Origin of the sequence: Devosia sediminis, assembly GCF_016411825.1 — a bacterium.
In the GTDB taxonomy this organism is placed as follows: Bacteria; Pseudomonadota; Alphaproteobacteria; order Rhizobiales; family Devosiaceae; genus Devosia; species Devosia sediminis.
Genome location: NZ_JAEKMH010000001.1, coordinates 890804 through 942166 on the forward strand (window position 1 = coordinate 890804; position 51363 = coordinate 942166).

Sequence of the window (51363 nt, forward strand, 5' to 3'; positions counted from 1 at the left end):
ACTACTGAACCAGGCGCGGACCGGTGGTCAGCGCATTGTCGTTCTCGACAAGAATGCCGAGACGCTGGGCGACTTCGCGATAATTCTCGACGAGGCCACCAAGGCCTTCGCGGAAACGATCCTTGTCCATCTTGTTGCGGGTCTTGATGTCCCACAGGCGGCAATTGTCCGGGCTGATCTCGTCGGCCAGGACAATACGCATGAGGTCGCCTTCATAGAGGCGGCCGCACTCGATCTTGAAGTCAACGAGCTGGATGCCCACGCCCATGAAGAGGCCGGTGAGGAAATCGTTGATGCGGACCGCAAGGCTCATGATGTCGTCGAGTTCGGCAGGGGTGGCCCAGCCGAAGGCGGTGATGTGCTCTTCCGAGACCATCGGATCGCCCAGGGCGTCATCCTTGTAGCAGAACTCGATGATCGAGCGGGGCAGGCGGGTGCCCGGCTCCAGCCCAAGGCGCTTGACCAACGAGCCCGCGGCCACGTTACGCACGATCACCTCGAGCGGGACGATCTCGACTTCCTTGATCAACTGCTCGCGCATGTTGACGCGGCGGATGAAGTGGGTCGGGATGCCCAGGTCGTTGAGCTTGGTGAAGATGAACTCGGAAATCCGGTTGTTCAGCACACCCTTGCCATCGATGACTTCATGCTTGGCGCCGTTGCCAGCCGTCGCGTCATCCTTGAAGTACTGCACCAGCGTGCCCGGCTCCGGACCCTCGAACAGGATCTTGGCCTTGCCTTCATAGATTTTGCGTCGACGGTTCATGGCGAATCCGGTGCCTTGCGAAGGGATGGATGGATTGGGCGCTTCATGCGCCAGAACGGGACACAAAAGCAAGGGCTTTCGTCCCGCCGGGCGCGCGGGGCATGCGGTCGCAGCCCATGCGCGCGCCGTTGATTTGCGGCGGCGAACCGCCTATGTCCACAGGCACAAGCCGAAAGCTCGGCAGATGAGCCAATTGGGAGTGACCATGAGCGGGTTCGACGAACGCAAGAAGGGCCAGGAAGCCAAGTTCGCATTCGATGCGGAAAAGAAGTTCAGGGCCGAAGCGCGCCGCAACAAGCTGCTGGGCCTCTGGGCTGCGGAGCTGATGAGCCTCGAGGCCGAGGCCGCCAAGGCTTATGCCGCCGAAGTCGTCGCTGCCGATTTCCAGGAAGCCGGTGACGAGGACGTGTTCCGCAAGGTCTCGGGTGATCTCAAGGCCAAGGGCGTTGCCGTTTCCGACGAGGCAATTCGCGAAAAGATGCTGAGCCTGATTGCCGTGGCCGGCGAGCAGATCGCCGCCGAAGGCTGATCGATCATGGCGAGCCCGGCAGCCGAGAAAATCCGCGCCGGGCTCGTTCGCTTTCCACCCAGCACCGATCTCGCCGCCGAGCGGGCGGGATGGGAAGGCTGGGCCGCCGGTCAGACACTGCCGGCAAAAATTTCCGAAACATTTCAAACTCTTGGTGGCGTCCCTGGACGCCTGCTGGTACCCGCCGGGGCTGCTGATGGGCGGCTGGTCGTCGCCTTTCATGGCGGCGGGCTGGTTTCGGGCGCCAGCGTGACACATCGCATGCTGGGCGCTGAACTGGCACTGGCCTGCCGTCAGAAGGTGTTCCTGCCGGACTACTCGCGTCTGCCTGAGAATAGTCCCCAGCAGGTTCTGGCAGACGGTATTGCCGTCCTGTCTGCGGCTCGCTCAGAGAGTGACGTGACGGTCTATGCCGATTCCAGCGGTGCGGCCCTGGCTTTGGCAGCGATGCAGTCGATGCGAGACGCCGCCCAGCGCCTGCCAGACCGCGTCGTCTTCTTCTCGGCGGCTATCGACGCCACATTGTCGGGTCGCAGCTTTATCGAAAATGAGGCGCGGGACCCGACCCTCTCCCACGCATCCCTGCGCCACTGGCAATCGGTGCTGACCGATATTGCGCCGCTCGACAGCCCTCTGTTGTCACCGCTGTTCCAGCCGGTCCACGGCCTGCCGCCCATGTTGCTGCTCGCCGGTTCGGATGAGCTGTGGCGCGACGATTCCGTGCGTCTCGCCGAGCAGCTTCGTATCGCGGGTGGTCAGGCGACGCTTCGTGTCTACAAGGACATGTGGCACGTCTGGCCGATGAGTGGGGCGACGCCCGAGACTTATCAGGCCTTTGCCGAGTTCGCGGCTTTTCTCGCCTAGCGATCTAACAGGCCAGACAAGCGCTCAGCCAGAAAGCTGACTGTTGCCCGCGTGGCCGGCAATTGGCCGCGCCGATGCGGATAGAGAAGCGATGTCGTCGGCCCGGGGCTGGTCCAGTCGGGCAGCACCCGCACCAGATCGCCACTGCCGATCAGCGGCGCGCAGATGCAGCGCGGCAATCGGGCAATGCCCAACCCTGCCATCGCCATGGCGACGACCGACCCCGGATCGTCACTGCCGAAGCGCAACGGAAGGCGGATCACGGCGCGTTCGCCGCCCTGGTTCACCAGTGGCCAGTTCGCCGCCCGAGCTGTGCTTGAGCAGTACAGCCCGTCACTGGCCTCGATGTCGTCCGGCGATCGGATCGGACGATTGGCCCTTACCCACCCGCTACTGGCGACCAGATAGTCCGGTTCCGACCCCAGATGCTGGGCGATCAGGTCGGTGTTCTCCAACGGCGCAACATGGTCGCGCAGGGCCAGATCGAACCCTTTACCGATCAAGTCGACCATCCGGTCCGAGCAATTAACTATGAGCGCTACCTTCGGGTAGAGGCTCGCAAATTCGGGCCAGAGCGGCGCCAGATAGTAGCGGGCCGTTATGGTGGAGCAGGTCAGGCGAACGGTTCCGTTCGGTTCAGCCAATCGCTCGGCCACCGCGGCTTCCACGACTTCGGCCGACAGCAGCATGGTCTGCGCATGTTCGGCGATGGTCGCCCCGAGCTCGGTCGTTGCCAGGCGTCGGGCATTACGCTGCAAAAGCCGGGCGCCAAGCCGCTCCTCAAGCACGGCGACGCGTTTGCTGAGGGTGGACTTGGGCAGCCCAACAGCACGTCCCGCCGCTGCAAATCCGCCATGCTCGACCACTTTCGCGAAGAGGCGGAGGTCATTGAGATTGATCCTGTCGTCCATATTTGTGGACCTTCCGACGGTTTATTGGCGTCTACGCCTGCTTCGTTCGCCAACGTAGACATATGTCTCACACATCAAAAGAGGCGAAGATGAATCTCAAGGACAAAGCAGTTCTGGTGCTCGGCGGTACACATGGCATGGGACGCGCCACGGTGGATTTGCTGATCGAGGGAGGGGCGCGCGTCACGGCGACAGGGAGCCGCGACAAAACGGTCGACTGTCTGCGACAGGAGCAACCCCGTGTCACCGGCGCGGTGCTCGACCTTGCCGATGACGGTCAGGTCGAAGCCTTTGCCGGCCAGGTCCCGGACACTCTCGACGCTGTCATCGTCTTTGCGGCTATCGCGGAGCTGACGCCGCTGGAAGCGGTGAGCCGGGCAGAGTTCGACCGGTCCTTCGCGATCAATGTGCGCGGCGTATTCTTCGCCCTGCAGTCGCTCCTGCCGCGACTGAAAGCCGGTGGCGCAATCGTGCTGACCACGATGACGCCGTCGACGGCGACGCCGACCATGGGCGTTTATTCCGCGACCAAGGCGGCGCTGGGTGCCTACGGTACCGTGCTGGCCGCCGAGTTGCTGCCGCGCAATATCAGGGTCAACATGCTCGCGCCGGGCTTTATCGACACGCCAACGCTGGGTGTCGCTGGACTGAGCGAAAGCCAGCGGGCGGAGCTGCATGCCATCGGCGATGCGGTCACCCCGATGCGGCGTCATGGCCGGATGGACGAAATTGCGCGCGCGGCATTGTTTCTGGCTTTTGATGCCACGTTTTCGACCGGCATCGAGCTGGCAGTGGACGGCGGCCTGTCGACAGTCGACGCGCCGGTCGACTAGCGCCTCACGCGTGTCGCCATGCCGATCGAGGCCGGCATGACCGGGTCGAAGCCGAACTTGGCATAGAGGTGCTTGGCGTCGCCATCGGCGATCAGGCTGACATAGGCGCCTTCGGGAGCGTTGGTGCTGAGATGGGTCATGAGCGCCGCCATGATCGCTTTGCCCAGGCCTTTTCCCTGGTGGGTTGGTTCGAGCGCGATGTCCACGATCTGGAAGGCAGTGCCGCCATCGCCGATGATCCGGCCCATGCCGATAGCGGCGCCGGCATGGAACACGGTCACTCCAAACCAGGTATTGGGCAGGCCTTTCGTGGCCTGCTCCTCGGATTTTGGACTCAGGCCCGCAACAACGCGCAGCCGCCGATAGGTGTCGGCATCGGGCGTCCCGGGAACGAGGTCGTAACCGTCCATCACAGCCGCTGCATCAGCCGGGTGAACATGAGGAGGCCCTCGGGCCATGGACCGTGGCCGGAATGGACATTGATGTGTCCGGCATTGCCTGCCTGGTGGAAGTCAGAGCCCCAGGCGGCCGCATAGTCGGCGGCGCATTCGAGCGAGCAGAACGGGTCGCTGTCGGAGATGACGAGCAGAGACGGAAAGGGCAGGGGATCGCGTGGCACGGTGCCGAAGGCGCGTGCCTCTTCCGGCACGTCCCGGCTGCTTTCGATGTCAGGCGGCGAAACGAGGAAGGCGCCCTTGACCTTGCCCTCGGGGAAGCGCCCGGCGGCCTGCACCAGGGCAATGCAGGCGAGCGAGTGTGCGACCAGAACGACCGGCCGCTCGGCCAGTTCGACGGCCTTGACCATGGTGTCAGTCCAGTCGTCGGGATCGGGATCGTCCCAATCGGCCTGTTCGACAATCGCAGCGGTGGACATCTTCTCCGCCCAGCGCATCTGCCAATGGCCGTCGCCGGAACTGCCGAGACCCGGCAGGATCAGGATGTCGGCGTCAGCAATTCTCATGCGCCAAAGACCCGGGCAAAGATCGTGTTGACATGCTTGAGGTGATAGCCATCATCGAACATGGCGTCGATTTGCGCATCACTGAGAGTCACTTCGGGGTCGTTCTTGAGGTTCTGGGCAAAGAGGCCCGCGCGGTCGCCCCGGTGCTCCCAGACCTTCATGGCATTGCGCTGCACGGCAGCGTAGGAATCCTCGCGGCTGTACCCGGCTTGGGTCAAGGCCAGCAGTACGCGCTGCGAATTGTGAAGCCCGCCGAGCAGGTCAAGGTTCTTGCGCATGTTTTCGGGGTAGACCACGAGCTTGTCGATGACGCCGGTGAGGCGTGCCAGCGCGAAGTCCAGCGTGATGGTCGCGTCCGGGCCGATCATGCGCTCGACGGAAGAGTGCGAAATGTCGCGCTCATGCCAGAGGGCGACGTTTTCTAGAGCCGGCACGACCATGCCGCGCACGAGGCGGGCGAGGCCGGTGAGGTTTTCCGTCAGCACGGGATTGCGCTTGTGCGGCATGGCCGACGAGCCCTTCTGGCCCGGCGAGAAGAACTCCTCGGCCTCCAGCACTTCTGTGCGCTGCAGGTGGCGGATTTCAACGGCGACGCGCTCGATGGACGAGGCGATGACGCCCAGCGTCGCAAAGAACATGGCGTGGCGGTCGCGCGGGATCACCTGGGTGGAAACCGGCTCGATGGAGAGGCCGAGTTTTTCGGCGACATATTCTTCCACCGAGGGGTCGATATTGGCGAAGGTGCCGATGGCGCCGGATATGGCGGCGGTGGCGATCTCGTCGCGGGCGGCGACCAGGCGGGCGCGGTTGCGCGAGAATTCGGCATAGGCCTCGGCCAGCTTGACGCCAAAAGTGGTCGGCTCAGCATGGATGCCGTGGCTGCGGCCAATGGTGATCGTGTCCTTGTGCTCATAGGCGCGCTTCTTGAGCGCCGCGAGCAGGGCGTCGATGTCGGCGAGCAGGATGTCGGCGGCGTTCTTGAGCTGAACCGAAAGGGTGGTGTCGAGAATGTCAGAAGAGGTCATGCCCTGATGCACGAAGCGGGCGTCAGGGCCGACGATTTCCGAAAGATGCGTCAGGAAGGCGATGACGTCATGCTTGGTGGTGCGTTCGATCTCGTCGATGCGCGCGACGTCGAAGCCGTAGTCACCGCGCGCCGCCTTGCGGGCGTTCATGACGTCCCAGATCTTATCGGCGCTGTCCTTGGGCACGACACCAAGTTCGGCCAATTTCGAGGTGGCATGGGCCTCGATTTCAAACCAGATGGCAAACCGGCTTTCGGCCGACCAGTTGGCGACCATTTCAGGACGGGAATAGCGCGGGATCATGGGCTTAGGCCTTCAGCTTGCGAGTTTGATTCATCCGGCGGAGACCGGTAGCGCGCCAGGCGCTCGGGCAGGGTGCCGGTATGGAGTTCGAAAAGGTGGTTGTCGCGGTCGTGGAAATAGAGCGAACGGCCTTCGCCTGCAACCCGGGAACGGCTTTCGCGCAGGTCGAGCCCCAGAGCTTCAATCCGCTGCCGGTATGTTTCGACATCTGTATCTTCGATCTTGAAGGCGATGTGGTTATAGCTGCGCGCGGGAAGGGCGTGGCCCTTCATGGTGGCGATCCAGATGTCATCGCGCCCGACCAGAAAGAAGCGTTCCTCGGAGATCGAAAACGTGGCGCTGCCGCTGTCATAGACCTTGCGGGCGCCAAGGACACCGACCAGGATTTCCTCCATCGCGTCGAGGTCTTCGACGATGAAGGTCATGTGGCTGAGACCCTGAACCTGCGCGTCAGGCATTGATCGCGGTCGCAGCGTCGCGGATGGCTTTGATGCGCCCGGCATAGGTGGTGGAGTCGTTGCCGCCATAGACGGACGATCCTGCCACCAGCACATTGGCGCCGGCCGCCACGACGGCGCGGGCATTGTCGGCTGTGACGCCGCCATCCACCTCGAGATCGATATCCCTGCCGCCGATCAGTGCCTTGGCCTGGCGAATTTTATCGATGCTGCCCGGAATGAAACTCTGGCCGCCGAAGCCGGGATTGACGCTCATGATGAGCAGGAGGTCGACATCGTCGATCACGTGCTGGATGGCCGAAACCGGCGTTGCCGGATTGAGCGCCACGCCTGCCTTCTTGCCCAGCGCGCGGATGGCCTGCAGCGAGCGATTCAGGTGCGGGCCGGCTTCGGCATGGACGGTGATGATATCCGCGCCAGCCTTGGCGAAATCGGCAAGGTACGGGTCGGCTGGAGCGATCATCAGATGGACATCGAAAACCTTGTCGGTCACGCCGCGAATGGACTTCATTACCGGCGCGCCGAAGGAGATGTTGGGCACGAAGTGCCCGTCCATGACGTCGACATGGATGTAGTCTGCGCCGGCATCGACGATGGCCTTCACCTCGTCGCCCAGCCGCGAAAAATCGGCCGAAAGGATCGAAGGCGCAATGCGGACGGGACGACTGGACATGCAGAACCTCGACCGGGACGGAATGAGGCTGCTCTACCCCGCGAATGTGGCGTGGGCAAGCGTCCGGCCGGGAAAAGCTTCGAAATGGGCCGCTTGGCCCGATAGGCAATTCATCATAGGCTTCGGCACAGAGTGGAGTTGCCGATGCCGACTTATCACAGCCGTACGTTGTCCGTGACGATCGCGCGACCTTGGAAGGAGGTCTACGCCTTCGCCGCGGACCCGGCCAACATGGCGGAGTGGGCAGCCGGACTGGGCGGCGATTTTGAGCCCGCACCCGATGGCGATGGCTGGATCGCCAATCAGGACGGCACCGCCATCCGCATCACCTTCACGCCACCCAACGATTTTGGTGTCCTCGATCACGACGTACATACCCCGGGCGGCGTCGTCCATGTGGCACTGCGGGTCGTGCCCAATGGCTCGGGCGCCGAGGTCACATTCCTTCTGCTGCAGGAGCGCGCCATGAGCGACGCTGAACTCGAACGTGACGCCGCGGCGGTGCAGAAAGACCTCGATACGCTCAAGCGCCTTATGGAAGACGCCCCCAGATGACCGCGCCAGGAGGAACGATTATGCGTCACATGCTTGCCCTCGTCATTGCTCTCCTCGCGCTTGTCGCCCCGGCAAAAGCCGACGAAGCCATGGTTCGTGCCTTTATGGAGGATTGGATCGAGGAGCAGGGCGGCGCGGCCGAGGAGACCGACATGGCCATTGGCTTCGTCGACCTCGACTATGATCGCGTCGACGAGGCCATCGTTCTGCTGTCCGGCCAGTATTGGTGCGGCTCAGGCGGTTGCGACGCGCTGGTGCTGCGAAGCAATGCCAACGGCTATGACATCATCATGGAATCGAGCGTAACCCGCGCGCCGATCGGTGTGCTCGGCACATCGAGCAACGGCTTTCGCGATCTCTTCGTCCAGATTGGCGGCGGCGGACTGCCCGCCGGTCCGGTGGCCATGCGCTTCGATGGGGCGGCCTATCCGAGTAATCCCACCGCCGATGGCGAGGATCTGCCCGAGGGCTTCAAGGGCAAGGTGGTCATTCCTGCCGCGGATTAGCGCACTATTTGACCCGGCGCAGCAAAAGCCTATCTCCTCGCGGGCATAATGCCGAAAGTCGGACGCGTGCTCACATCCCTGCGATGCGGCCAAGCAGCTCATTGCCTTCCGGCCTGCGCGCGCTAAACAGGGCGCAGCAACAAGGAGCGACCTCAGTTGGAGTTTTCCCTGCCTCTGGTGATCGGCGCGGGCGTCTTGAGCTTTCTCAGCCCCTGTGTGCTGCCACTGGTGCCGCCTTATCTCACCTATATGAGCGGGGCGAGCTACGATCAGTTGCGGGCCGAGGCCGTGTCGGGGTCGCCCGGCAAACTGACGGCAAAGGTCGCGCTCACCTCGATCTTCTTTATCCTGGGTTTTTCGGTCGTCTTCATTGCCCTCGGCGCCACGGCTACGGCTTTCGGGCAGGTCTTCCGGCAGTTGCTGCCCATTCTCACGCCGATTGCTGGCGTCGTCATCATTGCCATGGGCCTGCATTTCCTAGGCGTTTTCCGCATCGGCATCCTTGACCGGCAATTGCGCTCCAACGGGCCGGGCCAGGCTTCTGGTCCGCTGGGCGGGTTTCTCCTGGGCCTTGCCTTCGCCATTGGCTGGACGCCCTGCATCGGGCCTGTGCTGGCAGCGATCCTGACGGTCGCGGCCAGCCGCGAGACGGCGTGGGAAGGCGCTTCGCTGCTTGGCCTCTATTCGCTGGGGCTCGGCATCCCGTTCTTTCTCGCCGGCATCGCGATCGGTCCGTTCCTCACCTTCTTGAATGGGTTCAAACGCCATCTGGGGACGGTAGAAAAAGTCATGGGTGGCTTGCTGGTGCTGACCGGCCTCTTGTTCATCACCGGAAATTTCACCCGCATTTCCTATTGGTTCCTCGAGACTTTCCCGGTCCTCGCCACCTTTGGCTGAGCCCGTCCGTAGCGTCGGGTTAACTCTCTTCACGGTCTGGTGAACCGGAACGGCTTTTGCGCACCGATGTTCAGGCCCGGTTTACCCCTCGCGGTCAGACTGACGCCGTTTCAGGCAAAGCATGGTCAGGCCAGTGAACGCGCATAGTCAGTTCGCCGCCCGCGCGGTGGAGCAGATCAGAGCGGAAGTCAGCGCCCCGGTGGCCGCGCCCATCAGCGCGCCCTACGACTTTGCCGTCACTGTCTTCCACGACATCGCCGCAGTCGAGAGTATATGGCGCCGCTTTACCGCCGCGGGCATCGAGTCGCCGGGCCAGAGTTTTGACTTCATTCGCCTTTGGGTTGAGGATCGCCGCATCCGCTCCGCCGACCAGCATTATGTCCTTGGAACCGTGAATGGCGAGCCGGTGGCGATTTTGCCGCTGCATCGCAAGCGCGTGCATGGCGTCAGAGTTTTCACCTGGTTTCCGGGCGCCCATGCAGGTTGCTACGCTCCGGTCGCCGATATCGCGCAGCTTGCGGCCCTGGGGCCACAAGGCCGCGCTCAACTGTGGCGCGCCATGGCCGGAGCCCTTAAGGGCGCCGATCTCGCCTATCTCCGCTCGGTCCCGGCAAGCCTCGGTGTCCACGGCAACCTCTTCGACGAACTCGGATCGCATCTCTCGGTCGAGACTCTGTTCCGCGCCCAGTTTTCATCTTGGGAACAGTGCGACAGCGAGCAGCGCAGCCGTTCGCGGCGCAAGCACGATCGGCAGCAGGGCGACCGCCTGGCGGCACTGGGCGAAGTCGCCTTCGAGGAGGTGACCGAACCGGTTGCCGCCCATACCGCTGTCGACATCATGTTCGCCCAGCGTTCGGCCCGCTTCCGGTCGCAGGGCATACGGGACGCCTTCGTCGCCGACCACCTGATGGGATTTTATCATGCGGCACTCGACGCCGGTTCGGGCGTCAATGTCCGGCTTCACGTGTTGCGGCTCGATGGTGCCATCGTGGCCGTGCGCTACAATGTCGTGCATGGCGACCGCATGTTCTGCCTCATTTCCTCGATGAGCGATTGCGAGCGCGTACAGTCCGGCTCCCCGGGCAAGCAATGCCTGCTGAGGGTGATGCAGACTGTGTTCGATGAGGGCTTTGCCATATTCGACATGGGCAGCGGTTTCACCGACGAAAAGCGGCATTGGTGCAATGTACAGGTGCCGCTGCGTCAGCACTATCTTAGCCTGTCCCTAGTTGGCGCACTGATCGTAGCGGGACATCAGTCCTACCAGCGCCTGCGCGCCTGGGCCAAGGGCAATGACCGGATCAAGGCGCTGCGGCGTATGACCCGCCTGGCCATCGAACGCGTCACCGGCGCCAGGACTTCAGATCAGCTTTAGCCCGCGCAGCGAGGCGTGCCCCGCTTTGCCGATGATGATGTGATCGTGCAGCACGATGCCGAGCGGCTTGGCCACGTCGGCAATCTCCTTGGTCATGCGGATGTCGGCGGAAGACGGGGTCGGGTCGCCGGACGGGTGGTTGTGCACCAGGATCAGCGCCGTGGCCGACAGTTCCAGCGAGCGCTTTATGACTTCGCGCGGGTAGACCGGTGTGTGGTCGACCGTGCCGGTCTGCTGCACCTCATCGGCGATCAGCCGGTTCTTCTTATCGAGAAAGAGGATGCGGAACTGCTCGATGCTCTGGAAGGCCATCTGGCTGTGGCAATAGTCGATGAGCTGCGTCCAGGAGGAGAGAATCGGCTTGTCATTGTCGAGCCGATCACGCCCGAAGCGTGCGGCGACTGCCTGGATGACCTTGAGATGGGCGACCGTGGTCGGCCCCAGCCCATCGATGTTCTCCAGGCGCGACGGGCTTGCGGAAAAGACGGCGGAGAACGATCCGAATTCCTTCAGCAGCGCCTTGGCAAGCGGCTTGGTATCCTTCTGCGGAATGACGATGTGAAGGACCAGTTCGAGGAGCTCGTAGTCCTCGAAGGCATCACCGCCCACCTTCAGGAAACGGTCGCGCACGCGCTTGCGATGCCCGGCATGGTCCGGCGCTAATGGGGCTGGGAAGGTGGCCTCGGCGAGTTCGTCGGGGCCGTTGCTCATGTCATGCCGCCCGCTTGGCCAGGGGATTGAAGAGATCGCCGGGCGACAGCGTAAACACTTCGCAGCCGGTTTCCGTAATGCCGATGGAATGCTCGCATTGCGAGGACAGCGTCCGGTCTCGGGTGACGGCCGTCCAGCCATCGGAGAGAATTTTCACATGCGGACGGCCAAGATTGATCATCGGCTCGATGGTGAAGATCATCCCGGGTTTGAGGGGCACGCCAGCGCCCGGCGTGCCGAAATGGAGGATGTTCGGCTCGTCATGGAACAGCCGGCCCAGCCCGTGACCGACAAAGTCGCGCACCACTGACATCCGCTCGCCCTCGGCAATGGCCTGGATGGCGGCGCCAATGTCGCCGGTCGTGTTGCCGGGCTTTGCCGCCTCTATTCCCGCCGCAAGGCTCTCGTAAGTAACTTCGATCAGCCGCTCGGCCTTGCGCGAGATTTCGCCCACCGGATACATGCGGCTCGAATCCCCATGCCAGCCATCGACGACCAGCGTCAGGTCGACATTGACGATATCGCCCTCACGCAGCGGCCTTTCGTCGGGAATGCCGTGGCAGACGACGTGGTTGATGGAGGTGCAGACCGAGTGCCGATAGCCCTTGTAGAAGATCGTGGCCGGGACGGCGCCATGGTCGCGGGCGAACTCATAGGCCACGCGGTCAATGGTCGAAGTGGGTACGCCGGCCTCGATGAAGGGGGTGATTTCGTCCAGCGCCCGCGCGGTCAGCGCACCGGCGCGACGCATGCCCTCGAAGCCTTCCGCGCCATGCAGCGGAATGACGCCGTGTGTGCGGCGGGCTTTGGTGGCGGCGTCGACATAGGTAATCATGCAATAGTCTCCTGAACCGGCAAAATAGGAGCTTAAACCCCGCTTGGGAAGGTGGCAGGGGCGTTGACTTGGCCATCGCAGCCGGGCATCCACATCTGCTCCACGGGAATTTTGGCATGACCCAGCACGAGACGCGCGTAACCGCCGGCATGATCGTCATCGGCGACGAAATCCTCTCCGGCCGCACCAAGGACGTCAATATCGGCGCCGTGGCCGATTTCTGCACCGACCTTGGCATCGACCTCACCGAGGTACGCGTGGTGTCGGACGAGCAGGACGCCATTGTCGAGGCGGTCAATGCGCTGCGCGCCCGCTATACCTATGTCTTCACCTCGGGCGGCATCGGCCCGACGCATGACGACATCACCGCGGACGCCATTGCCGCCGCCTTCGGCGTCGCCTTGCCGATCAATGCCCAAGCCCGTGCCATGCTCGAAGCACGCTGGAAGGAGACGGGCACCGAGGTGAATGCGGCGCGCCTCAGGATGGCTCGCATCCCTGAAGGGGCCGACCTGATCGTCAATTCCGTCTCCGCTGCGCCGGGCTTCCGCATCGGCAATGTGCATGTCATGGCCGGCGTGCCCGTCATCATGCGCGCCATGCTCGAGGCGCTGGCCCCGACACTGAAGGGAGGCAAGAAGGTGTCGTCGGTCACGATCAAGGCCGCGGTGGGCGAGGGCACCATCGGCGGACCGCTGGGGGTTCTGCAGACGGAATATCCCGACGTGAAGATGGGCTCCTACCCGCAGATGGGCAAGGACCGGGTGATGACCGAGCTAGTGCTACGCTCGTCCGACGAGGCCCTTCTGGCAGAAGCCGCCGAAAAGGTCCGTGCCATGGTCGCTGCCGCCCATGAAAGGGCCGGCATCGCCCCGCCCGACGGGGAGTGATTGGCCTTTGCGCCCGCCTTTGCTAAGCAGCACGTCAAACACATGAATTCCGGGGCCTAGCCCCGCCAGGAGACAGATCCCGTGAGCAATCCCAACCAGAAGTCGTTTCCCGTCACCTGGGACCAGTTTCACCGCGACAGCCGTGCCCTGGCCTGGCGCCTGGCCGGCATCGGTCCGTTTGACGCCGTCGTCGCCATTGCCCGCGGTGGCCTCGTCCCCGCCGCCATCGTCGCGCGCGAACTCAATATACGCACCGTCGAAACCGTCGCCGCCAAGAGCTACGATCATCAGAACCAGAGCGGTATCAAGATCCTCAAGGAAATAAGCCAGCCGGTGCTCGATCTGGTCAAGACCGGCGGCAAGGTCCTTATTGTCGACGATCTCGTGGACACCGGCAACACGGCCCGCGTGGTGCGCGAAATGCTGCCCGGCGCCCATTTCGCCACCGTCTATGCCAAGCCCAAGGGCCGCGACATGGTCGACACCTTCATCACCGAAGTCAGCCAGGACACCTGGATCTTCTTCCCCTGGGATCTCGACGTCGCCTATGTCGCCCCGATCTCGGGCGGCACGGACTAAGCCGGCGACGCTTATCCCCGCATCCTGACGTCATGAGACCATGCCCACGCATTCACGCGAGGGCAGGGCATGGCGAAACTTTCCAAGAGACTGAGTAACGCGCGCAAGGCCCTCCAGTATTTCGCGGCACGCAAGGCATTCGACGGTTACCTCCGACGGGGGCGTGTACCGCGAGATCTGGCTCTGCTCTCGGCCGCTGCCGCCGACGGGCAAAAATTTCTCGACCTCTGCACCAGGTTGTCGACAAAGTCCGTTCAGGAGGGAAAGGCCACCACCCACTACACCTGGCGCACCGCTGGCGACGACAAAGTCCGCCACGCGCATGCAGCGCTCGAGGGCAAGGTGTTTTCCTGGTCATCACCGCCCGAGGGCGGCCATCCCGGGGCAGGGCACAATTGCCGCTGCTGGGCCGAACCCTATTATGGCGATCCGGCTGTGCCGGATTCCCTGTTGCAGCTTGTCCGTGAGCGCCGCGTCCCATCGGACCCGGTGCAGCGCATCGCAAGTATCGAGACGCTGACACGGCCGGATGGCAGCATGGCTGCCTCAACCATCGACATGGTCGACGGCACCAGCATCAACTCGATCTTCCAGGGATCCAGCGTCTCCCAACTGGTCTCCTTCCCAGACGGAGCGTCTTACCAGTTCCTGCGCGTTGGGCAGACGCGCGACCTGACAGTTCGGCAGGATGGCGAGACTCGCCTGCACGTCGCGCAGTTGCGCCTGTTTGCACCCGGCGCCGTGCCACCACTGGTGATCCCCCGGGCGCCATTCGGCCAAGTTGAACCTGATCACCCGCTGATCGAAACAACCGTCGTTCCATACGCAACGCTGTATCGCGGAGCACTGGAGCTTTACAACGCTGCCGTCGCTGCACCCGAGCCGATGGGGGTAGGGGCAAGTGACCTTCCGGTAATGGCCATCAAGGTGTGGCAGGGCGAGGGGGACGATGGCTCAGTTGTCGTGACGACAATCGCTCTCACGGCCGAGCAGGTGGCGCAAACCTGCAAAAGGTTACCTGAAATCCAGAGCTTGACCAATGCCGCCGCTCGAACCTTGACGCCGATGCGGCCCTTCCAGTCGCCACAAACTTTTGGAACTGCGCTGCATCTGACGGTACACCGCATGATCGAAGCGATGAAACTGGAATTTCCGACGCGCTACTATAACCTCTGGTCTGAACTTACCGTATTGCCCGGCGGGGCCAACAGCGTGCTGGGTAACGCGTATTATGGTCAGGCAGGTTCCACTAGGTTGGACGTAGTTGAACGAGTAGATGGGACGACCGCCTGTGTCTATGACATCAAGACCGGGGATCGGGGGCTATCCATGACGAGACTAACTGAACTGACCGATCGTACGAAAGAATTTTCCGGCGTCTCAATCGTTATTGTCGTGCAAGTGAATCCGGAGTGAGCACCGCGAAAGAGATAAAGGCGTTTGTCGCGCCATTCCTGGAGCGCCACCCCGAACTGCGGCTTCATAAACGCCGAGTGTTTCGACCTCAGGTCCGGCACTGCGTCGTGGGCATTTCGTTTGAGGTTCCGCACTATCGGGGCGAAATCATTCCCCGGTGGGAAGTGTCCTATCTCTTTGCACCTCCGCCCTATTCTGCTGCCGGCTTTGGCGGACGTTTGGAGAAGGGCTGGGGCGAACTCGGCGATCCCGGCCTGCAAACGCGGGTCTTTGCGGATATGGACAGAGTGCTCCAGGACATCATTCCAGCTGGGACGTCGATAGAAAATGCCATTGAAGTAAACAGACACGCGCCTTCGTACTTCGGAGAAATGACGCCTCAGGGTCATGCTCTTCTCCTTGCGGCTCTTGGCCGATTTGAAGAGGCACAGCCGATTCTCCAGGAAGACGTGGCGCGTAACCGCCTGAATTTTGCAAGGGCCGCTGGCAGCGGCTTAAAAGGGGCAAGTGCATCAAACCCTTCACACGGCTACGCCGAATGGTTAGCTACCATCGAAAATCTCGAAAAACTCCTTGAGCTTCTGCGCGCTCAACAAACTCTAGCAGTTTCTTCACTTCTGCATGAATGGGAGGCGATAGGTGCCGAGTACCACGGCATCAAGCGCTATTGGGAACCCTCGCCCTTTCCATTCGAACGCGTCTGACTACTCGCCGGAACCCTGACCCTAGCTCGCGTGTTGGCCTTCAACCATCGCGCAGGAGACCTTCCATGGGCAACAAGGGCAATATTACCACGACCGAACACGATCCGCATCCGTCCAATGAGGAGCATACCCACGAGCAGGCTCGGCCGGGTGGGGCGCGGCCGCCGCGAAACGATATCGGTCCGAACGATGCGGTCCATGACGGCAAGCCGCAGCGCCGGCCGGCCAATGTCGAGAATGGGGATGCAGGCCGATGAACGTCGCCAATCTCCAACTCGAAGGACTCTATCTGGCCGTCGCTGCCATCAATGATCTGTTGGTAAAAAAGGGCGTTCTGGGCCGTGAGGAAATCGACCTGGCCCTGCGCCGCGCGGAGCAGACCGCCCTGGGTGACTATCGGGTGCAGGAGCTGAGCCCGGCGGAAAGGGATGCCGTCGCCTTTGCGTCGCGTCTGCTGGCGGTGGCGAACAACTCGGCAGGGGACGAGTTCCTCCCGCCCTTTTCCGAGCTCGCCAAGCAGGTGGGCCAGAGCAAGGACAAATATCCCGATCAGGGGTAGGTCAGGCTAAGGCTCGATCTCAACCTCGTCGAGAAAGACGAAATCGACGTTTTCACCGGCCAGGGCAGCCGCGATTTCTACCGCGTGGCTGTGCACGGTTTCCTGGTCGAGGATGGCGACGAGATTGTCGCCCTGCCGGGCGATGCCGGCGAGGAAGCGGGCGGCCGATCCTGCAATCTGCGGGACTGCCAGCATGTCTTCGGGCTTCACTTCGATGATGTCGGACACGCTGTCGACCAGCAGGCCCATATCGTGCCCTGCCACCTTGAGCACCAGGATGACCTGGCTCTCGTGCTGGGCGCGCGGCTCGGCAGAACAGCCGATGCGCAACGCTAGGTCGTGAATCGGCACGACGCGGCCGCGGATATCGATGACGCCGAGCACGTCAGGCTTCTGCGCCGGGAGGGGCGTCACCGGGCTCCAGTTGCGGATTTCGCGCATCGCCATGATGTCGATGCCGAAATCCTGACCGGCGCAGGAAAAGGTGATGAATTGCCTCGGCTCCAGGCCAAGCCCCGGCGGGCTTTCGAATTCGTCCAGTTCCATTGCCAGAGCCGACATTTTGACGCCTTACGCAAACTCGCACACGCCCCAGCGGGCAGGGCGATCATTGTCGAGAAAGGTTGTCGCAAGGTTAGTGCCTGGTGCGGGCGGCGGGCACAGGAAACGAACATCACTCGATGTCAGCGCCTATCAATCCACATCAAAGTGCCAGCAAAACTAAGGGTGTTCTTGTTTCGTGCTGCGTCATGATGTATCACCTAGCCCCAGCCAATAGCGGCGGAAAAGGTGGATAGGCGGGTGGATAAGGAATGGGGCGCGGCCTTCACAAACTTTCAGTTGTAGCAGTTAGGCACGCAGCGCCCGGCAAGCATTCCGATGGCGGCGGCCTGTGGCTTCACAAGCGCGACGACGGCGGCGCGCAGTGGTTTCTCCGATACACCGTTCACGGACGGCGACGAGAGATGGGGTTGGGCTCGGCAAACTTGGTCACATTGAAGGACGCGCGCGACGCAGCAGCGGCATGGCGCGCTCGCTTGCGGGAGGGCATCGACCCGATCTCCGACCGAGACCGCCAGCGGCGCGCAGCGCGGCGGAACTTGCACAAGTTGAAGGATATTGCCCCCGATGCCTTTGAGGCTCGGAAGGCCGATCTGAAAGATGATGGCGTCGCCGGCCGCTGGTATAGCCCGCTGCAACTTCACATCTTGCCCAAGCTGGGCGACACGCCAGTAGGCGAACTCGACCAGGCCGACATCAGAGATGCGCTGGCGCCGATCTGGCACACAAAGGCGGAGACAGCGATCAAGGCACTCAATCGCCTCGCCATCTGCATCCGATACGCGTTCATGGCGATGCCAAGAACCTCTCGGTGCATTTCGTCGGCACGACAGTGCCCGTTGCCGGCGCAATCATTGCTGACCAGGTCGAAGTTTTCGCAGCCTCGTCATCTGGTGACGCCATGATCCCCCAGGCGGCGGTGGTTGTCGGCTATGGAGATAGTTGGGTCGCTGGGGACGTTGGCACTTCGCTCGAGCGGGAGAGCTTCCTGACCCAGTTGGAAGCCGAGTTGCCGGACGCCACGATCATCAATGAGGGCATTCCGGGCGGCGACGTGTTCGATCTGCTCGCGAATTTTGACACCGCTGTCGTGCCCCATAGTCCGACGCATGTGATCGTTTGCACCGGCACCAATGACGCCTACAGCCCAAGCTCCGGAACCTTCGACCCAACGGCGATCGAAGGCTTCACACTTGCCATGCTGCAACTGATCAGCCGCATCACCGGCATCGGCGCGAGACCGATCATCCTCGGTGTGCCCGCGCTTGCCGAGGCCGATGGGGCATTTGCTGCCTGGGAGATGAACGCCAGGGCGATGAAGTACAGCAGAAATCTGTACCTAATGTTGTCGTCGGCCGGCGATCCCAGGGGCGGGTGGAGCAATAGTCCGACCTTGTCCCAGTACATCATCGGCCGCCCTGCGTCCGCTGTCGGGGCGGTGAATGGCAAGACGCTGGGGGAGGATGCGATAGAGTCGTCACGTTCGACGACGGGCGCTGCCGGGCATGCCTACTTCTACAATCCGAATGGAACCGTGGGGATGATCTCCACCAGCGGCTCGGCAACCAGTTACCTCACCTCTTCGGATGAGAGCCTGAAGGATTTTGACGGTCTTTATGACCCGGTGGCAGCGATCGACATCATTCGGGCAGATCCAGTTCGCGTTTTCACATGGAAGGTCGACGGTACTGCCGCGGTGGGGTGGGGTGCCCAGACCTCGTATTCAGTCTCGACGGACCTGGCGGTACCGGGAGAAGGACTGATCGGAGACGAGAATTTTCGGCCCTGGGGCGTAGACCAGGGAAAGCGCACGCCCTATCTATGGGCGGCCCTGAGTTGGGCGCTGGATCAAATCGACAAACTGGAATCGCGCGTGGCTGCGCTCGAAAGAGACAATCCGGAGTGAAGGCTTTCTTCCTACCTCATCAACACAGGTCCAGGCCCCGTGCATTGGTTGCATGGGCAGTGGGCGTTGTCGTCGTCGCGATGGTGATTGGCGGTGCCTTCGGCGCCAAGAGGATTGTCGAGGTCCTGGAACTCAACTCTATGCGGTTGGAGGCGCTGGAGGAGCGCTTGTCCAATGCCGAGGCGCGCATCCTCGGGGCAGAAGCGAGCCTCGTAGCGATCGAGGCCAGGCCCTGCACCTCGTGGCCATTCTTCGTCCAGATGAAGATGGCCAATGGTTTATCCAAAACGATGTCGACCACCGTCCCTTTGGCATAGACACCTATATCGAGCAGACGCCCGACAGCATCAAGATTTTCACTTGCTGCGGGGCTCCGCGAGACTTCGCCGGCTCCATTCAGATCAACGGCGACGATCAGTTCGGCACGACCATCACCGGTCATGCCAATCTTGGCATCGGCGGGGCCACAATCGAAGTTCGCGCCAATGGCCGCAAGATCAATCCGGCGGATATCTGGTCATACCTGCCGCCGGGCGGCGGTAACTTCTGGATCGATATGTCCATGATGTCGGCCGGGGCCGAAACCGGTTCGTCCGACGGCTGACGGCTGACGAGACTTTCTGGCTACTGCCCCCGGCTGTCGTAGATGCACTCAAGCTCACCGTCATCATCAAGGGTGACGGTGGCGGCGATGCTTTGAGAGAAGTCAGACCTAGCCATGGCCAGTGCGCCTTCCTTGGCGGCGCGTCGATGCAGGTAAGGTCCGAAGCGCATCGAGTCCCATGTGACGAACCAGCGACCGTCGCGCACTTTAATCAGGTATTCGTTGACCTGCATCTAGCGCGCTGCCTCGTAGAGCCGCACCATGTTGGTGTTGGTTCCGTCTGACCAGTACACCTTGCAAACGAGACGGGAGGGGTGCCCGGCTCTAACCAGTTTCAGGTTGAAAGCGCGGGAGGCCGCACCCTCTGGCGTCACATGGAGTTCGGTGATTTCAGGCTTCTCGGGGTTGCGCAAATCCACGATGCGAAACTCATCCATATTTTCCTCCAAGTAAGGCTTCTTCAAACCGTCTTGATCATCAGCTTCGTCAGGGCTTCGATGAGTTCGTCCATTTTGGCAGGTTTGCCGAAGATCTTGCTTCCCGGCACCGCTTGGGTCCGCCAGTCTGCTAGGCTGTCTCCCGTCAAGTAGATGACGGCGATGTCGGGATGAAGTTCGCGTGCTCTTTTGGCTACGTCCCAGCCGAACACGCCCGGCATGCGAATATCGGTCACAAGACCGTGGATTTCTCGCCCTGGTTCGGCATTGAGCATATCTATCGCGTCGTCCCCACGAGGGGCTGAAATGACCGAGAAGCGCTCGCTCAACAGATCCTCCATCAGGGCGAGGAGGAGGAACTCGTCTTCAACGAGCAATATCGTCTGGGTATCGGGCAAAGGAGACTTCCGGTTGACTGGGGTCAACTGGCGGGGTGTCAAAGGGTTCCGTAGCGGCTGTCCAGATCGCCCCGATCAGTGCGGGTAGATCCGCCAGAACGGGAAAGTCAGCATGGTGACCATGATTCCGATCACGCAGAAGACGAACATTGTCGTCCGAATATCCGGGAAGCGGGTAGGCCACCATCGCTTGCCTATTCGTCCCACTACAAGGCCCACCAGTGTCCAAAGGACGATGTCGACGGCAAAGGCGACGAGCATGAACACGCTCGTCTTCCCTATATCGAGCCAGGTCAAGTGACCAGATATCCCTGAGAGGCCAAGGCCACCTCGACCTCGCCCTTGTCGGCGCCGATCACGCTGTCGCCGGCGACAGTGGTGGCGAAATAGCGCCAGTCGATGTGCTGGAGATGCTTCGGGATGGAAGCTTCTGGCCCGGCCGGCAGCACCAGCACCTGCGTTGGCGAGCCGTTGTGTTCCGGGGGCGAGATAAAAACGTTGACCTGCATATGACGCTCCTCTTCTTCCCGGCCAATTGAGCCACGACAAAGCCCTTCACTCAATGCCCCGCTTCGGCGGGGCTTTTCTTTTATCAACATCAATGGAGGCCGAAATGGCCAAGACCAACGCGGAAGCGGTTTTCCGCGCGAAGGCGCCTGGCGTCATGGCGCAGCTCATCAGCGATTTTCCGATCACCCCTGCCGACGCGGCCGCGATCCTCGGAAATTTGGGCCATGAGTGCGCGGGCTTCACCAAGCTGCAGGAGATGAAGCCGACTGTTCCCGGCTCGCGTGGTGGATACGGATGGCCGCAATGGACCGGGCCGCGGCGCCGCGCCTATGAGGCCTATTGCAAGCGCACCGGCAAGGACCCGGCCAGCGATGAGGCCAACTACGCCTATCTCTTCATCGAGCTCAAGGGCATCGAGGGCAGTGAGAAGGCCGCCATCGGCAAGACCATCGCTGCTGAAGGCCTAGACAACAAGGTTGTCGCCTTCGAGCAGGCATTCCTGCGGGCCGGGGTGAAGCATTACCCTGAGCGTAAGATGTGGGCGGCAATCGCGCTTGATGCCTATCACAAGGCCGGAAGCCCCGTCGGTCCGTATCCCCAGGCCGAGCCGACCCCCACACTCCCATCCAAGCCCCCGGAGCCGCGTCCCAGCGCTCCGAACGCGCTGTCGGCCTTCATCATCGCAATCATCGTCCTGGCCGCCGCAGCGGCCTTTTTCTATTGGAGGTTCTAACTATGGGTCAAAACGTCATTCTGGGCTGGATCGCCCGCCGTGTGCCCGAAGTCCTCGGCCTCGTGACCATGCTCGTCACGTTCTACAACGCCCTTCCGCCGGCGCATCAGGAGACCATCGTGGCCGTCGTGACGGGGCAGGGCGGGGGCCTCACCGTCTCCGCTGTCATCGGCCTTGGCCTCTACGTCTGGGCGCAGATCATGTCCTACCGGGCCACGGTGAAGCCGCAAGTGGTCACCACCGATGCCAAGAAGATTGAGCTGCCAAAGGCAGGGGAAGGCGTCGGCACCACGCGCAAGGTCGAGGCCCTGGCCGAGGGCGCCCCGCAGCCGAAGTCGCTGTGGGAACGGCTGACGGGGCGATAAGATGTTCATCCGAGTTGTCACCGGCATTGCCCAGCACCTCGACGTCCGCATCCCCGAATGGATCGGCGGAATCGGTCTCATCCTCTGGGGCATGAACCTCATCCTCACCGACACGTCTTGGACCAACCCTCAGGCATGGTCCCTGATGCTGTCGATCACCAGCGAAGACACCTGGGGGCTGATCTGCGTTGTCGCTGGGGGCCTGTGGCTGCTGGCGCTGACCGTCAACGGCACTTTCGCCGACACGGCCTATCCGGTCGGTGAAGTTTTTGAGGGCTGCCTGGCGTGGATCGCGCCTTACACTCCCGTCTACAACTCCTGGAAATGGGTAGTCTCATGGGACGGCTGGTTTGGGCACTCCGGGGTCGCCGAAAGCAAGCAGGCGGCTGCCGATGCTGCCACGAACGCCTGGTGGCGCCTGGTACAGACCGATGTGCCACGGGATGTAGATTTCGATGCCACCCGCATCGTTGCTCAGATCCTGGTGCGCCCCATGCCAAACAGCCTCTTTGGCGAGGACGGGCCATTCCTGCAAAGTCTCCATTGGCATTTGACCAGAATATTCCATGAAGAGCTCGCGGCGGGGACGGCCCCAGCTGTAGTGCTCGATCTTGCCCGCATGCTCGGTAGCGAGATTGAGCGCCGCCATGAAGGGGGCGAGTTGAAGCGGCCGGTACAGTTTACGCCACAGAAGATGCGGCGTCGGCGCCGTTAGAGGGGACACACGTGGTGCCCCCTGAGCTAGTTGAGCGGGGAAATGCGCCCCCACCGGGCGTCCCAGACGCTGAGATCACCAGAGATGCGCAGTGGGTGCCCCGTCTGCATTGACAGGAAGACCGCGTAGGAGAGCGCGCACGCAATCTTCATAGGTTCTTCGGCGGCGGGAAGTTTCTGGTTCTCGAGTTCAAGTGCAACCGCAGATGGCATGTGAAGGATGGCCGTCCTCTCGGCCGCCTTCCAGGACATCTTCACTGTTATGCAATTACCCCCAGGCTGCGCCTGGTACCGAAAGTCGCCGATCATAGCTGTGCTCCACTTTGGCTGCCATGATGCTCTCCTGAGCCCCTACTTATAAGTCCGTACGCAAACTTAGGGGAAACCCGCATATCCGCTGCATTACATCTGACATGATGACAATTCCCTGACAACAGGTGAATTGAAAATGTAATAAGAAAATCAAGGATTTAGGGGAACTATAGTCCCGGGCGGAAGTTGCTTGTTCGTCGAACAACAGGAGGCGGCTCAAGCCGCAAAACTGATGACGCAGAAACTTTCCACCGCACTTGCTCTGATCCTGGCTCTCAGCGCCCCGATGGCCATGGCTCAGGACACTTCATCCAGCGGCACCGCGCAGGCCGGCACCGAAACCAGCGCTGGGGAGACAAGCACCGACACCGAGACGTCTAACGAGGCCGAGACGTCGACGGAGACCGAGGCGACCACCGATACCTCTACTGAGGGTTCTGCCACCACCGACGCCAGTGCTGCGCCTGCCACTGGCAGCGCCACTGTTTCGGCCGGCTCGGAAGTGACCCTCACCACCGAACAGCAGACGGAAATTCGCACCGTCGTCACCGAAGTCGAGGTGGAGCCGGTAGTGACCGCCGATGTCGATTTCGACATTTCGGTGGGTGTGGCTGTGCCGCAGACAATCGTTCTGAAGCCGCTGCCGGTGCGCATCGTCCAGATCGTGCCGGAATATGAAGGCTTCCTGTTTTTCAAGCTGGATGACGGGCGGATCATCATCGTCGATCCCGACACCATGCAGATCGTGTTGATCATCAACGCCTGATTGGACGCGGGCCCGGGGCGGGGCCCGCATCATTCCTACTGGAGGGTCAATTGGGCGTAGGAACAGCTTTCGTTCTTATTCTCGTTCTGCTCCTGGTCGACGTATTGCCGATCTGGAGGCATTCACGAGGAATGAGCTACGTCCCTGCAGGCGTGGTCAGCGCCTCGCTGCTCGGCGTGGTCTCCCTGATAGTGACCGGGCAATTGTAGAAGGAGGCAAAGATGCTCCTCTTATTTATGGCTATCGTTTGTATATTGATTGGCAGCGTGGCGGCGGCCAGCCTTATTGCTGCTGCCGAGGAAGTGCCGCCTAGACCCGAAAGCGGACCGCGATGAAGCGAGCCGCCGGTCATAAGGCACTCGCCGTAGCAGGGTGAGGCATGTTTATAGCATGGCGGCGGGGGTAGTTGGCTATATGCCAAGCTGCGCAAGGATTGGCTGAATGCCGGGAGAGGCAGAAACTATGAGATGCTTAGGGGAGGTGCTGCCCGCAGCGGGATTGGGCTTTTTCTTGATCGCTCTAATCACCCTTCAGCTTCTCGGCCTAGAATCCGTCGGAAGCTGGGCACAGACCACTTTCGGTGCCATATCGTTGATCGTCGGGATATTGATCCTGGGCCTGTGCGTTGTAGCGCCACTAGCTTGGGTCGTGCACACTCTCATTAAGATCCTCGGCAAGAAACACTGATACGGGGTGGAAATCGGCCAGGCGCCGAAACCAGGGTGCCCGTCAAAAGGCAACGCCAGGCTGCACCATTGCCGAGCACTCACCGAGCGATCCGACCTCTATAATCAGCAAACGAACGCCAAACCCCCATCCGACTTCGACCTGTACCCTGGGCGCGACCTGCGCCCCCAGGGCTGCATCGATGTGGGGACACACGTGGGGGCTCACATCTACTGGTGGTTGACGGAGCTCAGACGCCATTGGTGCGGCCATCACGATGCCGCCAAAGCGATCCGCCAATCGCCCTTCCAGGGTGAAACGCTGTGCGACCCACAATATTACCAAGGTCAGGGTAATGGTGACGCCAAGAACCACCAGAGCCGGATTTCTGTGCAGCACTATCTTGGTTCCTTGTCACTCGTGGTGTCCGTGCCCATAGACCAGGCATGGATACCTCCAACGGCGCACTCTCGGACAATCTACTGATCGGCGACGGCGATGGGGGTGTAGTTCAAACCCTCACTTCGTCGCCGCCGCGCTCGCGCGAAGAGAGGGTGACGAATAGGAGAAACACGTAGAATATTCCCACCGCAGCGACGACCAACCAGCCTGGAATTGGCCCGGTCGAGGCTTGGCCGACCAGAACGGCCACCGGGCGCTGCGGATCGAGATGGATACCGGATTGAAGGTCGGGCGAAGCTATCTTCAGCAACCAAGCCATCAGCAAGATGACGAACATCCAGATGTAATTGCGTCGGAGCCGGCGTCCCGCCGCCCGGCGAAAGGAGATGCGAAACCGGGGATGCCGCAAGTCCTGGGCGAGCATCAGCAGCCATGGTTCTGAGCCCCCCTCTGTCTTGGGCCCATAGAGCTGGCCAAAATAGTGGCGTTCGAACTGTCGCACCCGCATGCGGTAGACGTCGAAGAACCGGTATCGCCGTGCTTCCACCCCGAGGAGCAAACCAACAATGACCATCGCGAACAAAACCAAGCCATGGTGCGCGGCCGGTGTTGAAAGGGTGACAGACAGCATGGCCGCCATGACCGTAATCGCCCAGTTGGTTGTGAGGTCGAGACGAACACGCCAAGCGTTAAGGCGGGTCATTTCCGCGCGATAGTAGTGGATCATCGCATTGGTCGCCTCCGCCGAAGTCGTCGGCAGTGCGGCAGAGGCGATCGGCGGGGCAATGTTCTCTGTCATTTCGGCTCGATGGCTCTTAGGTACAAAGGCCTAGTCAAAGACAAGTAGCCGCCGCATTAGTCAACGCAATCGAACAGACGATTTCGTATCCAAAGCCTGCAATTCGAACCGGGAAGGCAACTCGCCCTTTACCGTGACCTCCTTCGTGACTGAGCTTCAAGGGGGACTTAATCATCTGTAAAGCCCTGCGGGCGCGATCGTTGTCCTAACGCAGAATGCGAGAGGGCGAAATGAGAGCGATATTGTTGGTCCTGGCGTCCATCCTGGTGTTTGGTGCGCCGGCCTTCGCCCAAGAGTGGGTAGTTAGTCGAGTCCGTGGAACCGCCGAGATGCAGGTCGGTCTCCGTTGGATTCCAATACAGCGTGGCAGTCTAGTCCAGTCGAACCAGTCGCTGCGCACCGGAGCCGATGGCCGTGTTGGCCTCACGCGCGGCAAAGAGACGATCGAGCTGGGCAGTGACTCAGAAATAACGCTCCTGGACGCTGGCTCGGAACTCAAGACTAGCGTGAAGCAGAACCATGGTACTGTGACGGTCGATGTTGAGCGGCGGAATGTGCACCACTTCTCGGTGCAAACCCCGTTCCTAGCCGCTGTGGTCAAGGGGACGCGCTTTACCGTCATCGTGGGTGATGGCGGTGCGGAGGTCGATGTCGATCGCGGCGTGGTGCAGGTGCAGGACACCAGTCGCGACCTGGTGACGGAGATCCGGCCGGGACAGCAAGCCGCCGTGCTCAAAGACGTGCCGCTCAATGTTAGCGGCGGAGGGCAGGTGGCGATCTTCACTTTTGAAGGCGAGCGTGTAGTTCCAGGCACCACGGACGTGATGGATTCGACCACAGGCGCACAGCGCAATAGTGACACTCTGCCCGCAGCCAGCACTGAGGCCGAGGATCGCGGCCCGCCGGCGCACGCCAACGCGGGCGGCAACAACAATGGAAACGGGCAATCGAACCCCAGCAACGGCGTCAACGGCAACGGTCCTCCAGAGCATTCCAACGGCGGCGAAAATGGCAACGGCGACGGTCCTCCAGAGCATTCCAATGCGGGCGGAAATGGCGGTGGACAGCTTAGAGAAAACGGCCCGCCGGCGCATTCGAATGCCGGCGGCAATGGCAATGGGAATGGCCCGCCGGATCATTCCAACGCTGGTGGCAATGGCAAAGGTAACGGGCGCGAGTAAGTTCGCTCCGGCGGGTTATCAGTCGAGGTGCAACGCTACAGGGAGTTGATGAGGGGCTTCTTCGTGTCGGTGCCTTCGTACCGGCTGTTGTTGACCTCTCGGCCGACCCGGTGGAACTGCAGCTGGCTATCGAGATGGTTGTGCAGCAGCAGCGCTTTGGCAGCATCGCCCTGGGCCTCGCCCGAGAGCCAGGCGTCGTAGGCGCTCTCCTCGAGGATGACCGGCATGCGTCCGTGGATATGGGCAATATGCTCGACCGCGGGCGCCGTTATGATGGTACAACTGGTGATGCCGAGATTGTCATTGTGGGCCCAGAGGCCGGCGAAACTGAACGGCTTGCCCTCAGGCAACTGCAGCAGCCACGGATCCTTCTTTCCGTCGATCAGGCTGGTCGTCCACTCCAAATAGCCATCGGCAGGGATCAGGCACCGGCGCTTCTTGAACGGCTCGCGAAACGCTGCCGATGTGTCCACCCTCTCGATGCGCGCGTTGAACATCGTTGCTTTCGGCAGCTCCTTGGCGAAGAAGGGTACGAGCCACCAGCGGCCACGAAGCAGCTCGCGGTTGCCGCCCTTATCCAGGGCGAGGAAATCCACGTCCTGGGTAGGCGCGATATTGTAGCGCGGCTGCATATTGTGCGGCGCCACCGGGAAAAGCTCGTCGCTAAGGCTATAGAGCGCATGGAGCTCGGCCCAGGTGTATTCAGCGGTAAAGCGGCCACACATTAGCGTTTCTCCAGATCGCTCAACATTGCCCGGATGCCTCGCTCCCGCACGTCCGCGTGTTCATCCTCCCGCCGGTGAGCGGGAATGCGCTCAAGGTCCGCCAAAAGCTTGCGTAGGCGGGCGGCCTCCAGGTCTCGCTTTGCGTGGACGACGGGGACACGGATCATTGCCGTACAAAATCACAGCCGACACCGGTCCGCTAGTCGGCGAGCAGGAACCGGCGCGCATGGCGATTCGTTCTACCGCGGCAGTACCGGAGGATGTGATGGCCGCGCGTGCGATTTGGAAGGGCTCAATCAAGATTGCGGAGATCGTTTGTCCCGTCGCCATGTATACGGCCGCGACGACTTCGGAGCGCATCTCCCTCCACCTGGTGAACCGCAAGACCGGCAATCGACTCCAGCGCGTCTACATGGACGAGAAGACCAAAAAGCCAGTGGAGCGCGAGGACCAGGTCAAAGGGTACGAGGCGCGCGAAGGGCAATATGTGGTCCTCGAGTCGGAAGAGATCGCGGCGGCCGTGCCGAACAGCGACAAGGTGCTGACCGTCGACAACTTCATCACCTGCAGCGAGATCGAAACGACGTTCTTCGACAAGCCGTACTACCTTCTGCCTGGCAACGATGCTGCAGAGGAAGCCTTCATCCTGATCCGGGAGGCGCTGAAGAAGTCGAAGGCCGCGGCGATCGCGCACACGGTGCTTTTCCGTCGTATGCGGCCGGTCCTGATCCGCGCGCACGAGAAGGGCCTGATCGCCACAACTCTGAACTTCGACTATGAGGTCCGCTCGGCCAAACAGGCATTCAAGGACATCACTGCGAAGAAAATCGACCCGGAGATGATGGAATTTGCCCAGCACATTCTGTCGAAAAAGGCCGGCAAGTTCGACCCCAGCAAGTTCGAAGATCGTTACGAAGGCGCACTGACCGAGCTCGTGCGCGCCAAAATCGAGGGGCGGAAGATCATCCCCTTCAAGAAGCCCGAACCGACCAAGCCCAACGACCTCCTCGAGGCGCTGCGAATGAGTGCGGAAGGAAAGGGGGCAGAGCCGAAAAAGACCACCAAGGCTCGCGCCACCAAAAAGGCGGCCGCCGAGAAGGCGCCGCCGCGGAAGAAGGCCAGCTAGCGCCGCGCCTTCTTTTTGTCGTCCGGGGATCCTTCGAGGCTGCGCTTCAGGGCCGCCATCAGATCGATGACATTGGTTGCTGCTGGCGCTTCCTCTTCCTCATCGGCCTTTTTGGCTTTGGTCTTCTTCGCCGGCCTGTCCTTGGCCTTGATGATCTCCAACAGCTTGTCCTGCACCGGATCCTCGACCATCGTCTCGCTCCACGCCGTGGTGCGCTCCTCGATGATCTTCTGGACCATGCTGACCATCTTGGGATCGGCCTTTTGGTCGTCGATCTTTTCCCAATACTCGCTCTCTTCGCGGACCTCGTTACCGTAGCGCAGGGTCCAGAGGATGATGCCGCGATCCCAGGGCTGCAGCATTACGGCGCGTTCGCGGTTGCCGATCACCAGGCGCGAAATGCCGACTACGCCCTTTTGCACCATGGCCTGTTGGATGACACGGAAGGCCTCTTCGCCGACGTCGTCAGCGGGCACCACGAAGTAGGGGCTGTCGAAATAGACCCACTCGATTGAATCGGCCGGCGCGAACTCGTCGATATCGATGGTGCGGGCGCTCTCAAGCTGGACTGACTCCAGATCCTCGTCCTCGAGGATTACATATTCGTCCTCGCCCTTTTCGTAGGCTTTGACCTGGTCGTCCTTATCGACGGCCTTACCCGACTTGGCATCCACATACTGGGTGAAGATGCGGTCACCCGTTTTTCGATTGATGGTGTGGAATTTGACCTTCTCACCTTCCGTCGTAGCAGGGGCGAGCGTGATCGGGCAGGTGACGAGCGAGAGCTTCAGATATCCGCGCCAATAGGGTCGAACGGCCATTTACGCCTCCACAAGATGGGAGGCAAACGTACGGAGCGCCGGGCGCGTTCCCCGGGCAGGCTAGCATGATGCGACGTCGTTTTCTCTGGCGACCTCACCTCGAGAGCACGCTACTCCTCCATCGTAGGTTATTGAGTGTCGGCCTCCACGCTGTACAAAGATCAAAGTGGTTCTTGGGGAATCGGCGCTGTGCCTGAACATCTTGCAAGTCGGGCGACCGCGGCAGAGAGTGACTTCCGAAAGCTCGTAGACATCGCCCCCGCGATGATATGGGTGGCAGACCTCGACGGGTCATGCAGTTATCTCAGCCGATCATGGACGACCTTCACCGGCCAGGAGATGGAGGACGGTATCGGGCAGGGGTGGCTCTCCCTCATACACTCCGATGACAGGCACGAAGTGCTTGGCGCCTTGGCGCTAGATGCTGCACAGTTGGCAGTATGGGAGCTGGATATACTGAACGATCGAATTGCCCCATCACCCATGCTCAACGTGCTCTACGGTTTCCCGCCGGACGCCCAACCATCGCTGGATGATTTGAGATCCCGCTACGCGCCGGGTGAGAAGGAACGGCTGGAACAGCTCGGCCGCGAAGCTGCCGAACGCGGTGAAGACCGCATCCGAGCCGAGGTCAAGCACATCATGCCGGACGGGTCCATCAAATGGTTGCTGGTCCAGGCACAAACCGCAGCGCCCAATGCCGATGGTGGACCGAGAGCCATCGGAGTCGTCATGGACATTACCGACCGTAAATTGCACGAAGAAAAGCTGGCCGTAGCTGCGCGAGAGATGCAGCACCGAATAAAGAACTCGCTCGCACTGGTGCAGAGCATGGTCGGTCAATCATTCCGTGCGGATCGATCCGTCGAAGAGGGCAAAGAGGCCTTCAGCTCCAGATTGCAAGCCTATGCCGGCGTTACATCTTTGCTCTCCGGGGAACGGAAAGGCCAAGCGAGCCTGCCGGCATTGCTTGACCAGGCTCTATCTCCATTCCGTGAAGCCTTCAGCGAGCAGTTCGTTATCGACGCACCGGAAATCGTGCTCCCTGAGAGGATCGCTTTTGGGGTTGCGCTGGCGATAAACGAACTGGCCACCAATGCGATCAAGTATGGCGCCCTGAGTGTTGCCGAAGGGGTCGTGCATATTGAATGCCGTGTCGCTTCGAACGAACTCTATTTGACGTGGAGAGAAAGCGGTGGACCGTCCGTCGAGGAGCCGCGCAGCCGAGGGTTTGGCACCAAGTTATTGCAGGGTGCCGTGCTGCAGGGGGGAGAGGGCAGCGCTACGTTGAGCTTTCTTCCAGATGGCGTGTACTTCGAAGCAAAGCTCCCGCTCAACGACGTCTGAGCGGTGCTGCGGGCTTGCGATGTCGAGGTCAGATTGGTCCGGACCCGGCCGGCCACAAGCATGAAGGATTGCGGTTAACGCGGCGGGGAACTTCGTTCATGACTTGGCGTTGAAGCGCCGCTATGACCCCTAGAAAACACCCCTACATTTTCCGCTTCACCTACCTGCACCGCAACGGAGCCTGGATCGTACTGGATACGTTATCGGGCGAGGCTGCCGGCAAGTACCGTTCGGAGGGCGAGGCGATCAATGCGGCTTTGGCCGCCACCGCCTGGACCAGCACACCGGATGCTCGATTTGACTGCCGGGTTTTGGAGCTTCTTTGAAGCTCGAACGACACTACGGTGGGTGTCCTGTCGAGACGATAGTCCCTCCCCATATTCAAGGCGAGTTTGGCTGGTTCAAGAGCTGTGATACGGCTGTGATCATCTGCGCCATTGCGAATGGCTTGGATAGCATCAAACTCTGCGGTACCCCATAGGCAGCCCAATCGTGGGGGCTCTCGCCAGTCATGTAGACGATTGGAATGTGGGGGAAGAGCTCGCGCGCTCTCCGTGCAACGTCCCACCCGGTTGGTCCGGTTCCCATACGCACGTCCGTTAGGAGGGCTGCTATGCCCTCGCCTTCGCTTTCCAACCGGCGGATATGCGGCCAGATCCATTAAGGCAATCCCTCTGGCGGCCTTCTGTGACCCCTCAATCTGGACGAGTGGCAGGTCGATGTCGCCCTCGGTGACTTTGCGCACAAATTTCGCGGCGCTCAGGTGAGGGAAGAAATCCGTGACAACGGTCTCGACAGGCACGATCGGGATGCCATCGTAGCGAGCCGCCAATAGCCATATCGTTTTCATGTCAGGCTCCTCGCATGCAGTTTATTCTTACCCGTGAACAAGCCTATGAGCTCGCGTGGTCAGCGCCACTGACGACACTGGCACTGGACATGGGCATTTCAAACGTCGCGCTGGGCAAGTCCTTCCGCGTAGCCGGAATTCCACTCCCAGGCCCAGGCTATTGGAACAAACTGAAGGCCGGAAAGCCAGCAAGACGCCTCTTACTCGCTGACCCTCATCTCGGGTCAGCAAGGTTCGTTCATATTTCGGGCAACCTTACCGGTCTGGTACGACGTTCAATCACTGGCGAGCCCGGGGAAAGGGCTGACCCTTGGGAGCCGACTGAGCTACTCAAAAATAGGTTTGTCAGCTCTCTCAGAAGCTTGTCGCTCCCGCAGGGGTCAAAATGGGTCCATCGTGGGGTACAGCGGCTACTCGATAAAGATGACCGGACGGTCGCAAAGGCCGAGGGGTCTCACCCAATATTCGCCCAAATCTACCGGCCGAAATTTCGCGATGCCCTAGGGGTTCGAAGGTTAAAGTTCATCAACCGTCTTGCTTACGCACTTGAGAGGGCGGGTGGCAGCCTGTCCATCACCAATGATGAGGCGAGCGTGCTTGACTTGCATATAGGCTCTGGAAGCGCCACTTGCCGGATCGAGTATAGAGATCGGGACCTGTGTGTGTCAGATTTCTCCACTGATCGTTATGGTCAAACGTTTAGGGCCAAATGGGCGGATGATGAAACTGGCAGGTTGGAGGCCAAACTTTCGGACATCATTATAGACGCCGCCGTCGCTGCCTGGTCACAAGAACTCAAGTGGCGCGATGACGTGAAGGCGCGTCGGATCCAGCGCGAACTCGAACTGGAGGCAGAAGCTGCCCGTAGAAGGGCGCTCGCCGAAGAGCAGCAGCGACAAGCGGAAAAAAAGGCACGAAGACGGGCGAGGAAGAAATTGGTCGCGCTGGCCCGCGGTGCGGATGAGGCGACCTTGATTAGGCGATACGTTCGAGACGCACAGGAGCGGCTAGGCCAGGGTTTGTCGGAAGAGGAATTGGTGGCTTGGACCTCCTGGGCCTTAAGGTTTGCTGACAGCATTGACCCGTGGAAGAACGGTGACGCACTGCACCATGCCAAGAAGGTGACTCTGTCTAAGCAGGAAGATGAGGGATGACTGACGCGGAATGCTCAACGCTTGGCGGGAGGGCACAATCCTGCAGCGCCTCTTATCCATCACAGCCAGGCCAGATCGGCAGCGGCGTAACGGCACAGTCACGTGACGTAACGTTACGTCACGCATGTCACGCGTGACCACAAACGCAAGCGTCCGCCCGATTAGGGGACGGTGCTTGAAGCGTTAAGGAAAATCAGGGTAGGTTGATCGCGAAGCCTAGAAACTTCCGCTGTGGTCCCTTGCCGGGGATGGCACAGCAATCGCGATAGATGAGGGGAAGGCTTGCCGGCCTGAAACTCATCGAAAACTGACGCGCCCGATACCGTTGGGCCGCGACCGGCTCACTATGCCGGGAGTGCCACGGTTATGCAATACCCGAAAGGGAAAGGCTGTGGCGCATGTTTCGCGACATGTTTCTAGGCTCCCGGTGCCAGTGACGACTACTGGCAATGACCGACCACGCCTAGAAATCGTGGGAAGTCCCGGCCCTAGAAAGCCGGTTTTCGCGAGAACCGAAATGACAATCCATCTACCAGCCGACACGGCCATGGCGCTTGCCCTGGCCTTCAGCCATGCCGACTATTCCGTCGCTGCCCGGCGAAAACTCGCCGCCGACGCGATCGAGGATCTGATCGCCTTCCTGGACGACACAGACGGCGACTGCGATCTCGAGGAGAACGGTGACGAGCACGATAGCTCTTGGCCTGCCGTTGGCCCCCACGCCTTTGGCATGGCGCTGGACGAAGGCGACGAGGAAGATGACCCCAAAGAGGCCCACGGCGACGACGAGCCCAGCCTCGGGTCTGTTCTGGGCACTGGGGTCTATGTCGAGGCCATGGGCTTCTGGCGCGTCAAGCCGCACTACCTGACCGAAGAGGAATTCGCCCAGAGCGAACGGCTGCGGCAGGACGTGCGGCCCGTCCACGGCGCCATGGGCCAGGCATCATGGTCGGCAGGCGCTGGCGGCGATATCGAGGACGAGCACGATGGCTCAGAGGCTGACGTGGGCGACTTCGAACATTCGCTTGGCCGCCCTGACCACGTCATCGATCAGAGCCTGCCTTGCGGCTTCGGCCAGGACGAGGCCGAAGAGGTGAACGAAGATGGCGGAGACATCCTGGACGAGCCTCACGACGACAATGAGCTTGATGGCCCGGAGTGGGGAGGCGAGCCTGAATGGCCGGTCCACGGAAATCAGATGACAGACGAGGAAAAGGCGGCTGTTGCCTCGGAGGGCCGGCGCCTGCTCAAGCGTGCCCGCGCGATGGAGTCCGGACCATGCGTTGGCTGATGTTGCAGCGGGCAATCTACCTAGTCCGGCGCTCCCGCCGTCGGCGCGAGGCCAGTCACTCTGACATTACCCGGGCCAGTGACATCCTGCGGCAGCTCTACCCGGAGCAGTTCGCCGAATTTTAGTTGGCGCCCTCCATCCACTAAGACAGCCTCCGGCCTGATGGCTGGGGGCTTTCTTTCCCCAGAATCACAGGTGGACGGTGAGGTGGGTAGGTCTCTCGCAATTTTCATAAACGCTTGTTTATAATGCAGAAAATACCGGTTGCTGGTGCGGGCGGCGGGAATCGAACCCGCAAGGCTAGCGCCGAGGGATTTTAAGTCCCTTGTGTCTACCAATTCCACCACGCCCGCTTGGCTCGGCTGCCCGTGTTTGTCACAAGGTTCTGCGCAAGACAATTGCCTGAACGATTCTTCCAGCGAGGCTCCATGATCGAACGGATCGAAACCGGTAGTGCCCCGTCTTCGGCGCCTATCAACGATGCGGTCCGCGCCGGAAAGCATCTGTGGCTCGTGGCCATCGCAGAAGATCCCGTGACCGGCGAGATCGTCGGGGGCGGCATCGAGGCACAGGCGCGTCGCTGCATCGGCAACCTCGACATCGCGCTCAAGGCGGCAGGTGGCAGCCTGAGAAACCTCGTCATGGTGCAGATTTTTCTTGTCGACGGCGCCGATGCCGCCGGCATGAACGCGGTTTATCGCGAATTCTTCACCGAGCAGCCGTATCCGGTCCGGGCTACCGTGGTGGTGAAGGAACTTCTGGCCAAAGGCCTCAAAATCGAAATCACGGCAACGGCGGTACTGGACTGATGCTGCTCAAGCGCGACCTTCTCGAACGCATCAAGGCCAGCGAGGTGGATCTCATCTTCCGGCGCTGGAACCGGCCAACCGTGAAGCCCGGCGGCACGCTCAAGACCAAGGTGGGGCTCCTCGCCATCAAGGCAGTCACCGATACCACGCCAGATACCGTCACCGATGACGAGGCGCGCCGCGCCGGCTTTGCCGACGTCGCCGACTTCCGGCGCTGGCTCGACACGATGAAGGAGGGCAGCCTCTTTCAGCGTATCGAGGTGGGCTATGTCGGGGAAGCCGACTAGAAGAGGCCGAATTGCAGCGCGGTGAAACTGCGCTGCATCACCGCGCTGCTCCAATTGAGCATGAGCGTGTTCGCCTGGGCGACATCCGCCTCGGCATAGGTCAGGGTCATCACGGCGATGGACAGATCGCCCTGTGGCACGATGGCGATGTCCGGCCGCGAGGGCACGAGCGGAAACTCCACCAGTCGGTGACGGACGTAGCTTGCCGCTGCCTCGGCATCCTCGGCCCGGTCATAGGGCAGGGCGATGCGCAAATGTGCACGGGTGCCATCGCGGTCGAGTGCGAAGATCGCCAGCGGAAAGGGCGGGAACAGCAATTGCGGGCCACCTTGGGCGGCCGCGATGGCTTCTTCGATATCGCCATCGAGCAGGATCGCGGGATCGACGAGCATGCCAGCGAAGCTGTCGCCGCCCCAGCCCCAGGCCGCGTCAAGGTGGCCATCGCCGCGCGTTTCGGCCAGCGCATCGAGCGTTGCCGTCCAGACGACGGCACCGCCCTTGGCCTTGCCGAGCCCCTTGAGCGCCGTCTCAATGCCCGGCCAGCTCCGCGCGACGGCAACGAAACCGTCCCCCAGCGCCACGCGCTGCGCCTTGCCCATGCCGCCGCCAAACGGGTCGGGCTTGCCCGTGCTGGCGAAGTCCATGGCGTAATCTTCCCCCGTGCCGAAGACCGGCACACCCGCAATCTCGCGCATCTCGAAGCCGCGGCCGGCAAGGGCCTCATCGATATGGTCCGACATTGCGGCGGGACCCATGAGGACCAGCAGCTCGTCCGGCGGACCGCCCACCGTCAGCACGCCGGCAATCGCATCCAAGTCGACACCGCTGGCGGGATGGACGCCCTGCTGAGCGACCATCACGCTGCGCAGGCCATCATCGCTCGGCCCCTGCAGGGTCGGCGCACCGGGCGCATACCCGTCCAATGGCGCGGAATAGTGAAACACCAGGCCCGATGGATTAGCGGCAAACCATGGCGTGAACCGGGCCAGCGGATCCTCGGCCAAAGCAGTGGCCGGTGCCATAAGGATCAGAGCAGTTGCAAGCAGGCGACGCATCTTTTTCCTCCCTAAGGCTGCCTTGATCGGCAGTGCTGATTCAGTTCGGGTCAGAAAGGCGTAGGCGCCACGAAGGTGGTGAATACCTCGGTCGTGGGGTGGGTGAAGCCGAGTTCGGCGGCGTGAAGCTGAAGGCGATCAGCCGCCGCGAGGGCCTCGCCTTCGGCATAAAAGGCATCGCCCAGAATCACATGGCCGATGGCCTTCATGTGTACCCTCAACTGGTGCGTGCGCCCCGTCAGCGGCACAAGCCGCACGCGCGTGGCGTTTTGCTCGCGTTCGATCACATGCCATTCGGTCTGGGACGAGCGGCCATTGTCACGGTCGACTCGCTGCCGCGGCTTGTTGAGCCAGTCGGTCGCCAAGGGCAAGTCGATGAGCCCGGAATCCGCCTCGATGATGCCAGCAACACGGGCGATATAGCTCTTGGTCGTTTTGCGATGCTCGAACTGACTGCCGATGCGGCCGTGGGCGCGCTTGTTGAGCGCCAAGACCAGCACACCCGACGTATCCTTGTCGAGCCGATGGCACATGCCTGCGGTTGGCCAGGTCTGGCGGGCGCGATGCTCGACACAGTCCCAGAGGCTCGTATCCTTGCCCGGGACGCTGAGCAGGCCGGACTGCTTGTTGACGACGAGAATATCGTCATCGACATGGAGCACGTCGAGATAGGGCTCCATCGGTGGAAAATAGTCTGTGAGCGTGGGCATTGCGGGCATGGCATGCCCTCTATCAGACACGCGCGGTTTGACCAAGGTTCTTGGCATTGTCATCCCGCCCGGCCTATCCTTGCGGGATGGAGACCACGACCTTCGATACCGCGCTGGGACGCTTCGGAATCGGCTGGACCGACAAGGGCCTGGCGCGCCTGCTGCTGCCCGGCGACGACGACGCGGTCTTCCTCGAGCGGCTCAACCGCGGTGGCGCCACGCCGGGCGATCCGAGCCGGGACATCACTGCGCTGATGGACCAGATCGAGGATTATGCCGAGGGCGCGGAGGTCAGCTTTGCCAGCGTGTCGCTCGATCTGGCGGGGGTGCCGGAGTTTCACCGCCGCGCCTATAGTCTGCTGCTCTCAGTGGGCTGGGGTGAAACCCTGACTTACGGGGATCTGGCGCGGCAGTTGGGCGATGTCGGCCTGTCGCGTGCGGTCGGGCAGGCCATGGCTGCCAACCCCATTCCGCTGGTGATCCCATGTCACCGCGTGCTCGCCAGCAATGGCAAGCCCGGCGGGTTTTCGGCGCCCGGCGGCGCTGCAACCAAAGTGCGGATGCTGGCTTTGGAAGGGGTGGAGGTCGGCGCGCCTGCCGGCCAGTTGAGGTTCGGTTTCTAGCATGGGCTATGCATTTTCGAAGGCGAGCGGCGTTGCCGACCAGGTTCGCGAGATTGCCGCTGAACAGATAGACAAGGCGCTTGATCTGGCCCGGGCAGCTGACGATTTCGACGAAACGGTGCATTCGCTGCGCAAGCACTGCAAGAAGTTGCGGGCGCTGCTGAAACTGGTTCGTCCCGCCTTTGACACCTACGGTGATGAAAATGCGGCGATCCGCAGCATCGCCGAACAGTTTTCCGTCGCGCGCGACGCTGCGGTGATGGTGGAGACCATCACTGGCCTCCTCGGTCCGGAGACGAATACGGCCGAACAGCATGTGCGCACTCGCCTCGAAGAACGCGCCGGGCACCTGCGCAGCCAGGTGGGCGAGGCGGCGTTGCTGGAGAATACCATCAAGCAGTTCGACGCCCTGCGCGAGCGCGTCAACGATTGGAAATTCAGCGCCTCTGGCGAGGACATCGTCCTCCCCGGCCTCAAGGTATCCTATTCGCGGTTCCGCAAGGACTATGACCTTGCCCGGCACGATCCCGCCGGTGAGGTCATGCATGAATGGCGCAAGGCGGCCAAGGCGCATTGGTACCACATGCGCCTGTTCGAAAAAGCGGCGCCCGGCGTCCTGGCGGCGCCAATCAAGGAACTGGACAGGCTGGGCGAAAACCTCGGCGACCACCACAATCTGACGGTGCTCGCCGACTGGATCGGCGCTGGAGCATCTGCCGGAGACGAGGGTCTCGATACGCTGCGGAAGACCATCGCCCGGCGGCAGGGCAAGCTGGCGGACGAGAGCTTTGCCATGGCAAGGCAGTTCATCGTCGAAAAGCCGTCAGCGCTGATCGACCGCTTCCGGGGCTATTGGAAATTGCTGGAGTAGGCCATGGCCGAGGAAATCGAACGGAAATTTCTGGTCAAGGGCGATGCCTGGCGCGGCGAGGCGACCGGCAGCTCAGCGCTGCGACAAGGCTATTTATCGAGCAGCGCCAAGGCCACGGTGCGCATCCGCATCTTTGACGATGAGCGCGCCGTCCTGACCCTCAAGGGCCCGACATCCGGGATCAGCCGAGCGGAGTTCGAATACGATGTGCCGCTGGCCGACGGCCGGACGCTGCTCGAAATGGCGCGGCCGCATGTCGTGGAAAAGCGCCGGTTCGAAGTGCCGCATGGCGGCTTGGTCTGGGAGGTCGACGTCTTCGAAGGCGCCCATGCCGGGCTCGTCATGGCCGAAGTCGAATTGGAGTCCGCAGACCAGGCGGTCGACATGCCAGACTGGATTGGGCGGGAAGTGAGCCACGACGACCGCTATTTCAATGCCAGCCTCTCGCGGGTGCCCGGCGTGCCGCCTGTTGACCCTGACGCGGCGTGAGGGACTATCGGTCAACTCGCGGAGGATGCGAGTGACATGAAGACCTATACCGTCAATCACCTGGCCCGGCTGGCGGGCGTCTCGGTGCGGACCTTGCACCACTATGACGAGATCGGACTTCTCCGTCCCGCATTCACCGGCGAGAACCGCTATCGCTATTATGGCGAGGACGAATTGCTGCGCCTGCAGCAGATCCTCATCCATCGCGAACTGGACATTCCCCTCAATGAGATCGGCGCCATCCTCGATGCGCCAAATTTCAACAGGCTCAGCACCTTACAAAGGCAGCGGGAGCGGCTGGAGGAGCAGGCCAAGCGGTATGCCGTGATGGTTCGGACGATCGACCGCACGATCGCCCGTCTCAAAGGAGAACGCAGAATGACCGATGCTGATCTTTATTCGGGTATCGTCTCACCGGAAATACGAGGCCTGGCTTATCGAGCGCTATGGCGCTGATATGGAAGAGGAAATTGCCCGCAGCCGCAAGGTCATGGGGGCAGGGCACGCCCAAATGATGGCGGATCTCAAGGAGATAGAGGACGGCCTTGCCGAAGGCTTGCGCCGGGGCCTGCCGCCGCAGGCAACAGCGCTCGACAAGATGTTGGAAAGACACAGGAATTGGGTCGCCGCAGCCTGGGGCAGGGAGTGCACGCCGGAGGCTTATGCGGGGCTGGCGGATGTCTATGAACATCCCGATTTCCGCAAACGCTTCGAGCAAATCCAGCCCGGATTTGCCGATTATCTGGTGACGGCGATGCGGGCCTGGGCACGCCGGCAAAACCCGGACTAGGTCCTGGACCCCGCGGATGAACGGACTGTTCGCTCCCGAGTTTGATCTTGGTCATGGCGGCGACGGCATCCGGTCCCAATATGAGAGGAACACGACCAAGGAGATTGAAGATGACCAAGGATTTTGCCGGCAAGGTTGCGTTCGTGACCGGAGCCGCGTCGGGAATAGGCGAAGCCGTCGCCCGGCAGCTCGCCGAACGTGGCGCCAAGGTGGTGGTGGCGGACCTCAAGCTCGAGCCCGCTGAGAAGCTGGTGGGGGAAATCAAGTCCTCCGGCGGTGAAGCGGCGGCGGTGGCGGTCGACGTCAGCCAGATCGACCAGGTCGAAAAGGCGGTCCAGTACACGATCGACACGTTCGGACGGCTCGATCTCGCCGTCAACAATGCCGGCATTGGCGGCAAGGCGGCCAAGGCCGGAGACTACTCGTTCGAGGACTGGCACAAGGTCATCGACGTCAATCTCAACTCGGTCTTCTACTCCATGAAGTACGAGATCGCGGCCATGCTGAAATCCGGCGGCGGCGCCATCGTCAACATGGCTTCGATCCTGGCCACCAATGGCTTTGCCAATGCGCCCGCCTACGTGTCGGCGAAGCACGGTGTCGTCGGCCTCACCAAGGCGGCGGCGATCGACTATGCCAAGGATGGCATCCGCGTCACCGCCGTGGGGCCGGGCTTCATCGAAACGCCGCTGCTGGGCTCGGCGACTCCCAAGGAGGTCATGGATGGTCTCCGTTCGCTGCACCCGGTTGGCCGGCTGGGTCAGCCTGACGAGGTGGCGGCGCTGACACTGTTCCTGCTGTCCGATGCGGCCTCGTTCATCACCGGGTCTTATCACCTGGTCGATGGCGGATACGCCGCCCAGTAACCCGGACGCCCCCTTTGGCGCTGTGGATCGCTTGCCGCCTTCGGGCGTTGGGCGAGGGCACGGCGCGAGGAGGGTGGCTTGGACGGGGAAACACTGCTGCACGGCATCGTCCGCGCCATTGAGTGGAGCGGCATCATAATCATCGTGCTCGGGCTGGTCCTGGGCACTTTGCGCTTTATCTGGCAGCTCCGCACGCCGGATGTCCATGACCGCTTCCGCAATTACCGCGCTGATATCGGGCGCGGCATCCTGCTGGGGCTCGAGGTCCTGGTCGCGGCGGATATCATCGCTACCGTGGCCATCGAGCCGAGCCTGGAGAGCCTGGCGCTGCTGGCCGTCATCGTCATCATCCGGACCTTCCTCAGCCTGTCCCTCGAGGTCGAGGTCAGCGGCCGCTGGCCCTGGCAGCAGCCGCACGATGAAGTCCGGGATCGCAAGCAGTCCCGCTGACTGCTGACTTCCTCGCCGTCGCGTCGGGCGCGATTGTGCGACTTGTACTCCGAGCGGTTTCGCCCACGTGCCCTTGAGGCTATACCGCGCCATTCAGGCATTGCGCAGACAGGAAGAACGACCATGCTGATCAGTGCAGACGATTTCGAGGCCATTGCCTCGGGCCGCGTGGACACCGCGTTCCGCCGCTGGGTCCGCCCCACCGTCAAGGCCGGCGGCACGCTCACCACCGAGGCCGGCGTGCTCGCCATCGACGCTGTGGATGTCATCGCGCTGGACGCCGTGACGCCGGAAGACCTCGCGCGTGCGGGCTTTGACGCGCGCGACACACTGGACGACATGCTGGGTGACCGGAAGGGCTCGCTCTATCGCATCCGCCTTCATTATGTGGGCGAGGATCCGCGCCTGGCCCTGCGCGAAAACGCCGAGCTCTCCGATGCCGACGCCCGGGAGATCGCCGAAACGCTGGCCCGCATGGATGGCTCCAATCCGTGGGTTCATCGCACGCTGGTGTTGATCGGCGAACGGCCCGGTGACCCGGCGCAGGCGCTCGCCGAAACGCTCGGGCTCGACAAGGTCAAGTTCAAGGGCAATGTCCGGCGCCTCAAGTCGCTCGGCCTCACCGAAAGCCTCGATATCGGCTATCGGCTGTCCCCGCGCGGGCGGGCCTGGCTTGATTGGTCTATTGCCAGCGCTTGAAGCTCTTGTGGCTGAGGGCGCCCGTCACCGTGGTGACGATGCGATTGACCGGGTCAGTCACCGGTACCACCAGCACATTTTCGATCTCCGGGTCCGGTACTTCGAGCGTCGCGAACTGGCTGTCGAGGAGGCTCGTCGGCATGTATTCGTGGCTGCGCCTGGCCATGCGCTCGCCGATCACCTCGCGGCTGCCGTGGAGATAGACGAACAGTACCGGCTCGCCGGCTTTTTCGGTGATGAAATCGCGATAGGCCTTCTTCAACGCCGAGCAGGCGCCGACGGCGACGCCTTTTTTGACTGAAGCCTCCTTCAGCGCTGCGGTCAGCGCTTCCAGCCAGGGCCAGCGATCCTCGTCGGTCAGCGGCGTGCCGGCCCGCATTTTTTCGACATTGGCCTCGGGGTGATACTTGTCGCCATCGAGGAAGGGCGCGTGCAAGGCCCGGCCCAGCGCGGCACCGACCGTGGACTTGCCCGAGGAGCTGACGCCCATCACGATGATGAGGCGTGGGTGATCAGACCGTGGCTGTGAGGGCGCCGTCGACATAGAGGATGTGTCCATTCACAAAGCGGGAAGCATCTGAGGCGAGGAAGACAACCGAGCCGCCAAGTTCCTCCGGCTGCGCCCAACGGCCCATCGGCGTGCGCGCCTCGACCCAGGCGTTGAACTTTTCGTCCTTCACCAGCGCTTCGTTGAGTTCGGTGACGAAATAGCCGGGCGCAATGCCGTTGACGTTGAGGCCATGCCGGGCCCAGTCGACGGCCATGCCGCGGGTCAGGTTGGCCACGGCCGCCTTACTCGCGGCATAGGGCGCGATGGAGGAGCGCGCGAAAGACGACATCAGCGAGCAAATATTGATGATCTTGCCGCGCCCGCGCGAAATCATGTTGCGCGCCACGGGCTGGCTCACATTGAAGACCGAGGTGACATTGGTCTCGATCAACTGGTCGAACTTTTCGGGAGGGAAGGCTTCGAGGGCGCTGCGGAACTGCATGCCGGCATTGTTGACCAGGATATCGATGGGCCCGATTTCGGCTTCGATATGGGCGACGGCGTCTCCGACGCTGTCGCGGCTGGTGACGTCGAAGGCGACGGCCGATACATCGGCGCCGGTCGCGGCCAGATCGGCGGCAGCGGCGCCGAGGGCGACCGTGTCACGGGCATTCAGCACCACGCCAGCGCCGGCTTCGGTCAGAGCCCTCGCCATGGCGAAGCCAAGGCCGCGGCTGGATCCGGTGACCAGGGCCCGGCGGCCGGTGAGATCGAATGGCGAAGCTTTGGCGATCATGCTTGGCGCGGCCTTTCCCATGTGGCACCCTTGGCTACAGGTGTTAGTGGAGCACCGGATTGTATGCAAGGCGCGGGGAGGGGAACCATGGCGCTGGACTACAAAACCTCTATCGTCATCGATCTGCCGCGCGCCAAGGTCATCGAGCTCTTCGATGACCCAGCCAACCTCGGCAAATGGCAGCGCGGCTTTCAGAGCTTCGAGCCGATCTCCGGTGTGCCCGGCCAACCCGGCGCCAAATCGAAGCTGGTCTATCAGATGGGCAAGCGCCGCATGGAGATGATCGAAACCATCACCCGCCGCGACCTGCCCGATGCCTTCGATGGCACCTATGACGCCGAAGGCGTCCACAACATCGTCGAAAACCGCTTTGTCGAGCAGGGGCCGAACCAGACCCTCTGGGAAAGCCGCAATGTCTTCGAGATGGGCAGCCCACTCATGAAGGTCATGGGTTTCCTGCTGCCGGGCATGTTCAAGAAGCAGACGCAGACATATGCCGAAGACTTCAAGGCCTTCGCCGAGCGTGGAGCGGATGTGCGCGCGTCCGGAGCGGCTTGATCTTCCATACAAGTTATGCGATCTGGCCGGAAATCGTCCATTCCGCCCTTCCTTCGGAGGCCGGTTTGTGGTCATTTCGCGCCGCGTGCCGTGCCAGTGCGCATGGGATGAACACGCAAGAGCTTTAGAAGGACTGTTTGCATGTCGACAGCGGATATCGGCCTTATCGGCCTGGCGGTCATGGGTTCCAACCTCGCCCTCAACATCGCCGAGAAGGGCTACACTGTTGCCGTTCACAACCGTTCGGCCGGGCGCATCGAAGAATTCGTCGCCGAGGCCAAGGCGCAGGGCCTGGATGGCAATACCATCCCGAAATACGACCTGGCCGATTTCGTGCAGACGGTGAAGGCGCCGCGTTCCATCATCATCATGGTCAAGGCTGGCCAGCCGGTTGACGACATGATCGAGCAGCTGCTGCCGCATCTCGAGCCGGGCGACGCCATCATCGAATGCGGCAACTCGCTCTATACGGATACGCAGCGCCGTTTCGATTATCTCAAGCCCAAGAATATCGGCTATCTCGGCGTCGGCGTCTCCGGAGGCGAAGAGGGCGCGCGCCATGGCCCGTCGATCATGGTCGGCGGCTCCAAGGAGCAATGGCACAATGCCGAGGCGGTGCTCACCGCCATTGCCGCAAAGTTCAACGGCGAGAGCTGCTGCGCATATCTGGGCGAAGGTGGCGCCGGCCATTTCGTCAAGATGATCCACAACGGCATCGAATATGGCGACATGCAGATGATCGCCGAAATCTATGGCGTCATGCGCGACGGTCTGGGCATGGATGCAAAGGCTTGCGCCGAAGTCTTCAAGGAATGGAACAAGGGTCCGCTCAATTCCTACCTGATCGAAATCACCGGCCATGTGCTCGAGGCCGTCGATACCGAGACCGGCAAGCCGCTCGTCGACCTGATCCTCGACAAGGCCGGCCAGAAGGGCACCGGCATGTGGTCGGCCGTGGTCGCCCAGCAGATGGGCGTGCCGGCGACCGCCATCGAAGGCGCCGTCGCCGCCCGCTCGCTGTCGTCGCGCAAGAGCGAGCGCGTCGCTGCCGAAGGCATCTATGGCAAGCCCAACCGCGCCAAGACCGACGTGACTCTGGCCGATCTCGAAAAGGCTCTGCTGGCGGGCAAAATTGTCTCCTACGCGCAGGGCTTTGCCGTCATCGCCAAGGCTTCGGAAGAGTTCGGCTGGTCGCTGCCGCTGGCCACGATCGCAAAGATCTGGCGTGCCGGTTGCATCATCCGTTCGCGCTTCCTGGACCAGATGAGCTCGGCCTATGCCAAGGGCGAAGCGGTCAATCTGCTGGTCGTGCCTGATTTCGTCGAGATCATGAAGGACAGCCATCCGAGCCTTCGCAAGGTCGTGGCCGCCGCTGCCGTCGGCGAATTCCCGATGATCTGCCTTTCGGCCTCGCTGAGCTACTTCGACAGTTACCGCCAGGCCCAGGGCACGGCCAACCTGACCCAGGGCCAGCGCGACTTCTTCGGCGCCCACGGCTTCGAAATCGAAGGCCGCGGCGCCGACCTGCACGGCACCTGGCCGAGCACGCTGGGTAAGTAGGCGAGTCCAACCGAAATCGAAAGGCCCCGCTTCGGCGGGGCTTTTCTGTTTGGGAATGCACTCAATCCGATAGTTGTCGGTCCCTGATCCGTACCAAGCTAGTTAATTTGCCGTGGCCAGAACTGCCCGTCTGCCATGAAAAAATGAGATGAGCGGCTTTTCGATAAGTCGGTGGGCTACCAGGCCACTCGCAACACATAGAAAACCAAGCAGCAGCCCATAGAACAATGGTGGTAGTTTCGGCATCAGAAAAGGCGAGGCCACAATCATGACGGCGTGAAACAGGTAGATCGAATATGACGCGTCACCCAGATATCGCGGGAACGCAAGTGCTTGCTGCCGAAACCAGGGCTCCAAGCCAAGGCAGGCGGTTACCAGAAGCACAGCGAAACCACCTTGGCCGATAAACCTTGGTGCGGGCATGAAGAAGCCAAAAACTATGCCCCAAAGCAAGGCAAAGCCGGCTAAGGCCGCAAAATGCCACTGTTGAAACCCCCGAAATTGCGGCAGCGCGAGTGCGATCAGCATACCAGCCGCAAACTCGAGGATTATTGGACTGCCATAAAACTCGATGACGTCTGATTGTTCTCGACTGAGAACTCGCATCCCTACTCCAAGCAGAAATATCCCTGCTATGGCGGCAAGTTGAGGAGCAGGACGCATAGAAATCGTGAGTGCAAAGACGATATAAAACATGAGTTCGAGATTCAACGTCCAGCCAACAAGAAGAAATGGCTGAAGTAGGTCATTGAGGCTGCTCGTGTATGGGACGAAAAGAAAGCTCTTGAGAATTTCCTCACCAGTAGGCAATTGGCTTCCCGTGACGGACCAAACTACCAAGGTCAGCGTCAACGCTACCCAGTACAACGGCACGATCCTCTGTATGCGTCGCCATAGGAAGGCGCTGGCCACCCTTTTTTGCCTATTGCCAGTGGTCAAAACCATGACGAAGCCGGAAATCACGAAGAACAGATCTACGCCGCCGACAAGGAAAGGTGAGATCAATATTCCCGCCACTTCCGGTTGGTTTATGATGTGATATACGACCACCATCATCGCCGCTACGCCACGCAAAACTTGTATTGACTGAAAGTCCTCGCGCATGCCCCACCCAATCACCCATATCCAAATCATATTAGGCGAAGTTGGACACGAACGATAGTCTGTGTTGTTGAGGCCGAAATTGACAGCGGTGTTGAAGTTGGCCTGTAAAGCTTTGGAGCATCAGACGGCACCCGGCAGCGATTTAACGGACAATGTTGTAATGCCTTGCCAAACGTCCTGGGAGGTATAGACCTAGTCGCGGGGGGACAATATGAACAATTCTGCAGGGTCCACGCGAAGCGCATATTTTGACGTGATCCGAGGCTGCGCGATCATCATGGTAGTGGCTATCCACAGCAGTAGCACCGGGGTTCAGTTCCTGGACCATGGGGTCGATGATCCCAACTTCATGTTTACGTTGGTGGTTCGTCAGGTTTTGATCTGCGCGGTGCCGGTGTTCGTCATGCTCGCCGGCTACTTCTCGCCGACGGCACGAGGCGACATCGACCGGGAGGGCACAACTTGGAAGCGCCTTGTAAGGATTCTTGTTCCCTACATGGTGTGGAGCGTAGTCGCTCTTGTATTTGCCAAAGCATCATTTGGATCAGGCCTGCTGGCAATCGCGACAGGGCGCGCACTGGGCCCGCACTACTTCATTCCTGCTATTGTAATTTTGATAATTTTTGAGTTCTTGGTCCTCCGGCATATCAAACACCGTTGGATTCTTGCGGTCGGCCTAGCAGTTTCCACACTACATATTCTGATTGCGTACGTATTACATTTTGCGGTGCCCCAGTTAGACTGGTGGTATTACATGGCATCGCCGACTGCGTGGCTGGTGTACTATTCCCTAGGCATTTTCCTGCGGCGCAGCCCCCCTGAAATCGGTCTGTGGCCTGCCGTAGCTGCCGTTGCTTTCATCTTGTCAGTTTTCGAGGCATACGGCCTGACGTTGTTACTGGGCGTAAACTCCGGCGCATTCGAGCCAATCAAACTCAGCACAATGTTATTTTCGGTTTCAGTTTGCATCGTCGTCGTCGCTAGACGGAGTGCGCTGATAAAATCGGCCTTTCTGAGTTGGCTCGGCATTGTGTCTTTTGGCATTTTTCTCGCCCATGAACTCGTCCGAGGTAGGCTGAGCACTTTGATATTCCGCCAGGTTCCAGCCCTTTTCGAAATTCAGCCGGCGTTCCAAGGTGCAATATTGGCTGCTACAATGGTGACCATCTGCGTGTTCGCCATAGCGTGCCAACGCGTGCTGGGCACACAGCGGAGCAAATTCTGGCTCGGATTTTAGGGCTGAGCGGAGACATCGGCATGCCGGACGCTCCGCGTTGAACGAACCTCATCGCCGCTTACAGTCCGTGCCAAAAATAGCCGAGGTCAATTCGGCATGTCTTGGGGCGTCTAAACCAGCGTCTGAAACATCACATAGGCATCGACATAGCCGAGGCTCGGGTGCTGGAAGGCGCCGGGGAGGGTGCCGACGATGTCGAAGCCGTGTTTCTGCCAGAGGGCGACGGCGCCGGTATTGGTGGAGACGACGTGGTTGAATTGCATGGCGCGGAAGCCGCGTTGGCGGGCGCGGTCGAGGGAATGGCGGCACATGCTGCTGGCGACGCCCCTGCCGCGTGCTTCAGGGGCGGTGACGTAGCCGCAATTGGCGACGTGGGCGCCGCCGCCATGGCGATTGGCCATGAGGTAGTAGGTGCCGATGACAGCGCCGTCCAGCTCGGCGACGAAGACTTCGTGCGCCGGCATCATCCAGAAATCGCGAATGGCTGCGTCATCGAGATCGCGATCCACGGCATAGGTCTCGCCGGCCGCAAAGACTGGCTTCAGCATCGCAAGGATGGCGGGCCAGTCGGCCTCAGTGGCGGGGCGGATGGAGAGGATCATCGTCGGTATCCAGCGGCGCTACGCGGACCTGGCCGGGCGGCGGAATTTCGGGGGCGTGTGGATGGTCGGCAATGCTGGGACGGCGACCCAGCTCGAAGCGCCAGGCCGCTATGGCAAAGACCACCAGCGCCAGCACGACGGCGATGCTGCAGGCGATGAAGGGAGCGCCGGGGAAGTAGTGCCCGGATTCGGGGCTGCTGGTGTAGTAGGAGAAGATCTGCGTGGCCGCCAGCGGGCCGATGATGGTGGCAAGAGAACTCGCGGCATTCACTGCACCCTGCAATTCGCCCTGGCTGTTGTCCGGCACCTGCCGCGACAGCACGCCGTTGATGGCCGGCGGCGCGAGGCCACTGATCGTGCCCACGGCGATGAAGAGATAGAGCTGGTAGACATCGGCCGAGAAGGCGATGCCGGCAAAGCCGATGGCGGCCGCCGTCAGGCCGATCATGCCCACGGCGGGCTCGCCGACGCGCTTGGACAGGGGGCCGGCAATCACCGCCTGGCTGATGGCAAAGCCGATGGCGAAGCCGCCCAAGGTTCGGCCAATGGTGGACGAGGAGAAGTTGAAGACTTCGACCGTGAAATAGCTGAAGACGGTCGGCAGCGCCTGGGTGGCGAGCTGCAGGAAGAACAGCACCGCGAGCAGCCAGAGGACCGAGGAATATTGGCGCAGGCCCACCACGGCGCCGAGCGGGTTGGCGCGACGGATGTTGAACTTGCGCCTGTTAGCCTTGGGCAGGCTTTCGGGCAGCACCAGGAGGCCGAAGAGGAAATTGGCAAAGGCCAGGCCGGCGGCGGCAAAGAAGGGCACGCGGGGGCCGAATTCACCCAGTTCGCCGCCGATCACCGGGCCGATGATGAAGCCCAGGCCAAAGGCCGCGCCGATGAGGCCGAAGCGATGGGTGCGTTTGTGCGGCGGGGTGATGTCGGCGACATAGGCGGTAGCGGTCGCCAGCGCCGCGCCGGCAATGCCGGCAATGATGCGGCCGACAAACAGGTACCAGACGAAGGGCGCGATCGACATCATCAGGTAGTCGAAGGTGAGGCCCAGGAGCGAGAGCAGCAGCACGGGGCGCCGTCCGAAGCGGTCGGAGAGATTACCCAGCACCGGGGAAAAGACGAACTGCATGAAGGCATAGGCGAAAACCAGATAGCCGCCGATGACTGCGGCCTGGGCGACGCTGCCGCCGGTCAGTTCTTCGAGCAGTTCGGGCAGCACCGGGACAATGATCCCCACGCCGATCATGTCGATCAGGATGGTGATCAGAATGCAGGTGAGCGTCAGTTTGGACCGTGTCGCAGCTTGCATTCGGGGGCTATTACCTTTTCTTGGTCCCACCGGGAAGGTGCGTTGCAATTGACACGGTGCATGCCGACAAGGCAAGCGCGCGACGGATGGCCTGACGGGGCCGGATTATTCAGGCCCGCCGATTTGGCCGGCCGCGTCATGGGCATAGACCCAGTCGAGACGGCGCAGGTGGGCCTGCGGACCCTGGAGCCGCATGACCGTGTCGCGGGCGAGGCTCAGCGGCCAGGGCAGATGGAAGATACGGCCGTTGCGGGCCGAAAGTGCGGCGACCCGCCGAACCCGTTGCTGACGATGGGCGGCGTAGCGGGAAAAAGCGGCGGACGTGGAATCAGTTCCCAGGAGGCACGCGGCGAGCACGGTCGCATCCTCAATGCCCATGGCGGCGCCCTGTGCCTGGAACGGCACCATGGCATGGGCGGCGTCGCCGACAAGGCCGATATTACCCTTGTGCCAGACGCCGGTTTCGACCGTGTACATGGGCCAGGCGGTCCAGCCCTGGGCGGCAGCGGCGAGAATGGCCTCGACGCGCGGACCAGGGTTTGCGGGGCGCGGCTGCGCGGTCGTCTCGGGCGTGCCGGGCATGAACAGCGCCAGGTTGACCTGGCCGCGATGCGGCAGCGGATAGCAGACGAGGTGAAAGCCCGAGCCGAAGAACACCGATACCCGGTCCGGAGCAATCTGGCCGGAAACGAGGTCGAACGGCACGAGCGTGCGCCAGGCGATGCGATTGCGGAATTGGGCCCTGGGTCCATCGAGCACTGCGAGGCGGGTGTGCGAATGGACGCCATCGGCACCGATAAAGGCCTCGGCGCGAGTGGTCCGGGTCATGCCATCGGCTTCGTCGATGGAGACGGTGACGCCGCGGGTATGGGACACGACGTCCCAGTTTCGCACCCCAAAGAGAATGTCGATATTGGCGTTCTTGCGGCAGGCCTTGTAGAGCGCATCGGCCAGGTCGGCGCGGTGCATGACCATGTAGGGCGCGCCGAAGCGCTTGCGCATGATGGCGCCCAGCTCCATGCTGAGCAGCGGTTTCTGCCCGCCCTGGGGGTAGATGTCGAGCGCCTGAGGCTCAAGGCCGATGCGGTCCAGCGCCTCGGCAAGGCCGAGGCGATCGAGGCATTTGCGGGCATTGGGGCTGATCTGCAGACCGGCGCCGAATTCCTGCACCTGCGCCTGACGCTCCAGCACGACCACCGTCGCTCCGGATTGGGCCAGCGCAAGGGCCAGCGTCATGCCGGCAATGCCGGCGCCCGCAATGACAAAGGTACGGCCCGTGCCGGGCATGGGCGCGCCTCAGGCGGCGTGGGCCTTGAAAATGGCGGAGGCAGGGTTGGCGTTACCTTCGCCCAGCTCGGCCTTGAAGATGTAGAGCGTCGAGCAATAGGAGCAGACCGCCTCGGTTTCCTTGCCCATATCGATGAAGATATGCGGATGATCGAAGGGGGGCAGGGCACCGACGCACTGGAATTCCTTGGACCCGACCTCGATGCTGCGCAGGCCTTGGGTATTGTGGAAATGCGGGGTCGAGCCGTGGGCCATGGTGGAAACCTGGATGGTGTTGATTTGGCGCGACCATAACCAAAGCCCCAATCCAAGAAAAGGGCAAAGGGGCGCTTGATTTTGTCGCGCGAAGCCGCAAAACCCGCCCTGTGCCGCAACGAGGAAATGCCATGCCCAGCTTCACCAGCGCCGGATTTTCGCTCTCCTACGATGTCGCCGGGGCCGGCCTGCCGGTGCTGCTCATCCACGGCTTTGCTTCCAGCGGTAAGGTCAACTGGGTAGACACGGGCTGGGTCGAGACGCTGGTGGGAGCAGGGTACCAGGCGATCACGCTGGACAATCGGGGCCATGGACAGTCGGACAAGCCGCATGATCCGGAACAATACTATCCGTCGCAGATGGCGGACGATGCCGTGGCGCTGCTGGACCATCTGGGCATCGAGCGGGTGGCGGTCATCGGCTATTCCATGGGCGCGCGGATCGCGGCGTTCATGGCGTTTTCACATCCGGAGCGGATTGCCAGCGTCATCTTCGGCG

General features: G+C 61.6%; 67 protein-coding genes, 1 tRNA gene and 3 pseudogenes (1 of these 71 running past the window's edge). 41 read left to right on the forward strand and 30 right to left on the reverse strand.

Translation table 11 applies throughout. The annotated features are described in order from the left end of the window. Position 1: 1 nt before the first annotated feature. A complete protein-coding gene (purC, locus tag JEQ47_RS04545; protein WP_198875191.1) occupies positions 2–766 on the reverse strand; it encodes a phosphoribosylaminoimidazolesuccinocarboxamide synthase in 765 nt (254 codons plus the stop codon). Positions 767–971: 205 nt separating this feature from the next. Here purC and JEQ47_RS04550 point away from each other — a divergent pair, with 205 nt between their 5' ends. Then, a complete protein-coding gene (locus tag JEQ47_RS04550) occupies positions 972–1295 on the forward strand; it encodes a DUF1476 domain-containing protein (RefSeq protein ID WP_198875192.1) in 324 nt (107 codons plus the stop codon). A gap of 6 nt (positions 1296–1301) precedes the next feature. Then, complete coding sequence (locus JEQ47_RS04555; RefSeq protein ID WP_198875193.1) at positions 1302–2159, forward strand: alpha/beta hydrolase fold domain-containing protein; 858 nt, start codon at positions 1302–1304, stop codon at positions 2157–2159. Here the strand turns inward: JEQ47_RS04555 and JEQ47_RS04560 are convergent. Beyond that, complete coding sequence (locus tag JEQ47_RS04560; RefSeq protein WP_198875194.1) at positions 2156–3070, reverse strand: LysR substrate-binding domain-containing protein; 915 nt, start codon at positions 3068–3070, stop codon at positions 2156–2158. The two genes, JEQ47_RS04555 and JEQ47_RS04560, sit on opposite strands and share 4 nt — an antisense overlap. Before the next feature lie 89 nt (positions 3071–3159). Here JEQ47_RS04560 and JEQ47_RS04565 point away from each other — a divergent pair, with 89 nt between their 5' ends. After that, complete coding sequence (locus tag JEQ47_RS04565) at positions 3160–3903, forward strand: SDR family NAD(P)-dependent oxidoreductase (RefSeq protein ID WP_198875195.1); 744 nt, start codon at positions 3160–3162, stop codon at positions 3901–3903. On the opposite strand, the gene JEQ47_RS04570 is transcribed toward JEQ47_RS04565, so the two are convergent. From JEQ47_RS04570 to rpe, 5 genes are read right to left on the reverse strand one after another with little or no spacing between them, the layout of a single operon-like run. Next, the gene (locus tag JEQ47_RS04570; RefSeq protein WP_198875196.1) at positions 3900–4313 is read right to left on the reverse strand and encodes a GNAT family N-acetyltransferase; all 414 of its coding nucleotides are present in this window, start codon (positions 4311–4313) and stop codon (positions 3900–3902) included. The genes JEQ47_RS04565 and JEQ47_RS04570 overlap by 4 nt on opposite strands. Beyond that, entirely contained in the window at positions 4313–4864 is a 552-nt protein-coding gene (locus JEQ47_RS04575) for an RBBP9/YdeN family alpha/beta hydrolase (RefSeq protein ID WP_198875197.1), read from the reverse strand. The genes JEQ47_RS04570 and JEQ47_RS04575 overlap by 1 nt, the downstream gene beginning before the upstream one ends. Beyond that, positions 4861–6192: an adenylosuccinate lyase gene (purB, locus tag JEQ47_RS04580; RefSeq protein ID WP_198875198.1), complete on the reverse strand. Its 1332-nt coding sequence runs from the start codon at positions 6190–6192 to the stop codon at positions 4861–4863. Before purB ends, JEQ47_RS04575 begins: the two co-directional genes overlap by 4 nt. After that, positions 6189–6650, reverse strand: a complete 462-nt coding sequence (gene fosX, locus JEQ47_RS04585) for a FosX/FosE/FosI family fosfomycin resistance hydrolase (RefSeq protein ID WP_198875199.1) — start codon at positions 6648–6650, stop codon at positions 6189–6191. Before fosX ends, purB begins: the two co-directional genes overlap by 4 nt. Continuing rightward, positions 6643–7323 carry a ribulose-phosphate 3-epimerase gene (gene rpe, locus JEQ47_RS04590; RefSeq protein ID WP_198875200.1) on the reverse strand — a complete coding sequence of 227 codons (681 nt, stop codon included), beginning with the start codon at positions 7321–7323 and terminating at the stop codon, positions 6643–6645. The genes fosX and rpe overlap by 8 nt, the downstream gene beginning before the upstream one ends. A gap of 144 nt (positions 7324–7467) precedes the next feature. Between rpe and JEQ47_RS04595 the strand changes: the two genes are divergently transcribed. The 4 genes from JEQ47_RS04595 to JEQ47_RS04610 all read left to right on the forward strand — a co-directional run bounded on the left by JEQ47_RS04595 (position 7468) and on the right by JEQ47_RS04610 (position 10656). After that, entirely contained in the window at positions 7468–7878 is a 411-nt protein-coding gene (locus JEQ47_RS04595) for an SRPBCC family protein (protein ID WP_198875201.1), read from the forward strand. A 20-nt stretch (positions 7879–7898) separates the two neighbouring features. Then, entirely contained in the window at positions 7899–8384 is a 486-nt protein-coding gene (locus tag JEQ47_RS04600) for a COG3650 family protein (protein WP_198875202.1), read from the forward strand. A gap of 156 nt (positions 8385–8540) precedes the next feature. Further along, positions 8541–9281, forward strand: a complete 741-nt coding sequence (locus JEQ47_RS04605) for a cytochrome c biogenesis CcdA family protein (RefSeq protein ID WP_198875203.1) — start codon at positions 8541–8543, stop codon at positions 9279–9281. 133 nt (positions 9282–9414) lie between these two features. Continuing rightward, a complete protein-coding gene (locus JEQ47_RS04610) occupies positions 9415–10656 on the forward strand; it encodes a GNAT family N-acetyltransferase (RefSeq protein WP_198875204.1) in 1242 nt (413 codons plus the stop codon). On the opposite strand, the gene radC is transcribed toward JEQ47_RS04610, so the two are convergent. Next, positions 10642–11367, reverse strand: coding sequence for a RadC family protein (gene radC, locus JEQ47_RS04615; RefSeq protein ID WP_198875205.1), 726 nt, complete (start codon positions 11365–11367; stop codon positions 10642–10644). The genes JEQ47_RS04610 and radC overlap by 15 nt on opposite strands. Position 11368: 1 nt before the next feature. Beyond that, the gene (gene map, locus JEQ47_RS04620; RefSeq protein ID WP_198875727.1) at positions 11369–12199 is read right to left on the reverse strand and encodes a type I methionyl aminopeptidase; all 831 of its coding nucleotides are present in this window, start codon (positions 12197–12199) and stop codon (positions 11369–11371) included. A 119-nt stretch (positions 12200–12318) separates the two neighbouring features. Here map and JEQ47_RS04625 point away from each other — a divergent pair, with 119 nt between their 5' ends. The 6 genes and pseudogenes from JEQ47_RS04625 to JEQ47_RS04650 all read left to right on the forward strand — a co-directional run bounded on the left by JEQ47_RS04625 (position 12319) and on the right by JEQ47_RS04650 (position 16350). Further along, positions 12319–13092, forward strand: coding sequence for a competence/damage-inducible protein A (locus JEQ47_RS04625; RefSeq protein WP_198875206.1), 774 nt, complete (start codon positions 12319–12321; stop codon positions 13090–13092). Positions 13093–13173: 81 nt separating this feature from the next. Further along, the gene (gene gpt, locus JEQ47_RS04630; protein WP_198875207.1) at positions 13174–13671 is read left to right on the forward strand and encodes a xanthine phosphoribosyltransferase; all 498 of its coding nucleotides are present in this window, start codon (positions 13174–13176) and stop codon (positions 13669–13671) included. A 57-nt stretch (positions 13672–13728) separates the two neighbouring features. Continuing rightward, positions 13729–15087 (forward strand): annotated as a pseudogene (locus tag JEQ47_RS04635) (phage minor head protein); the annotation flags it as partial. Beyond that, the gene (locus JEQ47_RS04640) at positions 15084–15791 is read left to right on the forward strand and encodes a hypothetical protein (RefSeq protein ID WP_198875209.1); all 708 of its coding nucleotides are present in this window, start codon (positions 15084–15086) and stop codon (positions 15789–15791) included. The pseudogene JEQ47_RS04635 and the gene JEQ47_RS04640, both read left to right, overlap by 4 nt. A 65-nt stretch (positions 15792–15856) precedes the next feature. Beyond that, on the forward strand, positions 15857–16048 hold the full coding sequence (locus tag JEQ47_RS04645) for a hypothetical protein (RefSeq protein WP_198875210.1): 192 nt from the start codon (positions 15857–15859) through the stop codon (positions 16046–16048). Beyond that, positions 16045–16350: a hypothetical protein gene (locus JEQ47_RS04650; RefSeq protein ID WP_198875211.1), complete on the forward strand. Its 306-nt coding sequence runs from the start codon at positions 16045–16047 to the stop codon at positions 16348–16350. The genes JEQ47_RS04645 and JEQ47_RS04650 overlap by 4 nt, the downstream gene beginning before the upstream one ends. 6 nt (positions 16351–16356) lie before the next feature. Here the strand turns inward: JEQ47_RS04650 and JEQ47_RS04655 are convergent, their stop codons facing one another. Next, positions 16357–16911, reverse strand: coding sequence for a chemotaxis protein CheW (locus tag JEQ47_RS04655; RefSeq protein ID WP_198875212.1), 555 nt, complete (start codon positions 16909–16911; stop codon positions 16357–16359). A 251-nt stretch (positions 16912–17162) separates the two neighbouring features. Here JEQ47_RS04655 and JEQ47_RS04660 point away from each other — a divergent pair. The 3 genes and pseudogenes from JEQ47_RS04660 to JEQ47_RS04670 form a co-directional block, all read left to right on the forward strand. Beyond that, a pseudogene (locus JEQ47_RS04660) lies at positions 17163–17696 on the forward strand (integrase arm-type DNA-binding domain-containing protein); the annotation flags it as partial. A gap of 26 nt (positions 17697–17722) precedes the next feature. Then, the gene (locus JEQ47_RS04665) at positions 17723–18817 is read left to right on the forward strand and encodes an SGNH/GDSL hydrolase family protein (RefSeq protein WP_198875214.1); all 1095 of its coding nucleotides are present in this window, start codon (positions 17723–17725) and stop codon (positions 18815–18817) included. A 241-nt stretch (positions 18818–19058) separates the two neighbouring features. Continuing rightward, positions 19059–19421, forward strand: coding sequence for a hypothetical protein (locus tag JEQ47_RS04670; protein WP_198875215.1), 363 nt, complete (start codon positions 19059–19061; stop codon positions 19419–19421). 20 nt (positions 19422–19441) lie between these two features. Here JEQ47_RS04670 and JEQ47_RS04675 read toward each other — a convergent pair whose 3' ends face one another. The 5 genes from JEQ47_RS04675 to JEQ47_RS04695 all read right to left on the reverse strand — a co-directional run bounded on the left by JEQ47_RS04675 (position 19442) and on the right by JEQ47_RS04695 (position 20765). After that, a complete protein-coding gene (locus tag JEQ47_RS04675; protein WP_198875216.1) occupies positions 19442–19654 on the reverse strand; it encodes a hypothetical protein in 213 nt (70 codons plus the stop codon). Then, positions 19655–19858, reverse strand: a complete 204-nt coding sequence (locus JEQ47_RS04680) for a hypothetical protein (RefSeq protein ID WP_198875217.1) — start codon at positions 19856–19858, stop codon at positions 19655–19657. It abuts the gene before it with no gap. 23 nt (positions 19859–19881) lie between these two features. Then, positions 19882–20256 carry a response regulator gene (locus JEQ47_RS04685; protein WP_198875218.1) on the reverse strand — a complete coding sequence of 125 codons (375 nt, stop codon included), beginning with the start codon at positions 20254–20256 and terminating at the stop codon, positions 19882–19884. A gap of 75 nt (positions 20257–20331) precedes the next feature. Continuing rightward, the gene (locus tag JEQ47_RS04690) at positions 20332–20553 is read right to left on the reverse strand and encodes a hypothetical protein (RefSeq protein ID WP_198875219.1); all 222 of its coding nucleotides are present in this window, start codon (positions 20551–20553) and stop codon (positions 20332–20334) included. Next, the gene (locus JEQ47_RS04695; protein ID WP_198875220.1) at positions 20550–20765 is read right to left on the reverse strand and encodes a hypothetical protein; all 216 of its coding nucleotides are present in this window, start codon (positions 20763–20765) and stop codon (positions 20550–20552) included. The genes JEQ47_RS04690 and JEQ47_RS04695 overlap by 4 nt, the downstream gene beginning before the upstream one ends. A gap of 104 nt (positions 20766–20869) precedes the next feature. On the opposite strand from JEQ47_RS04695, the gene JEQ47_RS04700 reads away from it, so the two are divergent. The 5 genes from JEQ47_RS04700 (at position 20870) to JEQ47_RS21155 (ending at position 23865) form a co-directional block, all read left to right on the forward strand. Further along, positions 20870–21499, forward strand: a complete 630-nt coding sequence (locus tag JEQ47_RS04700) for a phage tail tip lysozyme (protein ID WP_198875221.1) — start codon at positions 20870–20872, stop codon at positions 21497–21499. Between the two features lie 2 nt (positions 21500–21501). Beyond that, positions 21502–21864 (forward strand): hypothetical protein, encoded by a 363-nt coding sequence (locus JEQ47_RS04705; RefSeq protein ID WP_198875222.1) that lies wholly within the window; start codon positions 21502–21504, stop codon positions 21862–21864. A 1-nt stretch (position 21865) separates the two neighbouring features. Further along, positions 21866–22579, forward strand: coding sequence for a hypothetical protein (locus tag JEQ47_RS04710; RefSeq protein WP_198875223.1), 714 nt, complete (start codon positions 21866–21868; stop codon positions 22577–22579). A gap of 543 nt (positions 22580–23122) precedes the next feature. Beyond that, the gene (locus tag JEQ47_RS04715; protein WP_198875224.1) at positions 23123–23656 is read left to right on the forward strand and encodes a DUF1236 domain-containing protein; all 534 of its coding nucleotides are present in this window, start codon (positions 23123–23125) and stop codon (positions 23654–23656) included. Between the two features lie 50 nt (positions 23657–23706). Continuing rightward, positions 23707–23865 (forward strand): DUF3309 family protein, encoded by a 159-nt coding sequence (locus tag JEQ47_RS21155; RefSeq protein ID WP_198875225.1) that lies wholly within the window; start codon positions 23707–23709, stop codon positions 23863–23865. A 520-nt stretch (positions 23866–24385) separates the two neighbouring features. On the opposite strand, the gene JEQ47_RS04725 is transcribed toward JEQ47_RS21155, so the two are convergent. Beyond that, positions 24386–24721, reverse strand: a complete 336-nt coding sequence (locus JEQ47_RS04725) for a hypothetical protein (RefSeq protein ID WP_198875226.1) — start codon at positions 24719–24721, stop codon at positions 24386–24388. A 112-nt stretch (positions 24722–24833) separates the two neighbouring features. Then, complete coding sequence (locus JEQ47_RS04730) at positions 24834–25523, reverse strand: DUF2270 domain-containing protein (RefSeq protein WP_198875227.1); 690 nt, start codon at positions 25521–25523, stop codon at positions 24834–24836. 329 nt (positions 25524–25852) lie between these two features. Here JEQ47_RS04730 and JEQ47_RS04735 point away from each other — a divergent pair, with 329 nt between their 5' ends. Then, positions 25853–26704, forward strand: coding sequence for a FecR domain-containing protein (locus JEQ47_RS04735; RefSeq protein WP_198875228.1), 852 nt, complete (start codon positions 25853–25855; stop codon positions 26702–26704). A gap of 35 nt (positions 26705–26739) precedes the next feature. Here JEQ47_RS04735 and JEQ47_RS04740 read toward each other — a convergent pair whose 3' ends face one another. Then, positions 26740–27429, reverse strand: coding sequence for an SOS response-associated peptidase (locus JEQ47_RS04740; RefSeq protein ID WP_198875229.1), 690 nt, complete (start codon positions 27427–27429; stop codon positions 26740–26742). Between the two features lie 265 nt (positions 27430–27694). On the opposite strand from JEQ47_RS04740, the gene ku (JEQ47_RS04745) reads away from it, so the two are divergent. Further along, positions 27695–28555, forward strand: coding sequence for a non-homologous end joining protein Ku (gene ku / locus JEQ47_RS04745; protein WP_198875728.1), 861 nt, complete (start codon positions 27695–27697; stop codon positions 28553–28555). On the opposite strand, the gene ku (JEQ47_RS04750) is transcribed toward ku (JEQ47_RS04745), so the two are convergent. Next, the gene (gene ku, locus JEQ47_RS04750; protein ID WP_198875230.1) at positions 28552–29376 is read right to left on the reverse strand and encodes a non-homologous end joining protein Ku; all 825 of its coding nucleotides are present in this window, start codon (positions 29374–29376) and stop codon (positions 28552–28554) included. The genes ku (JEQ47_RS04745) and ku (JEQ47_RS04750) overlap by 4 nt on opposite strands. A 135-nt stretch (positions 29377–29511) precedes the next feature. Between ku (JEQ47_RS04750) and JEQ47_RS04755 the strand changes: the two genes are divergently transcribed. Continuing rightward, positions 29512–30723: an HWE histidine kinase domain-containing protein gene (locus tag JEQ47_RS04755; RefSeq protein ID WP_198875231.1), complete on the forward strand. Its 1212-nt coding sequence runs from the start codon at positions 29512–29514 to the stop codon at positions 30721–30723. Positions 30724–30845: 122 nt separating this feature from the next. Then, positions 30846–31049, forward strand: coding sequence for a hypothetical protein (locus JEQ47_RS04760; protein ID WP_198875766.1), 204 nt, complete (start codon positions 30846–30848; stop codon positions 31047–31049). Between the two features lie 329 nt (positions 31050–31378). Here the strand turns inward: JEQ47_RS04760 and JEQ47_RS20920 are convergent. Continuing rightward, positions 31379–31573 (reverse strand): annotated as a pseudogene (locus JEQ47_RS20920) (pyocin activator PrtN family protein); the annotation flags it as partial. 14 nt (positions 31574–31587) lie between these two features. On the opposite strand from JEQ47_RS20920, the gene JEQ47_RS04770 reads away from it, so the two are divergent. Then, the gene (locus JEQ47_RS04770; RefSeq protein WP_198875232.1) at positions 31588–32727 is read left to right on the forward strand and encodes a hypothetical protein; all 1140 of its coding nucleotides are present in this window, start codon (positions 31588–31590) and stop codon (positions 32725–32727) included. Between the two features lie 517 nt (positions 32728–33244). Further along, positions 33245–34018, forward strand: coding sequence for a hypothetical protein (locus JEQ47_RS04775; protein WP_198875233.1), 774 nt, complete (start codon positions 33245–33247; stop codon positions 34016–34018). A 268-nt stretch (positions 34019–34286) separates the two neighbouring features. Here the strand turns inward: JEQ47_RS04775 and JEQ47_RS04780 are convergent. Beyond that, positions 34287–34371 (reverse strand) — tRNA-Leu (locus JEQ47_RS04780). A gap of 75 nt (positions 34372–34446) precedes the next feature. On the opposite strand from JEQ47_RS04780, the gene JEQ47_RS04785 reads away from it, so the two are divergent. Then, complete coding sequence (locus JEQ47_RS04785; RefSeq protein ID WP_198875234.1) at positions 34447–34827, forward strand: RidA family protein; 381 nt, start codon at positions 34447–34449, stop codon at positions 34825–34827. Continuing rightward, positions 34827–35114: a hypothetical protein gene (locus tag JEQ47_RS04790; protein WP_198875235.1), complete on the forward strand. Its 288-nt coding sequence runs from the start codon at positions 34827–34829 to the stop codon at positions 35112–35114. The genes JEQ47_RS04785 and JEQ47_RS04790 overlap by 1 nt, the downstream gene beginning before the upstream one ends. Here the strand turns inward: JEQ47_RS04790 and JEQ47_RS04795 are convergent. Continuing rightward, on the reverse strand, positions 35111–36169 hold the full coding sequence (locus JEQ47_RS04795) for a hypothetical protein (RefSeq protein WP_198875236.1): 1059 nt from the start codon (positions 36167–36169) through the stop codon (positions 35111–35113). The two genes, JEQ47_RS04790 and JEQ47_RS04795, sit on opposite strands and share 4 nt — an antisense overlap. 50 nt (positions 36170–36219) lie before the next feature. After that, on the reverse strand, positions 36220–36888 hold the full coding sequence (locus tag JEQ47_RS04800; RefSeq protein ID WP_198875237.1) for a pseudouridine synthase: 669 nt from the start codon (positions 36886–36888) through the stop codon (positions 36220–36222). A gap of 41 nt (positions 36889–36929) precedes the next feature. Between JEQ47_RS04800 and JEQ47_RS04805 the strand changes: the two genes are divergently transcribed. The 8 genes from JEQ47_RS04805 (at position 36930) to JEQ47_RS04835 (ending at position 41667) form a co-directional block, all read left to right on the forward strand. Continuing rightward, complete coding sequence (locus tag JEQ47_RS04805) at positions 36930–37502, forward strand: methylated-DNA--[protein]-cysteine S-methyltransferase (RefSeq protein ID WP_236020642.1); 573 nt, start codon at positions 36930–36932, stop codon at positions 37500–37502. 1 nt (position 37503) lies between these two features. Further along, complete coding sequence (locus JEQ47_RS04810) at positions 37504–38373, forward strand: CHAD domain-containing protein (RefSeq protein ID WP_198875238.1); 870 nt, start codon at positions 37504–37506, stop codon at positions 38371–38373. A 3-nt stretch (positions 38374–38376) separates the two neighbouring features. Next, the gene (locus tag JEQ47_RS04815) at positions 38377–38862 is read left to right on the forward strand and encodes a CYTH domain-containing protein (RefSeq protein ID WP_198875239.1); all 486 of its coding nucleotides are present in this window, start codon (positions 38377–38379) and stop codon (positions 38860–38862) included. A 36-nt stretch (positions 38863–38898) separates the two neighbouring features. Continuing rightward, positions 38899–39318, forward strand: a complete 420-nt coding sequence (locus JEQ47_RS20570) for a MerR family transcriptional regulator (RefSeq protein WP_236020643.1) — start codon at positions 38899–38901, stop codon at positions 39316–39318. A 1-nt stretch (position 39319) separates the two neighbouring features. After that, entirely contained in the window at positions 39320–39652 is a 333-nt protein-coding gene (locus tag JEQ47_RS20575; protein WP_236020644.1) for a TipAS antibiotic-recognition domain-containing protein, read from the forward strand. A gap of 110 nt (positions 39653–39762) precedes the next feature. Next, positions 39763–40518 (forward strand): SDR family NAD(P)-dependent oxidoreductase, encoded by a 756-nt coding sequence (locus tag JEQ47_RS04825; RefSeq protein WP_198875240.1) that lies wholly within the window; start codon positions 39763–39765, stop codon positions 40516–40518. A gap of 78 nt (positions 40519–40596) precedes the next feature. Beyond that, complete coding sequence (locus tag JEQ47_RS04830; protein ID WP_236020645.1) at positions 40597–40968, forward strand: DUF1622 domain-containing protein; 372 nt, start codon at positions 40597–40599, stop codon at positions 40966–40968. Positions 40969–41091: 123 nt separating this feature from the next. Next, positions 41092–41667, forward strand: coding sequence for an ASCH domain-containing protein (locus tag JEQ47_RS04835; RefSeq protein ID WP_198875241.1), 576 nt, complete (start codon positions 41092–41094; stop codon positions 41665–41667). On the opposite strand, the gene JEQ47_RS04840 is transcribed toward JEQ47_RS04835, so the two are convergent. Together JEQ47_RS04840 and JEQ47_RS04845 are read right to left on the reverse strand one after the other, a co-directional pair. After that, positions 41651–42211 carry a gluconokinase gene (locus JEQ47_RS04840; RefSeq protein WP_198875242.1) on the reverse strand — a complete coding sequence of 187 codons (561 nt, stop codon included), beginning with the start codon at positions 42209–42211 and terminating at the stop codon, positions 41651–41653. The genes JEQ47_RS04835 and JEQ47_RS04840 overlap by 17 nt on opposite strands. Beyond that, positions 42180–42953, reverse strand: coding sequence for an SDR family oxidoreductase (locus tag JEQ47_RS04845; RefSeq protein ID WP_198875243.1), 774 nt, complete (start codon positions 42951–42953; stop codon positions 42180–42182). The genes JEQ47_RS04840 and JEQ47_RS04845 overlap by 32 nt, the downstream gene beginning before the upstream one ends. 87 nt (positions 42954–43040) lie before the next feature. Here JEQ47_RS04845 and JEQ47_RS04850 point away from each other — a divergent pair, with 87 nt between their 5' ends. Then, the gene (locus JEQ47_RS04850; RefSeq protein WP_198875244.1) at positions 43041–43511 is read left to right on the forward strand and encodes an SRPBCC family protein; all 471 of its coding nucleotides are present in this window, start codon (positions 43041–43043) and stop codon (positions 43509–43511) included. A gap of 141 nt (positions 43512–43652) precedes the next feature. After that, positions 43653–45071 (forward strand): NADP-dependent phosphogluconate dehydrogenase, encoded by a 1419-nt coding sequence (gene gnd, locus JEQ47_RS04855; protein ID WP_198875245.1) that lies wholly within the window; start codon positions 43653–43655, stop codon positions 45069–45071. Between the two features lie 102 nt (positions 45072–45173). On the opposite strand, the gene JEQ47_RS04860 is transcribed toward gnd, so the two are convergent. Then, positions 45174–46175, reverse strand: a complete 1002-nt coding sequence (locus JEQ47_RS04860; RefSeq protein ID WP_198875246.1) for an acyltransferase family protein — start codon at positions 46173–46175, stop codon at positions 45174–45176. Between the two features lie 211 nt (positions 46176–46386). On the opposite strand from JEQ47_RS04860, the gene JEQ47_RS04865 reads away from it, so the two are divergent. Then, positions 46387–47412, forward strand: a complete 1026-nt coding sequence (locus JEQ47_RS04865) for an acyltransferase (protein WP_198875247.1) — start codon at positions 46387–46389, stop codon at positions 47410–47412. A gap of 110 nt (positions 47413–47522) precedes the next feature. Here JEQ47_RS04865 and JEQ47_RS04870 read toward each other — a convergent pair whose 3' ends face one another. From JEQ47_RS04870 to JEQ47_RS04885, 4 genes are all read right to left on the reverse strand, one after another. Further along, positions 47523–48014, reverse strand: coding sequence for a GNAT family N-acetyltransferase (locus tag JEQ47_RS04870; protein WP_198875248.1), 492 nt, complete (start codon positions 48012–48014; stop codon positions 47523–47525). Next, positions 47986–49323, reverse strand: coding sequence for a TCR/Tet family MFS transporter (locus tag JEQ47_RS04875; RefSeq protein ID WP_198875249.1), 1338 nt, complete (start codon positions 49321–49323; stop codon positions 47986–47988). The genes JEQ47_RS04870 and JEQ47_RS04875 overlap by 29 nt, the downstream gene beginning before the upstream one ends. A 105-nt stretch (positions 49324–49428) precedes the next feature. After that, positions 49429–50610 carry an FAD-dependent monooxygenase gene (locus tag JEQ47_RS04880; protein ID WP_198875250.1) on the reverse strand — a complete coding sequence of 394 codons (1182 nt, stop codon included), beginning with the start codon at positions 50608–50610 and terminating at the stop codon, positions 49429–49431. 9 nt (positions 50611–50619) lie between these two features. Beyond that, positions 50620–50865, reverse strand: coding sequence for a zinc-finger domain-containing protein (locus tag JEQ47_RS04885; RefSeq protein WP_198875251.1), 246 nt, complete (start codon positions 50863–50865; stop codon positions 50620–50622). Between the two features lie 131 nt (positions 50866–50996). Between JEQ47_RS04885 and JEQ47_RS04890 the strand changes: the two genes are divergently transcribed. Then, a protein-coding gene (locus tag JEQ47_RS04890) for an alpha/beta fold hydrolase (RefSeq protein ID WP_198875252.1) crosses the window boundary here: on the forward strand, positions 50997–51363 show its beginning. It continues 404 nt past the right edge of the window; 367 of the gene's 771 nt are visible here — the first part of the coding sequence; it begins with the start codon at positions 50997–50999; its stop codon lies off the right edge, out of view.

What these genes read in the sequence shown, in the direction of transcription:
- JEQ47_RS04565 (WP_198875195.1), top strand. Translation starts at nt 3,160, where the DNA reads ATGAATCTCAAGGACAAAGCAGTTCTGGTGCTCGGCGGTACACATGGC.
- JEQ47_RS04800 (WP_198875237.1), bottom strand. Translation starts at nt 36,888, where the DNA reads ATGCCCGCAATGCCCACGCTCACAGACTATTTTCCACCGATGGAGCCC.
- JEQ47_RS04865 (WP_198875247.1), top strand. Translation starts at nt 46,387, where the DNA reads ATGAACAATTCTGCAGGGTCCACGCGAAGCGCATATTTTGACGTGATC.
- JEQ47_RS20575 (WP_236020644.1), top strand. Translation starts at nt 39,320, where the DNA reads ATGGAAGAGGAAATTGCCCGCAGCCGCAAGGTCATGGGGGCAGGGCAC.
- JEQ47_RS04625 (WP_198875206.1), top strand. Translation starts at nt 12,319, where the DNA reads ATGACCCAGCACGAGACGCGCGTAACCGCCGGCATGATCGTCATCGGC.
- JEQ47_RS04815 (WP_198875239.1), top strand. Translation starts at nt 38,377, where the DNA reads ATGGCCGAGGAAATCGAACGGAAATTTCTGGTCAAGGGCGATGCCTGG.
- JEQ47_RS04655 (WP_198875212.1), bottom strand. Translation starts at nt 16,911, where the DNA reads ATGTCGGCTCTGGCAATGGAACTGGACGAATTCGAAAGCCCGCCGGGG.
- JEQ47_RS04595 (WP_198875201.1), top strand. Translation starts at nt 7,468, where the DNA reads ATGCCGACTTATCACAGCCGTACGTTGTCCGTGACGATCGCGCGACCT.
- JEQ47_RS04680 (WP_198875217.1), bottom strand. Translation starts at nt 19,858, where the DNA reads ATGGATGAGTTTCGCATCGTGGATTTGCGCAACCCCGAGAAGCCTGAA.
- gnd (WP_198875245.1), top strand. Translation starts at nt 43,653, where the DNA reads ATGTCGACAGCGGATATCGGCCTTATCGGCCTGGCGGTCATGGGTTCC.
- purB (WP_198875198.1), bottom strand. Translation starts at nt 6,192, where the DNA reads ATGATCCCGCGCTATTCCCGTCCTGAAATGGTCGCCAACTGGTCGGCC.
- JEQ47_RS04790 (WP_198875235.1), top strand. Translation starts at nt 34,827, where the DNA reads ATGCTGCTCAAGCGCGACCTTCTCGAACGCATCAAGGCCAGCGAGGTG.
- JEQ47_RS04835 (WP_198875241.1), top strand. Translation starts at nt 41,092, where the DNA reads ATGCTGATCAGTGCAGACGATTTCGAGGCCATTGCCTCGGGCCGCGTG.
- JEQ47_RS04705 (WP_198875222.1), top strand. Translation starts at nt 21,502, where the DNA reads ATGGGTCAAAACGTCATTCTGGGCTGGATCGCCCGCCGTGTGCCCGAA.
- JEQ47_RS04700 (WP_198875221.1), top strand. Translation starts at nt 20,870, where the DNA reads ATGGCCAAGACCAACGCGGAAGCGGTTTTCCGCGCGAAGGCGCCTGGC.
- JEQ47_RS04645 (WP_198875210.1), top strand. Translation starts at nt 15,857, where the DNA reads ATGGGCAACAAGGGCAATATTACCACGACCGAACACGATCCGCATCCG.
- JEQ47_RS04770 (WP_198875232.1), top strand. Translation starts at nt 31,588, where the DNA reads ATGCAGTTTATTCTTACCCGTGAACAAGCCTATGAGCTCGCGTGGTCA.
- JEQ47_RS04740 (WP_198875229.1), bottom strand. Translation starts at nt 27,429, where the DNA reads ATGTGTGGCCGCTTTACCGCTGAATACACCTGGGCCGAGCTCCATGCG.
- JEQ47_RS04560 (WP_198875194.1), bottom strand. Translation starts at nt 3,070, where the DNA reads ATGGACGACAGGATCAATCTCAATGACCTCCGCCTCTTCGCGAAAGTG.
- JEQ47_RS20570 (WP_236020643.1), top strand. Translation starts at nt 38,899, where the DNA reads ATGAAGACCTATACCGTCAATCACCTGGCCCGGCTGGCGGGCGTCTCG.
- JEQ47_RS04885 (WP_198875251.1), bottom strand. Translation starts at nt 50,865, where the DNA reads ATGGCCCACGGCTCGACCCCGCATTTCCACAATACCCAAGGCCTGCGC.
- JEQ47_RS04825 (WP_198875240.1), top strand. Translation starts at nt 39,763, where the DNA reads ATGACCAAGGATTTTGCCGGCAAGGTTGCGTTCGTGACCGGAGCCGCG.
- JEQ47_RS04550 (WP_198875192.1), top strand. Translation starts at nt 972, where the DNA reads ATGAGCGGGTTCGACGAACGCAAGAAGGGCCAGGAAGCCAAGTTCGCA.
- JEQ47_RS04710 (WP_198875223.1), top strand. Translation starts at nt 21,866, where the DNA reads ATGTTCATCCGAGTTGTCACCGGCATTGCCCAGCACCTCGACGTCCGC.
- JEQ47_RS04795 (WP_198875236.1), bottom strand. Translation starts at nt 36,169, where the DNA reads ATGCGTCGCCTGCTTGCAACTGCTCTGATCCTTATGGCACCGGCCACT.
- JEQ47_RS04650 (WP_198875211.1), top strand. Translation starts at nt 16,045, where the DNA reads ATGAACGTCGCCAATCTCCAACTCGAAGGACTCTATCTGGCCGTCGCT.
- JEQ47_RS04840 (WP_198875242.1), bottom strand. Translation starts at nt 42,211, where the DNA reads ATGTCGACGGCGCCCTCACAGCCACGGTCTGATCACCCACGCCTCATC.
- JEQ47_RS04715 (WP_198875224.1), top strand. Translation starts at nt 23,123, where the DNA reads ATGACGCAGAAACTTTCCACCGCACTTGCTCTGATCCTGGCTCTCAGC.
- JEQ47_RS04675 (WP_198875216.1), bottom strand. Translation starts at nt 19,654, where the DNA reads ATGCAGGTCAACGAATACCTGATTAAAGTGCGCGACGGTCGCTGGTTC.
- JEQ47_RS04695 (WP_198875220.1), bottom strand. Translation starts at nt 20,765, where the DNA reads ATGCAGGTCAACGTTTTTATCTCGCCCCCGGAACACAACGGCTCGCCA.
- JEQ47_RS04760 (WP_198875766.1), top strand. Translation starts at nt 30,846, where the DNA reads ATGACCCCTAGAAAACACCCCTACATTTTCCGCTTCACCTACCTGCAC.
- JEQ47_RS04880 (WP_198875250.1), bottom strand. Translation starts at nt 50,610, where the DNA reads ATGCCCGGCACGGGCCGTACCTTTGTCATTGCGGGCGCCGGCATTGCC.
- fosX (WP_198875199.1), bottom strand. Translation starts at nt 6,650, where the DNA reads ATGCCTGACGCGCAGGTTCAGGGTCTCAGCCACATGACCTTCATCGTC.
- rpe (WP_198875200.1), bottom strand. Translation starts at nt 7,323, where the DNA reads ATGTCCAGTCGTCCCGTCCGCATTGCGCCTTCGATCCTTTCGGCCGAT.
- JEQ47_RS04860 (WP_198875246.1), bottom strand. Translation starts at nt 46,175, where the DNA reads ATGCGCGAGGACTTTCAGTCAATACAAGTTTTGCGTGGCGTAGCGGCG.
- JEQ47_RS04730 (WP_198875227.1), bottom strand. Translation starts at nt 25,523, where the DNA reads ATGACAGAGAACATTGCCCCGCCGATCGCCTCTGCCGCACTGCCGACG.
- JEQ47_RS04555 (WP_198875193.1), top strand. Translation starts at nt 1,302, where the DNA reads ATGGCGAGCCCGGCAGCCGAGAAAATCCGCGCCGGGCTCGTTCGCTTT.
- JEQ47_RS04845 (WP_198875243.1), bottom strand. Translation starts at nt 42,953, where the DNA reads ATGATCGCCAAAGCTTCGCCATTCGATCTCACCGGCCGCCGGGCCCTG.
- JEQ47_RS04870 (WP_198875248.1), bottom strand. Translation starts at nt 48,014, where the DNA reads ATGATCCTCTCCATCCGCCCCGCCACTGAGGCCGACTGGCCCGCCATC.
- radC (WP_198875205.1), bottom strand. Translation starts at nt 11,367, where the DNA reads ATGAGCAACGGCCCCGACGAACTCGCCGAGGCCACCTTCCCAGCCCCA.
- JEQ47_RS04735 (WP_198875228.1), top strand. Translation starts at nt 25,853, where the DNA reads ATGCAGGTCGGTCTCCGTTGGATTCCAATACAGCGTGGCAGTCTAGTC.
- purC (WP_198875191.1), bottom strand. Translation starts at nt 766, where the DNA reads ATGAACCGTCGACGCAAAATCTATGAAGGCAAGGCCAAGATCCTGTTC.
- JEQ47_RS04850 (WP_198875244.1), top strand. Translation starts at nt 43,041, where the DNA reads ATGGCGCTGGACTACAAAACCTCTATCGTCATCGATCTGCCGCGCGCC.
- ku (WP_198875728.1), top strand. Translation starts at nt 27,695, where the DNA reads ATGGCCGCGCGTGCGATTTGGAAGGGCTCAATCAAGATTGCGGAGATC.
- JEQ47_RS04600 (WP_198875202.1), top strand. Translation starts at nt 7,899, where the DNA reads ATGCGTCACATGCTTGCCCTCGTCATTGCTCTCCTCGCGCTTGTCGCC.
- JEQ47_RS04775 (WP_198875233.1), top strand. Translation starts at nt 33,245, where the DNA reads ATGACAATCCATCTACCAGCCGACACGGCCATGGCGCTTGCCCTGGCC.
- ku (WP_198875230.1), bottom strand. Translation starts at nt 29,376, where the DNA reads ATGGCCGTTCGACCCTATTGGCGCGGATATCTGAAGCTCTCGCTCGTC.
- JEQ47_RS04570 (WP_198875196.1), bottom strand. Translation starts at nt 4,313, where the DNA reads ATGGACGGTTACGACCTCGTTCCCGGGACGCCCGATGCCGACACCTAT.
- JEQ47_RS04785 (WP_198875234.1), top strand. Translation starts at nt 34,447, where the DNA reads ATGATCGAACGGATCGAAACCGGTAGTGCCCCGTCTTCGGCGCCTATC.
- JEQ47_RS04875 (WP_198875249.1), bottom strand. Translation starts at nt 49,323, where the DNA reads ATGCAAGCTGCGACACGGTCCAAACTGACGCTCACCTGCATTCTGATC.
- JEQ47_RS04810 (WP_198875238.1), top strand. Translation starts at nt 37,504, where the DNA reads ATGGGCTATGCATTTTCGAAGGCGAGCGGCGTTGCCGACCAGGTTCGC.
- JEQ47_RS04575 (WP_198875197.1), bottom strand. Translation starts at nt 4,864, where the DNA reads ATGAGAATTGCTGACGCCGACATCCTGATCCTGCCGGGTCTCGGCAGT.